This window comes from Ensifer sp. Root127, assembly GCF_001425225.1.
GTDB classification, from domain to species: Bacteria; Pseudomonadota; Alphaproteobacteria; order Rhizobiales; family Rhizobiaceae; genus Ensifer; species Ensifer canadensis.
In genome coordinates this window covers 1-57,671 of the sequence record NZ_LMDX01000007.1, presented here as the reverse complement: position 1 = coordinate 57,671, position 57,671 = coordinate 1, and the positions used below count along the sequence as shown (strand labels likewise).

51 protein-coding genes and 1 pseudogene (1 of these 52 running past the window's edge) are annotated in these 57,671 nt (G+C 61.8%); 33 read left to right on the top strand and 19 right to left on the bottom strand.

Translation table 11 applies throughout. From position 1 onward, the window contains the following. The 4 genes from ASD03_RS10470 to ASD03_RS10455 all read right to left on the bottom strand — a co-directional run. Positions 1–310: the 5' portion of an amidohydrolase family protein gene (locus ASD03_RS10470; protein ID WP_057213273.1), read on the bottom strand. It extends 572 nt beyond the left edge of the window; only the first 310 of its 882 coding nucleotides appear in the window; the start codon lies at positions 308–310; the stop codon falls past the left edge of the window. A 1-nt stretch (position 311) separates the two neighbouring features. Further along, complete coding sequence (locus ASD03_RS10465) at positions 312–1,448, bottom strand: mandelate racemase/muconate lactonizing enzyme family protein (protein ID WP_057213271.1); 1,137 nt, start codon at positions 1,446–1,448, stop codon at positions 312–314. Between the two features lies 1 nt (position 1,449). Next, entirely contained in the window at positions 1,450–2,355 is a 906-nt protein-coding gene (gene kdgD / locus ASD03_RS10460) for a 5-dehydro-4-deoxyglucarate dehydratase (RefSeq protein WP_057213269.1), read from the bottom strand. Between the two features lie 69 nt (positions 2,356–2,424). Continuing rightward, the gene (locus ASD03_RS10455) at positions 2,425–3,177 is read right to left on the bottom strand and encodes a FadR/GntR family transcriptional regulator (protein ID WP_057213267.1); all 753 of its coding nucleotides are present in this window, start codon (positions 3,175–3,177) and stop codon (positions 2,425–2,427) included. A 188-nt stretch (positions 3,178–3,365) separates the two neighbouring features. On the opposite strand from ASD03_RS10455, the gene ASD03_RS10450 reads away from it, so the two are divergent. Further along, positions 3,366–4,163, top strand: a complete 798-nt coding sequence (locus ASD03_RS10450) for an NAD(P)-dependent oxidoreductase (protein ID WP_057213265.1) — start codon at positions 3,366–3,368, stop codon at positions 4,161–4,163. 175 nt (positions 4,164–4,338) lie between these two features. Here ASD03_RS10450 and ASD03_RS10445 read toward each other — a convergent pair whose 3' ends face one another. From ASD03_RS10445 to ASD03_RS10435, 3 genes are all read right to left on the bottom strand, one after another. Further along, positions 4,339–5,130 carry a LytTR family DNA-binding domain-containing protein gene (locus ASD03_RS10445; RefSeq protein WP_051509268.1) on the bottom strand — a complete coding sequence of 264 codons (792 nt, stop codon included), beginning with the start codon at positions 5,128–5,130 and terminating at the stop codon, positions 4,339–4,341. Then, positions 5,127–6,221, bottom strand: coding sequence for a histidine kinase (locus ASD03_RS10440; RefSeq protein WP_057206062.1), 1,095 nt, complete (start codon positions 6,219–6,221; stop codon positions 5,127–5,129). Before ASD03_RS10440 ends, ASD03_RS10445 begins: the two co-directional genes overlap by 4 nt. A 162-nt stretch (positions 6,222–6,383) precedes the next feature. Further along, on the bottom strand, positions 6,384–7,478 hold the full coding sequence (locus ASD03_RS10435) for a histidine kinase (RefSeq protein WP_025429926.1): 1,095 nt from the start codon (positions 7,476–7,478) through the stop codon (positions 6,384–6,386). 224 nt (positions 7,479–7,702) lie between these two features. On the opposite strand from ASD03_RS10435, the gene ASD03_RS10430 reads away from it, so the two are divergent. Further along, the gene (locus tag ASD03_RS10430; RefSeq protein ID WP_158268993.1) at positions 7,703–10,834 is read left to right on the top strand and encodes an autotransporter domain-containing protein; all 3,132 of its coding nucleotides are present in this window, start codon (positions 7,703–7,705) and stop codon (positions 10,832–10,834) included. Further along, complete coding sequence (locus tag ASD03_RS10425) at positions 10,834–11,370, top strand: invasion associated locus B family protein (RefSeq protein ID WP_057206068.1); 537 nt, start codon at positions 10,834–10,836, stop codon at positions 11,368–11,370. The genes ASD03_RS10430 and ASD03_RS10425 overlap by 1 nt, the downstream gene beginning before the upstream one ends. 61 nt (positions 11,371–11,431) lie before the next feature. Here the strand turns inward: ASD03_RS10425 and ASD03_RS10420 are convergent, their stop codons facing one another. The 6 genes from ASD03_RS10420 to ytfQ all read right to left on the bottom strand — a co-directional run bounded on the left by ASD03_RS10420 (position 11,432) and on the right by ytfQ (position 18,281). After that, on the bottom strand, positions 11,432–12,688 hold the full coding sequence (locus ASD03_RS10420) for a GGDEF domain-containing protein (RefSeq protein WP_128090490.1): 1,257 nt from the start codon (positions 12,686–12,688) through the stop codon (positions 11,432–11,434). Positions 12,689–12,802: 114 nt separating this feature from the next. Next, the gene (locus ASD03_RS10415) at positions 12,803–13,546 is read right to left on the bottom strand and encodes a FadR/GntR family transcriptional regulator (protein WP_082557293.1); all 744 of its coding nucleotides are present in this window, start codon (positions 13,544–13,546) and stop codon (positions 12,803–12,805) included. A 23-nt stretch (positions 13,547–13,569) separates the two neighbouring features. Then, the gene (yjfF, locus tag ASD03_RS10410) at positions 13,570–14,538 is read right to left on the bottom strand and encodes a galactofuranose ABC transporter, permease protein YjfF (RefSeq protein ID WP_057213257.1); all 969 of its coding nucleotides are present in this window, start codon (positions 14,536–14,538) and stop codon (positions 13,570–13,572) included. Then, positions 14,535–15,560 (bottom strand): ABC transporter permease, encoded by a 1,026-nt coding sequence (locus ASD03_RS10405; protein WP_025429932.1) that lies wholly within the window; start codon positions 15,558–15,560, stop codon positions 14,535–14,537. The genes yjfF and ASD03_RS10405 overlap by 4 nt, the downstream gene beginning before the upstream one ends. Further along, positions 15,557–17,077, bottom strand: coding sequence for a galactofuranose ABC transporter, ATP-binding protein YtfR (ytfR, locus tag ASD03_RS10400; protein ID WP_025429933.1), 1,521 nt, complete (start codon positions 17,075–17,077; stop codon positions 15,557–15,559). The genes ASD03_RS10405 and ytfR overlap by 4 nt, the downstream gene beginning before the upstream one ends. Positions 17,078–17,318: 241 nt before the next feature. Next, on the bottom strand, positions 17,319–18,281 hold the full coding sequence (gene ytfQ, locus ASD03_RS10395) for a galactofuranose ABC transporter, galactofuranose-binding protein YtfQ (protein WP_025429934.1): 963 nt from the start codon (positions 18,279–18,281) through the stop codon (positions 17,319–17,321). A gap of 349 nt (positions 18,282–18,630) precedes the next feature. On the opposite strand from ytfQ, the gene ASD03_RS10385 reads away from it, so the two are divergent. The 5 genes from ASD03_RS10385 to ASD03_RS10365 all read left to right on the top strand — a co-directional run bounded on the left by ASD03_RS10385 (position 18,631) and on the right by ASD03_RS10365 (position 23,876). Beyond that, entirely contained in the window at positions 18,631–19,473 is an 843-nt protein-coding gene (locus ASD03_RS10385) for an inositol monophosphatase (protein ID WP_144239211.1), read from the top strand. Between the two features lie 80 nt (positions 19,474–19,553). Next, positions 19,554–20,165: a dual specificity protein phosphatase gene (locus ASD03_RS10380; RefSeq protein WP_057206080.1), complete on the top strand. Its 612-nt coding sequence runs from the start codon at positions 19,554–19,556 to the stop codon at positions 20,163–20,165. Then, positions 20,165–21,880 carry a metallophosphoesterase gene (locus ASD03_RS10375; protein ID WP_057213250.1) on the top strand — a complete coding sequence of 572 codons (1,716 nt, stop codon included), beginning with the start codon at positions 20,165–20,167 and terminating at the stop codon, positions 21,878–21,880. Before ASD03_RS10380 ends, ASD03_RS10375 begins: the two co-directional genes overlap by 1 nt. A gap of 2 nt (positions 21,881–21,882) precedes the next feature. Next, a complete protein-coding gene (locus tag ASD03_RS10370) occupies positions 21,883–22,179 on the top strand; it encodes a MurR/RpiR family transcriptional regulator (RefSeq protein ID WP_057213248.1) in 297 nt (98 codons plus the stop codon). 53 nt (positions 22,180–22,232) lie between these two features. Further along, positions 22,233–23,876: a Na/Pi cotransporter family protein gene (locus tag ASD03_RS10365; RefSeq protein WP_057206084.1), complete on the top strand. Its 1,644-nt coding sequence runs from the start codon at positions 22,233–22,235 to the stop codon at positions 23,874–23,876. A 27-nt stretch (positions 23,877–23,903) separates the two neighbouring features. Here the strand turns inward: ASD03_RS10365 and ASD03_RS10360 are convergent, their stop codons facing one another. Then, positions 23,904–24,890 (bottom strand): LacI family DNA-binding transcriptional regulator, encoded by a 987-nt coding sequence (locus ASD03_RS10360; RefSeq protein ID WP_057206086.1) that lies wholly within the window; start codon positions 24,888–24,890, stop codon positions 23,904–23,906. Between the two features lie 622 nt (positions 24,891–25,512). On the opposite strand from ASD03_RS10360, the gene ASD03_RS10355 reads away from it, so the two are divergent. The 8 genes from ASD03_RS10355 (at position 25,513) to ASD03_RS10320 (ending at position 34,360) form a co-directional block, all read left to right on the top strand. Further along, the gene (locus ASD03_RS10355; RefSeq protein WP_057213246.1) at positions 25,513–27,366 is read left to right on the top strand and encodes an iron ABC transporter permease; all 1,854 of its coding nucleotides are present in this window, start codon (positions 25,513–25,515) and stop codon (positions 27,364–27,366) included. Then, positions 27,366–28,499: an ABC transporter ATP-binding protein gene (locus ASD03_RS10350; RefSeq protein ID WP_057213244.1), complete on the top strand. Its 1,134-nt coding sequence runs from the start codon at positions 27,366–27,368 to the stop codon at positions 28,497–28,499. The genes ASD03_RS10355 and ASD03_RS10350 overlap by 1 nt, the downstream gene beginning before the upstream one ends. Positions 28,500–28,558: 59 nt before the next feature. Beyond that, positions 28,559–29,698 (top strand): ABC transporter substrate-binding protein, encoded by a 1,140-nt coding sequence (locus tag ASD03_RS10345; protein ID WP_082555530.1) that lies wholly within the window; start codon positions 28,559–28,561, stop codon positions 29,696–29,698. Positions 29,699–29,794: 96 nt separating this feature from the next. After that, positions 29,795–30,865 (top strand): ABC transporter substrate-binding protein, encoded by a 1,071-nt coding sequence (locus tag ASD03_RS10340; RefSeq protein WP_057213344.1) that lies wholly within the window; start codon positions 29,795–29,797, stop codon positions 30,863–30,865. 87 nt (positions 30,866–30,952) lie between these two features. Continuing rightward, on the top strand, positions 30,953–32,047 hold the full coding sequence (locus ASD03_RS10335; protein ID WP_057213341.1) for an ABC transporter substrate-binding protein: 1,095 nt from the start codon (positions 30,953–30,955) through the stop codon (positions 32,045–32,047). Positions 32,048–32,113: 66 nt separating this feature from the next. Beyond that, positions 32,114–33,004 carry an inositol monophosphatase gene (locus tag ASD03_RS10330; protein ID WP_082555536.1) on the top strand — a complete coding sequence of 297 codons (891 nt, stop codon included), beginning with the start codon at positions 32,114–32,116 and terminating at the stop codon, positions 33,002–33,004. An 18-nt stretch (positions 33,005–33,022) separates the two neighbouring features. Further along, the gene (locus ASD03_RS10325; protein ID WP_057213242.1) at positions 33,023–33,649 is read left to right on the top strand and encodes a dual specificity protein phosphatase; all 627 of its coding nucleotides are present in this window, start codon (positions 33,023–33,025) and stop codon (positions 33,647–33,649) included. A 150-nt stretch (positions 33,650–33,799) separates the two neighbouring features. Next, on the top strand, positions 33,800–34,360 hold the full coding sequence (locus ASD03_RS10320) for a methylated-DNA--[protein]-cysteine S-methyltransferase (protein WP_057213240.1): 561 nt from the start codon (positions 33,800–33,802) through the stop codon (positions 34,358–34,360). 273 nt (positions 34,361–34,633) lie between these two features. Here the strand turns inward: ASD03_RS10320 and ASD03_RS10315 are convergent, their stop codons facing one another. After that, the gene (locus tag ASD03_RS10315) at positions 34,634–36,631 is read right to left on the bottom strand and encodes an EAL domain-containing protein (protein WP_057213238.1); all 1,998 of its coding nucleotides are present in this window, start codon (positions 36,629–36,631) and stop codon (positions 34,634–34,636) included. Between the two features lie 314 nt (positions 36,632–36,945). On the opposite strand from ASD03_RS10315, the gene ASD03_RS10310 reads away from it, so the two are divergent. The 16 genes and pseudogenes from ASD03_RS10310 to ASD03_RS10235 all read left to right on the top strand — a co-directional run bounded on the left by ASD03_RS10310 (position 36,946) and on the right by ASD03_RS10235 (position 52,602). After that, a complete protein-coding gene (locus tag ASD03_RS10310; protein WP_025429949.1) occupies positions 36,946–37,989 on the top strand; it encodes a class I SAM-dependent methyltransferase in 1,044 nt (347 codons plus the stop codon). 474 nt (positions 37,990–38,463) lie between these two features. Then, positions 38,464–40,101, top strand: a complete 1,638-nt coding sequence (locus tag ASD03_RS10305) for an amidohydrolase (RefSeq protein WP_057213236.1) — start codon at positions 38,464–38,466, stop codon at positions 40,099–40,101. Between the two features lie 121 nt (positions 40,102–40,222). Then, positions 40,223–41,821 (top strand): ABC transporter substrate-binding protein, encoded by a 1,599-nt coding sequence (locus ASD03_RS10300; RefSeq protein WP_082555535.1) that lies wholly within the window; start codon positions 40,223–40,225, stop codon positions 41,819–41,821. A 203-nt stretch (positions 41,822–42,024) separates the two neighbouring features. Beyond that, positions 42,025–42,960, top strand: coding sequence for an ABC transporter permease (locus tag ASD03_RS10295; RefSeq protein ID WP_057213231.1), 936 nt, complete (start codon positions 42,025–42,027; stop codon positions 42,958–42,960). A 4-nt stretch (positions 42,961–42,964) separates the two neighbouring features. After that, the gene (locus ASD03_RS10290) at positions 42,965–43,786 is read left to right on the top strand and encodes an ABC transporter permease (protein ID WP_057213230.1); all 822 of its coding nucleotides are present in this window, start codon (positions 42,965–42,967) and stop codon (positions 43,784–43,786) included. Continuing rightward, entirely contained in the window at positions 43,783–44,760 is a 978-nt protein-coding gene (locus ASD03_RS10285) for an ABC transporter ATP-binding protein (RefSeq protein WP_057213228.1), read from the top strand. The genes ASD03_RS10290 and ASD03_RS10285 overlap by 4 nt, the downstream gene beginning before the upstream one ends. After that, positions 44,753–45,724, top strand: coding sequence for an ATP-binding cassette domain-containing protein (locus ASD03_RS10280; protein WP_057213226.1), 972 nt, complete (start codon positions 44,753–44,755; stop codon positions 45,722–45,724). The genes ASD03_RS10285 and ASD03_RS10280 overlap by 8 nt, the downstream gene beginning before the upstream one ends. A gap of 139 nt (positions 45,725–45,863) precedes the next feature. Further along, positions 45,864–46,309: pseudogene (locus tag ASD03_RS10275) on the top strand (ester cyclase). 168 nt (positions 46,310–46,477) lie between these two features. Next, complete coding sequence (ada, locus tag ASD03_RS10270; RefSeq protein WP_057213335.1) at positions 46,478–47,572, top strand: bifunctional DNA-binding transcriptional regulator/O6-methylguanine-DNA methyltransferase Ada; 1,095 nt, start codon at positions 46,478–46,480, stop codon at positions 47,570–47,572. Positions 47,573–47,704: 132 nt separating this feature from the next. Then, positions 47,705–48,355, top strand: a complete 651-nt coding sequence (locus ASD03_RS10265; protein ID WP_025429958.1) for a hypothetical protein — start codon at positions 47,705–47,707, stop codon at positions 48,353–48,355. Next, positions 48,352–48,999, top strand: a complete 648-nt coding sequence (alkB, locus tag ASD03_RS10260) for a DNA oxidative demethylase AlkB (protein ID WP_025429959.1) — start codon at positions 48,352–48,354, stop codon at positions 48,997–48,999. Before ASD03_RS10265 ends, alkB begins: the two co-directional genes overlap by 4 nt. 140 nt (positions 49,000–49,139) lie before the next feature. Continuing rightward, complete coding sequence (locus tag ASD03_RS10255; RefSeq protein WP_082555528.1) at positions 49,140–49,703, top strand: methylated-DNA--[protein]-cysteine S-methyltransferase; 564 nt, start codon at positions 49,140–49,142, stop codon at positions 49,701–49,703. Further along, complete coding sequence (locus tag ASD03_RS10250; RefSeq protein ID WP_200951687.1) at positions 49,700–50,449, top strand: 2OG-Fe(II) oxygenase; 750 nt, start codon at positions 49,700–49,702, stop codon at positions 50,447–50,449. The genes ASD03_RS10255 and ASD03_RS10250 overlap by 4 nt, the downstream gene beginning before the upstream one ends. A 121-nt stretch (positions 50,450–50,570) precedes the next feature. Continuing rightward, entirely contained in the window at positions 50,571–51,482 is a 912-nt protein-coding gene (locus ASD03_RS10245) for an alpha/beta hydrolase-fold protein (RefSeq protein ID WP_025429962.1), read from the top strand. Positions 51,483–51,763: 281 nt separating this feature from the next. Then, complete coding sequence (locus ASD03_RS10240) at positions 51,764–52,060, top strand: hypothetical protein (protein WP_057213224.1); 297 nt, start codon at positions 51,764–51,766, stop codon at positions 52,058–52,060. Continuing rightward, complete coding sequence (locus ASD03_RS10235; protein ID WP_156407927.1) at positions 52,057–52,602, top strand: phosphotransferase; 546 nt, start codon at positions 52,057–52,059, stop codon at positions 52,600–52,602. Before ASD03_RS10240 ends, ASD03_RS10235 begins: the two co-directional genes overlap by 4 nt. On the opposite strand, the gene ASD03_RS10230 is transcribed toward ASD03_RS10235, so the two are convergent. Together ASD03_RS10230 and ASD03_RS10225 are read right to left on the bottom strand one after the other, a co-directional pair. Then, positions 52,599–53,543 (bottom strand): glyoxylate/hydroxypyruvate reductase A, encoded by a 945-nt coding sequence (locus tag ASD03_RS10230; protein ID WP_057213219.1) that lies wholly within the window; start codon positions 53,541–53,543, stop codon positions 52,599–52,601. The genes ASD03_RS10235 and ASD03_RS10230 overlap by 4 nt on opposite strands. A 14-nt stretch (positions 53,544–53,557) precedes the next feature. Next, positions 53,558–53,971 (bottom strand): VOC family protein, encoded by a 414-nt coding sequence (locus ASD03_RS10225; RefSeq protein ID WP_025429966.1) that lies wholly within the window; start codon positions 53,969–53,971, stop codon positions 53,558–53,560. A gap of 90 nt (positions 53,972–54,061) precedes the next feature. On the opposite strand from ASD03_RS10225, the gene ASD03_RS10220 reads away from it, so the two are divergent. After that, the gene (locus tag ASD03_RS10220; protein WP_200957318.1) at positions 54,062–54,934 is read left to right on the top strand and encodes a LysR family transcriptional regulator; all 873 of its coding nucleotides are present in this window, start codon (positions 54,062–54,064) and stop codon (positions 54,932–54,934) included. Between the two features lie 64 nt (positions 54,935–54,998). On the opposite strand, the gene ASD03_RS10215 is transcribed toward ASD03_RS10220, so the two are convergent. Together ASD03_RS10215 and ASD03_RS10210 are read right to left on the bottom strand one after the other, a co-directional pair. Beyond that, the gene (locus ASD03_RS10215) at positions 54,999–55,244 is read right to left on the bottom strand and encodes a helix-turn-helix domain-containing protein (RefSeq protein ID WP_025429968.1); all 246 of its coding nucleotides are present in this window, start codon (positions 55,242–55,244) and stop codon (positions 54,999–55,001) included. 291 nt (positions 55,245–55,535) lie between these two features. After that, on the bottom strand, positions 55,536–57,173 hold the full coding sequence (locus tag ASD03_RS10210) for an acetolactate synthase large subunit (RefSeq protein WP_057213218.1): 1,638 nt from the start codon (positions 57,171–57,173) through the stop codon (positions 55,536–55,538). Positions 57,174–57,671 lie beyond the last annotated feature (498 nt).

The window sequence follows — 57,671 nt, the reverse complement described above, 5'->3', positions numbered from 1 at the left end:
GCTCACGCTCCGAAGTCTCCGCGCCGAAGGCGGCGACGCCGCGGGCCGAAGGCCCCATCGCGTTAAGGCAGGCAATCAGGTTTGTGTTGTCACGCTGATGGGCATTGCCCTGGGTGATGATGACCCTGTCTACACCGAGCCAGCGCATGAGCTTTCTGTATTGATCCGCATCCGGCAGGGCGCCGGCGGGAAGTGCGGGCCCGCCAGCAAGGGCGGGAAAGCCGGGCAGATACATATGCATCTGCGTGTCGACCGTGCCTTTTGGCAACGGGTTTTTGGGCGGGCGACCGGAGAGCGTTCTGACCAACATCTCAATCATCCCTCATCCGGAACTCGGCAAGCGCATCGCGGTCGATTTCGATGCCAAGTCCCGGACCACCGGGGATTTTGACGACCCCCTGGTCATGCTCGATCGGCGTCTTGATCACCGCCTGTCGGAACGGGTTTTCGGTGCGATCGAATTCGAGGATCGGCTCGATCGGGTTGACGCGCACCGGATTGGGCACCATCGCTGCCATGAACTGGAGGGCGGCGGCGATATGAACCGCCGTGCCCCAGACATGCGGGACGATGCGGACACCATGGAGCGCTGCCATATCGGCGACGCGCCGTGCCTCGGTGAACCCTCCGACGCCGGCAAGATCGGGCTGGAGAATGTCGACGGCGCGTGTCTCGACCGGTTCGCGCATCCCCCAGCGGCTATGCCAGGTTTCGCCGCCGGCGACCGGTATCGGCTGGCCGGCACGCACCTCGCGATAGGCACCGAGCTGTTCCGGCACCACCGGCTCCTCGAACCAGTCGATGTCCAACTCGGCAGCCTTGCGGCCAAACTCGAGCGCCTCAAGCACGTCGTAGCCGTGATTGGCATCGACCATCAGCCGCATGTCCGTGCCGACCGCTTCGCGCACGGCACGGACGACAGCAAGATCCTCGCGCACGCCAAACCCGATCTTGATCTTGCTGGCATGAAAGCCCTCAGCGCGATAGCGGGCGACTTCGGCGGCGTTGTCCTCGACCCGGTCGATGCCGTCGCGCTTGAAGCTTCCCGTCGCATAGGCCTTGACCGTTTCGCGGAAGCGGCCTCCGAGAAGCGTGGAAACCGGCACGCCGAAATGTTTGCCCTTGATGTCCCAAAGCGCGATGTCGATGCCTGACAGCGCGGTCAGCGCCAGGCCGCGCTGGCCCTGGTCGCGCAGCGCGTTGTAGAGCCGCGCCCAGATCTTTTCGGTTTCAAGTGGATCGGCGCCCGTAAGCCAAGGGGTATAGGCGGCGACCACGGCGGCGTTGGGTCTTGCTGGGCCAAGGCATTCGCCCCAGCCGGTGGTGCCGTCGTCGCAGACGATCTCCACCAGCACATGGGCCCGCCGGTCGAAGCGCATCGACGCGCTCTCGAACGGCACCGCAAGGCGGTGTTCCAGCAGATGCGTGCGGACGGCTGTGATTTTCATCCTAGCGTTTCCAGGGCGCAATAAGCGTTGCGAGCATGTCTTCTTCCTGCGCCGTCAGGTCGTCGAGCGGCGGCCGCACGCGGCCCGCATCAAAACCCTGCAGCCGGACGCCGGCCTTGATCGCGGCGACGGCATAGCCCTTGCGGCGGTTGCGGATGGCCATGAAGGGGTAGAAGAAATCACGCAGGATCTCTTCGCAGCGTGCCCGATTGCCAGCGCGCAACGCCTTGTAGAACTCGACGGCGAGCCCCGGCACGAAATTGAAGACGGCGGACGAGTAGGTGGTGAAACCCGCTCCGAGATAGGCTTCGGCGAAGAGTTCGGCCGTTGGCATGCCGCCGAGATAGGTGAGCCGGTCGCCCATCGTCGCGGTGATCTGGCGGATGAGGCCGATATCGCCCGTCCCATCCTTGAAGCCGATGAGGTTGGGGCATTCGTCGCACAGACGCTTCAGCGTATCGACTGTCAGCACCGAGTTGTCGCGGTTATAGACCATGACGCCGATGCCGACGGACTGGCAGATCTCTCTCACATGAACGAAGAGCCCCTCCTGCGGCGCGTCGATCAAGTAATGCGGCAGAAGCAGGATGCCATCAGCGCCGGATTTTTCGACGGCGCGCGCCAGCTCGACGCCGATCTCGGTGCCGAAGCCGCATCCCGAAACAATGGCGGTTTTGCCGGCAGCTTCTTTAGCGGCGGCGACGATGCCCGGTATTTCCTTAGGCGAAAGCGAAAAGAACTCGCCGGTCCCGCCGGCGGCAAACAGCACTGGGGCATCGAAGCCGGACAGCCATTCGACATGGCGACGGTAGCTCTCGGGATGGAACTTTCGCTCGGCATTAAAATGCGTCACGGGAAACGACAACAGACCGGCGCCGAGCGCGGCCTTGATCTCTTGCGGCGTCATACTCGATTTCCTCTGCCTGCCTCCTCCGGCAAAGTTGTCGTACATGTATGATGAGATTGTGTCAATGAGTTATCGTACAGGTGAGCGCTGTTCGCGAAGCAGTGTCCGGTAGCGGGCCTGGCTGCCGCGCAGATGGCGTCGCATCGCCTCGCGCGCGCCCTCTTCGTCGCCGTTGGATATGGCGACAACGATGTCGTTGTGTTCGTTGTCGAGCATGGCGATATAGGCTGATTGGTCCTGTTCGCTGTCGTCGTTGCGCAGTGCACCGCGCGGGATGACGTTTCTGCCGATCATCGCCAGGAACTCGCGGAAGCGCGGATTGTTGGTGGCCTCGGCTATGGCGAGATGCAGGGCGAAGTCGGCTTCGACGCTGGAGATGCCGGCGTTGAGGCAGGCGCGTACCGCATCGTGTCTTTCGATGATCACCTCTTCCTGAGCGGGCGACCGGCGAAGCGCTGCAAGCCCTGCGGCTTCTACCTCCACGGCGGTTCGCAACTCCAGCAGTTCGATCATGGAAGATACGCGCGCCGGGTCGATATGATGCAGGGAAAGCGGTATGGGTCCGGCGGCGGGTGGGGGCTCGAGAACGAAGACACCCGCGCCCTGACGCGCCTCGACCAGCCGGTCTGCCCGAAGTGCGGCGATCGCCTCGCGCACGACTGTGCGGCTGACGCCATGAGCCTCGGAGAGCTGCGCCTCGCTCGGCAACTTGCTGCCCGGCGGAAACTGACCCGCAGTGATCGCCCGCCGCAACGTGTCGCCGAGCCTCGACGTCAACGTGCCTGTTCCGGTGCCCGGCTCCAGCTTCGTTTGAACGCTCATCTCGTCTCCTTCTCGTGGTCGTTTGTCCGCCTGTCGGTACGTTTTGTCCAGCCTGTGTGCCACATCAATCGGCTTGTGGCATCACATGTCCGATTTATTGACGTGACAACATCAACCTGTATGATGAGTTGAGTTTAAATGCAATGCATGGATACCGGCTGCAGGGCGCCGGTTACGGAGGACGGGACTTGAAGCGACTGTTGATCACGGGTGCGGCGGGGGCACTGGGTCGCGCCATGCGGGGGCGCGTGGCTCACCTGGCCGAGATCGTGCGTCTCTCGGATATTGCCGATCTAGGCACGGCGGCACCGCATGAGGAGATCATGCCCTGCGATCTCGGCGATGCGGCCGCTGTGCATCGGCTGGTCGAGGGCTGCGACGCCATTCTTCATCTCGGTGGCATCTCGGTCGAGGACAAGTTCTCCAAGATCCTCAATGCCAACCTGCTGGGTCTCTACAATCTCTACGAGGCCGCACGGGCGCACGGTCAGCCGCGCATTCTTTTTGCCAGCTCCAACCACACAGTCGGCTTCTACCGGCAGGACGAGCACGTGGAGGCGGATGCGCCGATGCGCCCTGATGGCCTCTATGGCGTGTCGAAATGTTTCGGCGAGGCGTTGGCCCGGATGTATTTTGAGAAATTCGGCCAGGAGACGGCGCTTGTTCGGATCGGCAGCTGCATGGAAAAGCCGACCAACCACCGCATGCTGTCGACCTGGATGTCCTATGACGATTTTGCCGCGCTGATCGCTTGCGCGTTCCGGGCGCCGATGCTCGGATGCCCCATCCTCTGGGGCATCTCGGACAATGACAGCCGCTGGTGGGACAATTCGCACGCCGCCTATCTGGGCTGGCGGCCGCGGGATAATGCCGAGCGCTTCCGCGCCGAACTCGAAGTTTCGCCTGGCCGGCCGGAGGCCTCGTCGCCGCTTGCCGTCTATCAGGGCGGAATGTTCACGCAGGACCCGATTTTTACCGAAGACTAGCAGGTTGGGGATGTTAGCCTGACCTTTGCCATCGGCGACAGTGCGCCGTTGGATGCTGCGGCCGGCCGGCGTCCTAGAGCAATTCCAGGAAAAGTGTGAAACGGTTTTCCGTCCGGAATTGCGCTATTTCAACGAGCTAGATCATTTCACTGTTTCGATGAAACAGTGAAATGATCTAGCGCTCTGTGGAGAGGGGACGCACCTGCTTTACGTAGGTTCGCCCGACGCGGATTTCGCTTCCGTCCGACAGAAGCGCGATCAAGGCGGCGAAGGGCGCCTGCCGCAAGCCGACGATGCAATGGCGCCGAACGATCGAGCTTCGGTGGAGCCGGAGAAACTCAGCCGGGTCCAGCCGGCCTGCGAGTGAAGCCAGGCTCTCGTGGTGCAGGTAGGATTTGTTCTCGGTGTGGATGCGGACGTAGTCGCGCTCCGCCTGGAACCGCACCACGCGATCGAGCGCGATGCGAATGAACTCGCCTCTTGCCTTCACCCAGATATCGGCGACCTGCGCCTCCTGCTTGCGAAGCGCCTGCCGGAGCGCCCGCACGGTTTCGTTGAGTTCCAGCACGCGTTCGGCGCTTGTTCGTGCCGCAATCGCCATGCGGGCCCGATCAATCGCAGTTCGTAGACGATTGGGCTCGATCGGTTTGGTGACATAGTCGACCGCGGCGGCCTCGAAGGCGCGAAGGGCATAGTGATCGAAGGCGGTCACGAAAACGACGGCAGGTGCGTTGTTGCCCAACCGTTCCAAAATGTCGAAGCCGGTGCCGCCGGGCATCTGGATGTCGAGCAGGATCACGTCCGGCAAAAGTTCGGCGACGAGAACGCAGGCCTGCTGCACATTGCCGGCCGTCCCGACGATCTTGATCCCGGGCATGGCCCCGAGCAGGCGTATAAGCCGGCGACGCGCCAGGGGCTCGTCATCGATGACGAGGATCGACAGGGGCTCTATCTGGATTTCGTTCATGCGAGCCTCAGGGGCATTGTGATTGCTGCTCTGAAACGCTTGGGCGTTACAAGGCCGGATACACAGGCGCCGACGCCTGGAAAGCGCGCCTGCACCCGATCGGCGACATTCTTGAGACCGATCCCGGTGCCGGAAGACTGGCGTCGCCCGCCCCCGGTCTCCGGCGCGATATCGTTTTCGACGGCGATCTCGAGCGCATGGCCGACCTTGGCCGCGCTGATGACGATCTCAACCTGATCAGGAGAGCGGCCGACGCCGTGTTTCACGGCGTTCTCGATCAAGGGCTGCAGGATCAGACTTGGCACCAGAGCCTCTTCCAGGCCATTGGCGATGTCCATCCGCAGCTTCATCCGGTCGGAGTAACGCTCGCCTTCGATATGCAGATATCCGGTTTGCAGGGCGAGTTCATCCGCAAGCCGCACGTCGTGCAGCGGGTCGAGCTCCAACGTCGTGCGCAGAAAGTTCGAAAGCGACATCACCATGCGGGTCGCTGCAATGGTCTGCCCTTCCTCGATCAGGCCGGTGATGGAGTTCAGCGTATTGAACAGAAAGTGCGGATTGACCTGGTATCGGAGCGCACGCATTTGCGCGGCCAGTGCTTCCTCCCGCGAGATCGCCAGGCGCCGTTCGCGCTCACGCAGCTCGAAGCTGTAGAGCAGCGCGACGAAGAAGAACGACCACCCCACGAACGTCGCCATGCTGTAGACGAGCGTGTAACCGGTATTCGTCCAGTCGACCGTGATCGGGTCGGGACGCACGAATAAAACATAGAGCAGGAAGTCGATGCCGGTATTGGCAAAGGCGGCAATGAGAGAGGTGGAGAATCCAACGACGATCTTGGTGGCTATATGCCGGTGCCTGACCCGAAACATCGCCGCCGCGATACCGTAGGAAAGAACCATGCCACAGGACATCAGCAGCAATTTGCCGGGGGCAGACACGATCGGATCGGTTCCGAGTATGCCCCACAGGATACTGCTGATGAGAAATTCCACGAACCAATAGAGAAAACCGAGCCAGAGCGTCGTGCGCCGAACGCTGCCGATATAGGCGCTTTCGTCCGGCGATTTTGTTTCGTCCTTGGGTTTCATGCCATTTTTATCGTTCAACCGGCCGCCAATGTCGATTGCCGTTCGTCGGCGAAATCAAGCCGTTTGCAGAAAGTCCCGACCTTTCGGGCGCTGCTATTTGCCGCTTGCGGAATGCAAACCCCGTTGCTTTTGCCGGCCTGCCGCTCCGCGGAGGCCTTAGCGTCATGCCAGCCTCAAGGGCATGGTGATCGCCGCCCGAAAGCGGTGCGGTGCGACAAGACCGGAAATGAAGGCCCCCATCTCCGGAAATCGGGCCCTGATGCGGTCGGCGACATTCTTGAGGCCTGTACCCGTTCCCGGAGGCTTTTTGGTCGCGCATTGCGGTTCGATCGTCAGGTCGTTTTCGACGGAAAGCTCGAGGGTTTCACCGTGACGTGCCGCGCTGATCAGGATTTCGACCGCGCCGGCCGAACTGCCGACGCCGTGTTTCACCGCATTCTCGATCAGCGGCTGGAGAATGAGGCTCGGCACGAGCGCCTGCTCCAGGCCGGGTGCGATGTCGAGCTTCAGTCGCATGCGGTCCGAGAAGCGCTCGCCCTCGATGTTGAGATAGCCGATCTGCAGCGCCAGCTCGTCGGCGAGACAGACGTCCTGCATTGGGTCGAGTTCGAGCGTCGTGCGCAGGAAGGAGGAGAGCGAAAGCACCATGCGGCCCGCCGCCGTCGAAGCACCTTCCTCGATCAGCCCGGCGATCGAATTCAAGGTGTTGAACAGGAAGTGCGGGTTGACCTGGTAGCGCAGCGCCCGCATCTGCGCCGTTAACGCTTCTTCTCGCGTCAAGGCCAGGCGCCGTTCGCGTTCGCGCAACTCAAAATTGGAGAGAAGCGCAATGTAGAAGAAGGCCCATCCGTGGAACAGCGCCACGCAATAGATGACGGTATAGGCGACGTTGGTCCAGTTGACGTCGGCCGGATCGCCATGCGCGATAAGAAAGTGGCAAGCGAGGTCGACGCCGGCGTTGATCACTGCCGCGACGAGCGACAAGGCGGAGCCGACCAGGAGCTTGAAGAGAATGGAACGCTCCCTGCACCTGAAGAGCGTGGCTGCCATCGCATAGGACATCAGCGTGCCGTTCAACACCAGGATCAAGGTGATCGGCGCAACTTCTATTGGGTCATATCCGAGGACTGCCCATAGTACGCTGGTGATGACGCCCTGCATGAATTGATAGAGGAAGCCGTAGGAAAGGGTCGCACGGCGAACACCTGCGGTATACTGAGTCTCTTCCGGCGAAGCCGTGTCATCTCCTCGTGCCATGTGGGTTTATCCCTCAAGCCGAGATGGTTGTCGATTGCCGTTCGTCGGCGAAATCGAGCCGTTCGCAGAAAGCCCCAACCTTTGGGCGCTGCAATTTGCCGTTTGCAGAAAGCAGAATTCTCCCCTTTCCCCGGCTTGCTATAGCGCCCGATGACCCGCCGCCCCCTGGCTCGTATTCGCCTGGGGGTTGTGCGCTGACGAACGCAAATGAAAAGGGGCAGACATTGAATACCTGTGTGAAGGCGGACGTTTTGAGGATCAACCTTCTGAGCTCGACTGCGCTTGGACGCGCCGGTCTTGTCTCGATCATGCTGGCGGCCGTGCCGTTCGTCCCGTCGCCGGCGAAGGCGGCCGGATTGCTCGTTCCAAACGACACGACCTGGACCACCGACCAGACGATCAACGGCAATCTCGTGATCCGCGGCGGTCCCAGTGGCGCTACTCTGACGATCAAGGACGGCGCCTCCGTCGAAAGCAAGGGCGGCTACATCGCTGACGGCAAGGGCTCGGTCGGAACGGTCGTCGTTTCCGGTCCCGGCTCGACCTGGGATATCGTCGATCCAGATCCGCGCGGCTACCGCGTGCTTTTCGTCGGGGGTTTCGAGGGCGGCATCTACGGCGGCAAGGGCACGCTGATCGTCGAGAATGGCGGCAAAGTCTCGGCGAAGGAGACCTACATCGGTGCCTTGCAGGAAGGCGACGGAACGCTCGTGGTTCGCGGTGCCGGATCCATGCTCAGCACCGATTTTCTGGGCGTCGCCTTCGGCGCACTGACGCTCAACACTGGCGCGGTCAGGATCGAGGACGGTGGCGTCATCAACTCCAACAAGGCCATTTTCGAGAACGGCACGGTTCTGGTGAGCGGCGAGAATTCGCGCTGGATCAACGCCGGCGACTTTACGATCGGCGACAGCTTCACGATCGAGAAGGGCGCCGTGGTCTCGACCAACACCGCGACCCTCCGGGAGGATGAGAGCGTCGACACCATTCAAGTGTCTGTCGACGGCGCTGGCAGCGAGTTCAAGGTCAATGACAAGCTGACGATTGGCGAGGCCGGAGACGTCAACCTTTCGGTCGCCAACGGCGCAAAGCTGTCAGCGGGCGGTGGTATCGTCCTTTCTGGCGTCGGTGGTGCGATCCGGGAAGGCATGGGCAGTCTTTCGATCGGCGGCAAGGTCGATATGGATCGTGTCGGCGGTCCGATCGCTCGGCAGGCGCAGGCGGCCGGCACGGTCGATCCCTCCTCGAAGATCGATTTCGGCCCAAGGAAGGGGCACGTCAATTTCAACCACACGAACACTGGCTATGAATTTGCCAACACGATCGGTGGCCAAGGGTCGATCAACAATTTCTCGGGCGAAACGGTCGTGAGCGGCGACCTGACGAAGTTCCACGGCAAGGTGAACGTCTCCGGCGGTAAGCTGGTTCTCAAGAGCAACCTCGACACAATCGATAACGACGCGGACACGGGCCCCTTGGACTACAGCACGACCCGGTTCGACGTGAAGGATGGAACCCTGATCGTCGATGGCGAAGCGGGAAGAGTGCAGACAACTTTTCTTGACGGAAAGACCTACACCAATTCCGTCGTCGTCTGGGGGGAAACGCTGAACCGCATTGGCAATCCGGCCTCGACGGCTTTCGGCCGCCTTGGCGGATCCGGCACTATTGGCACCACCGCGGTCGACAAGAGAGCGGTCATTGCACCGGGAAACAATTCGACCGGCACGCTGACGATCATGGGGCAACTGGAAATGAGCGACGGCTCGATCTACGAGGCCGACATCGCCGGCGACGGTCGCTCCGACAGGATCGCCGTCAAGGGCCTGCAGAACGGCGTGCGGGGCGATGGCGTCGCGACGATCGGCAATGGCGTCAATGTCGAGGTGACCGCGCTCGATGCCAATACCAGCTACCAGAACGGCCACACCTATACCATTCTGACCGCGGAAAACGGTGTCGACGGTCAGTTTGCCCAGGCGATTTCGAAGTCCGCCTTTCTCGATGTCACGCTGGAGCAGAAGGACAAGCAGGTCGATCTCAAGATCGCGATCAAGGATACGGGTACACCTAATCCTGGTAATCCAAATCCCGGCAACCCGAACCCGGGCAATCCCAATCCCGGCAACCCGAACCCTGGCAATCCCAACCCTGGAAACCCGAACCCGGGCACGCCGGGCACGTCGGCCAAGTTCGAACGCGTGGCCATCAGCGGCAATCAGAGGAACACGGCGCTCGCCCTCAACACGCTTGCGCAGAGCGGGCCATCGCTTGCGCTCTACAACATTCTCCTGAGGCTCGACGCCGCCAATGCGCGTGGTGCCTTCGACCGCCTGTCCGGCGAGGTTCATGCTTCGGCACAGACAGCGCTGATCAATGACAGCAGCTTGCTGCGCAACGCGGCGAACGACCGCATTCGCGACGCTTTCGGCGACGTTGCTGCTGCGAATGTCCCGGTTCTGGCCTACGGGCCGGAGGACAAGATCACGACCGGTGCAGTCGCCGCGATCGACGCGGTCGCCGTCCCGCCGCCGCCAATGGTCGGCTGGGGACAGGTTTTCGGCTCCTGGACCAACACCGATGGCAACGGCAATACCGGCCAACTCGATCAGTCGACGGGTGGCTTCATCACCGGCTTCGATGCGGCGGTCTCGGACAATGCGTTGGTTGGCATCATGGCCGGCTACAGCCGGACGAATTTCGACGTCGACAGCCGTGCTTCGAGCGGCGACAGCGACAACTACCATCTCGGCGTCTACGGTGGCGGCCGTTGGGGCGATGTCGCGTTGCGGTCCGGCCTTGCCTATACCTGGCATTCGATCGAGACGGAGAGAGCGGTCGTCTTCCCAGGTTTCCGGGACGCGTTGAAGGCCGACTATGATGCCGGCACATTCCAGGCGTTCGGCGAAGTCGGATACCGTATCGACCTGCCGAGCGTAGCGCTCGAGCCCTTCGCGAACCTCGCCTATGTCAGCCTTCACACCGACGGTTTCACTGAGAGTGGTGCTGCGGCGGCTCTGTCGAGCAGGAGCAACACGACCGATACGACCTTCACGACGCTCGGTCTTCGTGCGTCGGCCCCTCTCAGTCTGGGGGCCACCAATGCCAAGGTGCGCGGCATGCTTGGTTGGCAACACGCCTTTGGCGATACGACGCCTTTCTCGACGATGGCTTTCGGCACGGGCAGTGCCTTCTCGGTTGCCGGTACGCCGATCGCCGAGGATGCGGCGATCATCGAGGCCGGCATTGATTTCGCGCTGACCGACACTGCGAGCCTCGGCATCACCTACACCGGCCAGTTCGGCTCAGGCACGACGCAGAATGCCGTCGATGCCAAGCTTGATGTGCGCTTCTGATGCGGCTTTTACGCTGGATCACCGCAACGTTGATGGCGACGATCGTCGCCACCAACCCGCTCTATGCGCAGGAGGCGCCGAAGGACGCGACGGCCCCCTCTTCGCTCGCCGAGACCTACGACGACTGGAGCGTCGCCTGCGCGGTGACAGACGGCAATCGCAGGTGTGTTCTTTCGCAGCGCCAGGTTCACCAGAGCGGACAGCGCGTGCTGACGCTGGAACTTGAACCGGTCGACGGCGCTGGCCTCCAGGGACAGCTCGCGCTGCCTTTCGGTCTCTACCTGGACAAGGGCGTCTCTCTTGGGGTCGATGATGCCACGGGTAGCAAACCCTCGCGGTTTCGAACCTGCATGCCGGTCGGATGCATCGTCGCGCTGACGTTCAATGAGGAGACGATCAAGCTGCTGCGTGGCGGCAAGGTGCTGAAGCTCGTCGCCTTTGCCAGCGACACCGAGAAGGAGGTCAGTTTCTCGATCTCGCTCAAGGGGTTTGCAACCGCGCTCGACCGCACCATTGCCTTGATGCAGAAGGCTTGAGGCGAGGCGTGTTGCCGGCGGCTGCTTGCGCCTCAGTTGCCGGTACGACGATAGCGACGGCTCAGGCGCAGTTAGCCATCGGACCTCTCTCGGTCCTCCCCGGGGAAGGCGCTCTCTCGTTCGGTTGGGCCGCCAGCCCCGATGCGAACTGGGGAGCGCTGTCCTTACCGGCGATCCAGACCGCGTTTCGCCCTGCCGCCTTTGCCGCATAGAGCGCTCGATCGGCGGAAGACAGAAGCTCGCTTGCCTCCTGTTGCCTTGCGACAAAGGCAACACCGACGCTGACGGTCGCCGAAAGCGTCGTGTTGCCGGCCCTGACCCGCGCCTGCTCGAAGGCACTGCGGATGTCCTCGGCGATGGCTGCGGCCTGCGATCGGTCGACCCCGGGGAAGCAGGCCGCAAACTCTTCGCCGCCCATGCGCGAGAGGAAGCCCTTGCCGCCAACGGCTTGCGAGATGACCGCCGCGCACTCGATGAGCACCTTGTCGCCGACAGCGTGTCCATGGCGATCGTTGATCGCCTTGAAGTGGTCGATGTCCATGTACATCAACGCTCCATCATCGGGTCTTGTCGCCAGATAGGCGTCGACGCTCGCCATGAAAGCGCGCCGGTTCTGCACACCGGTGAGGGCGTCGGTTTCCGACGCCAGCTTGTATCTGTACTGCGTTCTTTCTTTGATCAGCGCGAAGAACGAGAACCCGCCCGCAAGACTGTGGATGAAGAGTTCGAAGGTCAGCAGCTGATACCATATCGGCTGTTCGGCGCCCGACGCCGTGTTGCCGAAAAGCGGCCAGACGAAGATCAGCGGGATGCGCACGAGATAGAACAGGCCATGCGTGGCGAAGAGAAATGCGACGATGTAAGAGCTTGGAAGCCTGCGGAAATTGTCGGAGCGGAAAATCTCGACCGCGATCATCGCCGAATAGACGAAGATCAGCGCGGAAAACAGCACGATCCTGCTGGTGACATTGTTCTGGACATAATCGGAAAAACCGGTGACCAGCAACCACAACACCGGCCCGGCCAATGCGGACGCGATCTTCAGCGGTTGATTGTCGAAGGCGCGCAGGCCGAGCCAGATGAGCGCCAAGCCCAGAACCGTCAGGGCGTTGCCCAGCGTCACCGGGACGAAGGAATAACCCGGACCTCGGAAGGCAAGCAGGGTAAATCCAAGTGCGGCGACCAGAAATGCGCAGGACCACAGCCTCAGTTCCAGGCTGTTGCGCTCCTGGCGTGACGCGAGTGCGAAGAAGACTGCAAAGACCACCAACGTCGCGAAGGAGCTGATCATGATCGTCGGGGTATGTAGCGCTTCCACCGTCAACTCCTGGATTCTGCGGGACGTTATGCGCCAGAATCTTAAAGGTTTCGCAAATGGGGCGGCGACGAGTAAGCAGGGGTCGGGGACACCGAACTCGGTATCCCCTGCGCGCTATGATGACCTGGTTTGTCGCATCGTCAGGTCCGATATCAGCCGCTGTTGGCCAGCCCGGATCACGTCTTCCATCGCATGTCGTGCGCCTTCGGCGTCACCGCGGCGAATTTCCTCGACGATGCGGATATGGGTCACGGCGACGCGGTCGATTTCGCTGCGGTCGGCGGAAGGATTGGTGAGTTTGAAGACGCCGATCAGTGCCGCCTCGATCAGGCTGCCCACCGTGCGCATGAACGGGTTGAGGGACGCTTCGAGCAGATGCAGGTGGAATTCGAGGTCGGCATGGGCCAGCGTTTCGGCGCTGTGGTCTTCATTGCCCATGGCAACGGCGAGCCGCATCATCTGGGCGATGTCGGCGTCGGTGGCGCGCTCAGCCGCAAGCGCTGCCGCAAAGGGTTCGAGCGCCAGCCTGATTTCGCTCAGGTGATTCAAAAACTCCTCGTCGACGCCAACGCTGAAATGCCAGGAAAGCACGTCGCTGTCGAACAGGTTCCAATGCGCCCGCGGCATGACCCGCGTCCCGATGCGCGCGCGCGGGAACACCAGACCTTTGGCCGCGAGCGTCTTCATTGCCTCGCGCAGCACGGTGCGCGACACCTTGAAGCGTGCCGCCAGCTCGACGTCACCAGGCAGAATATCGCCGGCTAAGAACTCTCCGCCGACCACCGCGCGCCCGAGCTCGTCCACGACATGGCCGTGGCTTGAGCGTTTCACAGGTTGCTTTGCGAAGGTTCCTGGCAGCATGAGGTGCACCCATGCCCTTCCTAGACGTGCCGCTGTTCGTTGCGGGACACGTATACGATGCCCTTCTGCATGAGGATGAAGACGAACAGCAACAGGCCGATCAGGATCTTCGTCCACCAGCTGGAAAGCGAGCCGTCGAAGGTGATGTAGGTCTGGATCAAGCCCTGGATGAGGATACCGATGAAGGTCCCGGCAACAAAGCCGGAGCCGCCGGTCAAAAGCGTGCCGCCGATCACCACCGCAGTGATCGCATCGAGTTCGACGCCGACGGCCGCAAGCGAGTAGCCGGCCGAGGTGTAAAGCGAGAACACGATGCCGGAAAGGCCCGCGAGCAAACCTGACAATGCGTAGATCATGATGGTGGTGCGTCCGACCGGTACGCCCATCAGCTTGGCGGTGGCGGTGCCGCCGCCGAGGGCATAGACGTCGGTGCCGAAGCGGGTGCGGTGGGCAATGAGGATGCCGATGGCAAAGACGAGCAGCATCAGCCCACCGATGAGCGTGATCCTGCCGCCGCCGGGAAGCTTGTAATAAAAACCCTTCAACGTGCTGTAGAACGGATGCTTGATGGCGATGGAATCGATCGACAGCACGAAGGCCATGCCGCGGGCCAGAAACATGCCGGCGAGCGTGACGATGAAGGCCGGCATCTCCAGATAGTGGATGATGGCGCCCATTACCGCTCCGAAGAACGTCGTGATCAACAGCACCATGGCGAAGACGGCGAGCGGATGGGCGCCGCTATTCTCCAGCACGACGGCCAGGAACACACCGGTGAAGGCGATCACCGAGCCGATCGAAAGGTCGATGCCGCCGGACAGGATCACGAAGGTCATGCCGACGGCGGCGATGCCGAGGAAGGCGTTGTCGGTCAGCAGGTTGCCGATGACCCGCGTCGACAGGATGTTGGGATACTGCGCCACGCAAAGCGCATAGCTCAAGACGAAGATAACGATGGTTGCGGTCAGCGGCAGGTATTTGGGTTTCATCGCGCTTGCCGCTCCGTCGGTTTTCTGCTGGCGCGCAGAAGCGCGACAAAGGTGAAGGCGTTTCGAACCGGTGGCGACTGCAGCACGAGAATGAAGACGATGATCGCCGCCTTGATGATCAGGTTGAATTCCGGCGGAAAGCCGGAAAGCAGGATGCCGGTGTTGATCGACTGGATGATGATGGCGCCGAGCACGGAGGCGGCGATGCTGAAGCGGCCGCCGAGAAGCGAGGTGCCGCCGATGACCACGGCAAGAATGGCGTCGAGTTCGAGCCAGAGCCCGGCATTGTTGGCGTCGGCGCCCTTGATGTCGGCGGCGGCGATAATGCCGGCAATCGCGGCACAAAGGCCTGATAGCATATAGGCAGCGATCAGCAGCACCGGCGTCAGCACACCGGATAGCGTGCTTGCCTGGCGGTTGACGCCGATCGCCTCGATCAGCATGCCAAGCGCCGTCTTTCGCACGATCAGCGCTACCAGGATGCCGAAGATCAGCCAGATGATCACGGGCAGGGGCAGCCAAGCGAATGAGCCGCTGCCAAGAAAAATCAGCCCCTCATCGTTGAAGGTGAGGATCGCGCCTTCGGTGACGAGCTGAGCGATGCCGCGCCCGGCGACCATCAGAACCAGCGTTGCGATGATGGGCTGGATATCGAGAATGGCGACGAGGATACCGTTCCAGAGACCGCAGAGAATGCCGGTGCCAAGGGTGATCAGAAGCGTCATCGCCAGCGAGTGGCCCGACGTGATCGACGAGGCGGCGACTGCCCCGCAGATCGCCATCACGGCGCCGACAGAAAGATCGATGCCCTTGGTGGCGATAACGACGGTCATGCCGATCGCGAGCAGAACCACAGGGGCGCCGCGGTTGAGGATGTCGATGAGACTGCCATAGAGGCGGCCGTTCTGGATTTCGAGGCGGAAGAAGCCCGGGAACACGAAGGATACCATCAGGAGAATGACCGCCAGCGCTATCAGCTGCGGTAGGAGCCTGATCGCATAGCCCCTAAGTATTGCTGTCATGCCGCTCCCCGTTCATTCGCCGATGCGATGGCCTCGATGATCTGGTCCGCCGTGATCCGATCGCCTTCGAGCGAGGCGACGTGCTGGCGGTCGCGCAGCACCACGATGCGCGTGCTGTAGGCAACGAGTTCCTCGATCTCCGACGATATGACCATCAGCGACATGCCTTTCTCGCGCAGACCCTCGATGAGCCGGACGATCTCGGCATGCGCGCCAACGTCGATGCCGCGCGTCGGCTCGTCGAGGATCAGGAATTCGGGTTCCGTTGCTAGCCAACGGGCAAGAATGGCTTTCTGCTGGTTGCCGCCGGAAAGCAGTCGGATCGGCTTTTCGCGATCGGCCGTGCGGATGTCGAGCGCCCTGATATAGTGGTCCGCCAGGCGGTTCTGCTCGGTACGGGAGATCGGACGGGTCCAGCCGCGTCGCGCCTGAAGGGCGAGCACGATGTTTTCGCGCACCGAGAGATCTCCGACGATGCCCGCGGTCTTGCGGTCCTCGGGGCAGAAGCCGAACCGTCGCGCGATCGCCTGGCGCGGCGACGATAGCTGGACGGTCTTGCCGTCGACTTCAGCCGTGCCGCTGTCGGCGCGATGGGCACCAAAGAGGATCTCGGCCGTCTCCGTGCGGCCGGAGCCGAGAAGCCCGGCAATGCCGACAACTTCGCCCGCCCTCACATCGAGGTCGAAGGGGGAGACGTGGCCCTTGCGGCCAAAATTGCGGAAGCGATAGCGCACCGATCCGGTGAGATCCGCTCCTTCGCGCGCAGAGCGGATTTCCGCTGCAAGCTCGCGGCCGATCATCATCGAAATCAGGTCGCGCCGCTCGAGTGACGCCGTGTCTCGGGTGCCAACCAGCTGGCCGTTGCGAAGCACAGTGATGCGGTCGGAGATTTCGTACACCTGTTCGAGGAAATGGGTGATGAAGACAATGCCGAGGCCACGCGCCTTCAGTCGCCGGATGATGCGAAACAGCATCTCGACTTCGTGGGCGTCGAGACTTGCCGTCGGCTCGTCGAGGATCAGCACCTTGCCGGAGAGATCGACGGCGCGGGCGATCGCGACGACCTGCTGTATGGCGACGGAATAGCTGTCGAGCGCGCGGGTGACGTCGAGGTCGAGCTCGTAGTTTTCAAGCAGTGCGCGCGCCTGACGGTTCATGGCGCGGACATCGACGAAACCCAACCGGCGCGGCTGTCGGCCGAGGAAAAGGTTTTCCGCTACCGTCAGGTTTGGCAGCAGGTTGACCTCCTGATAGACGGTGCCGATGCCGAGCTTCTGCGCATTGAACGTATCGCGCGGATCGATCTCGACGCCGTCGAGCAGGATCATGCCCCCGTCGCGCCGGTACGCGCCTGTGAGGCATTTGACCAGCGTCGACTTGCCGGCGCCGTTCTCGCCGAGAAGCGCATGGACCTCGCCTCTGCGCAAATGAAAGTCAACCTTGTCCAGGGCTCTCGCACCGGGAAAGACCTTGTCGATCCGGGTCGCCGAAAGCAGGTTGTCGCCGATGGTCTGCATGATCCCTCCCTGACTGGAACGCGGCGCACTCGGTCGAGCACGCCGCATTACTTCAGTGTTCCGAAAATCAGCATGCTTCACCTCGATCCTCGTGCTCGAGCGAAGCATGCCGACCGGACATCGAGCCCGCGGCGACAACGAGGCGGGCGAGCCCGTTCCGTCGTCCAACTCCGCAGTATCGATCGTCTGGCTTGTGACAACAGGCGCCGACGGTTCGCGTCTACGCCGGTCGCGCCTGGGATCAGTAACCGAGACCCTTCTTCGCTTCGTAGATCTTCATCGGATCGTCGGCCTGGGTGTAGAGCTTCGATTCCGTCTGGATCCACTTCGGCGGCTTTGTTCCGTCCTTCTGGAACGCGGCGAGCGCGTCGAAAGCGGGGCCTGCCATGTTCGGGGTCAGTTCGACGGTGGCGTTGGCTTCGCCCGCGGCCATCGCCTGGAAGATATCCGGCACGGCATCGATCGAAACGACGAGGATGTCGCTGCCCGGCTTCAGGCCGGCTTCCTTGATCGCCTGGATGGCGCCGACCGCCATGTCGTCGTTGTGGGCGTAGAGCGCGCAGATATTCTTGCCGCCGTCTTCGGCCTTGAGGAAGCTTTCCATGACTTCCTTGCCCTTGGTGCGGGTGAAGTCGCCGGTCTGGCTGCGGACGATCTTCAGGTTGTCGTGGCCGGAAAGCGCCTGCTCGAAGCCCTTCTTGCGATCGATCGCCGGTGAAGACCCTGTCGTGCCCTGGAGTTCGACGATGTTGCACGGCTTGCCGGCAACCGTATCGGCAAGCCATTTGCCGGCGACATTGCCTTCATGCACGAGGTCAGACGTGACGGCGGTCATGTACAGCTCGTCGGACGCATCGACGGTTCGGTCGAGCAGGATGACGGGGATTTCCGCGTCCTTGGCTTCCTCGAGAACCTCGTCCCAACCGGTGGCGACGACGGGGGCAAGCAGGATGGCGTTGACACCCTGGGCGATGAACGAGCGTAGCGCCTTGATCTGGTTTTCCTGTTTCTGCTGGGCATCGGCGAATTTCAGGTCGATGCCGCGCTCTTCAGCCTGCTGCTTCGTCAGCGTCGTCTCTGCAGCGCGCCAGCCGGACTCCGAGCCGATCTGCGAAAAACCGACAACGAGATCTGCGGCAGATGCGCTGCCAAACGTGCAGGCAGCAAGGATCGTTGCACTCGCGAGTGCTTTGGCGAATTTCATGATTTCCTCCCAAAGAAAGCTGCTCTCCTCGCAGCAGTTTCAAAAAATCATATAATAATACTTTTGTAAACTCACCTTTGAGGACAAGCGCCGAGGGCGCGCATCGGATGCGCCTCGCCGGCATCGTTCCGGGCCGTGCGACGCGGCGGCTCGCTTCCGGCTCGCATTCGCCGCACGGTCAAGAGGATCGAAGACAGCCGCCGATATCGCCTGCATCCCGCCTGCATTGTTCGAAACCGTTCGTTGGCGGCGAGCAGGGCATTCGTCGCACGAGCTGGTCCAGAATGAGGCTTGTCACCATTGAACGCGTGTGCAAAGATGCTCGCGTGTGCAAAGGAGTCGTGCCCGAATGAACCTGGAAAGACCATTCTATTCGAACGATCTTGAGGGTCGGGCGAGCCTTTGCCGAGACATTATCCTGTCGGCCGGAGCGCTTGTGCTCCGTGGCTTTGAAGACAGCGCGACGCGCGCCTTCTCGATGAAGGGGCCGCAGGACTTTCTGACCGAGACGGATGCCGCCTCCGAGGCGCATATCCGCAAGGCGATCGCCGAGCACTTTCATGACGACGCCTTCTTCGGCGAGGAGGGCGGCGGATCGATCAGTAATCGTCTCTGGGTGGTCGATCCGGTCGACGGCACCGCCAATTTTGCCCGCAGCATCCCGCATTTCTGCATCTCGATCGCCTATATCGAGGATGGTCGGGCGGAGATCGGCGCCATCTACAATCCCGCACTGGATGAGCTCTACTTCGCCCGGCGCGGTTCAGGCGCGACCCGCAACGGTCAGCCGATCGCCGTCGCCGCCACCACGGCGTTTGAGACGGCGTCGGTGGAAATGGGCTGGTCCGGCCGCGTGTCGAACGAGATTTATCTCGAAACGATCCGCGATCTGCTGGCGCTCGGCACCAATGTCCGCAGGGCAGGCTCGGGCGCGCTGGCGCTTGCCTATGTCGCTGACGGTCGTTCGGATGCCTATATCGAACTGCACATGAACTCCTGGGACTGCGTGGCGGGATTGCTGCTTGTCGCCGAGGCCGGCGGTGATGTCTGTCCCTTCATGGAGATCGGTAGCCTTCGCGGCGGCGGGCCGGTTCTGGCATCCGCGCCAGGCATCGCCGGTGGGATAAGCCGGGCATCGCGGATACCGATCGCCTCGGCAGGCGACGTCGTTGCCGAACTGCAGCTCGCCTGAGCGGCTCTGCCAAGGGCGCCGACAATGCGAATTCTGGGTGGCATGCCTTTCGGCGTCGCCCGATCTGGAAAGGAAACGGCATGGATGCACCTGTTTATGCGCGCCCGGCGATCAGTCTGATCGCAAGCGGGATCGGTCCGCACAAATCCGATCTCTATATCGGCGGCAGCGACGGCGCACGCGATCTCGAATTGCTGAAGCACCACGGCATTTCGGTGGTGGTCAACTGCGCGATCAATCTCGATATCAACTGGGTGCGCGAGAGGGAGGCTGACGATGGTGGCGATCTGCGGCCGAGCGGCTATGCCGACATTCGCTACTACAAGCTCGGCCTGATCGACGGCGAAGGCAGTCCGGATACGATGATGCTCGGCGCCTACTACATCCTGGACGGAGCACTGCGCCAGGCGATGCCGAAGCGCGAAACCTATCCCTTCGCCGATGGCGGCAATGTGCTGGTCAACTGCCGCGGCGGACGCAGCCGATCCGTCTCGCTCGTGGCCCTGTTCCTGCACAAACAGCAGCCGGAGCTTTTCCCGACGCTTGACGCCGCGGTCGCCCACATTCGTGAATACCGCGAACTGCGTCCCGACGAGTGGTTCGAGACACCGAAGCCGATGCTTTACGAGGCGGCACGCCGGGCGTCTGAATGGATCGACATGATCGCCGGCAAGACATCCGGGCGGGACTGATGTTGAAGCGCAGCCAAGCCAGCATCGCCGTCATCGCCGACGCGCATTTCCACGATCTCGAAGGCGATTTCGATTTCCCCGGCATGAGCATCGACGGGCAGCGGATGATGGTTCGCAGCTGGGCCGAAACGCGGCAGTCGACCCGTGTTTTTAACGAGAGCGCCAAGGCACTTTCAGTGGCATTGGACGAGGTGCGGGATCGGGGCATCCGGCACGTCGTCCTGCTCGGTGATTACACCGATGACGGTCAGCGGCAGACGACCGCAAGCCTGCGCCGGATCCTCGACCGGCACGCCAACGCATACGGCACCGCCTTCTATGCCCTTCCCGGCAATCACGACATTTTCGGTCCGACGGGGCGCCACCACACCAAGGAGTTCCTCGACCAGGATGGCGCCAGCGTCTGGGTGACCAGCGATCCTGCATCGACCGCGGCGGGCGCGATCGTCACTCCGCGCATGTATTGCGAGGGATATCCCACCGGCCTCGGCCCGATGGCTGCCTGCGGCTATTTCCGCAAGCCGGAATATCTCCATTGGGAGACGCCGTTCGGCCTGTCCGACGATATCGAAAGTCGGCGTTACGAGGTGGTTTCACCGGATGGAAGCAACCGATATTCGTTGATGGATGCCTCCTATCTGGTCGAGCCGGAACCGGGAATCTGGCTGTTGATGATCGACGCCAATGTGTTCGAGCCACGGGATGGCACGTTCGTAGGCGGCGAGGAAGCAGCCTTTGTCGACAGCACCGCCGCCGGCTGGAACGCCATGCTGCGCCTGAAACCCTTCATCGTCTCGTGGATCACAGACGTCTGCGCGCGGGCAGAGGCGCTGGGCAAGACCGTGCTCGCCTTCTCGCATTACCCGGCGCTCGATCCATTCGACGGCGCGACCGGTGCCGAGCGTGTGCTCTTCGGGGAAACCAACATCGCCCGGCGCACGCCCCGCCAAGCTGTCACCGATGCCTTGCTGGGCGCCGGGCTCGCCGTGCATTTCAGCGGCCACCTTCATGTCGAGGGCGTGACGCGACGCACGCACGACGAGCGCCAGTTGACCAATGTGGCAGTGCCCTCGCTGGTCGCCTATCCTCCAGCCTTCAAGATCATTCAGCCGGTGAACGGCGGTATTGTTGTCGATACCGTCGAGCTGTCGGCGAAGACGGTGGATCCGCGTCTGGCGCAGGCCTATCGCCGCGAGACGGAGCGGCTAGGGGAGACGGACGATGCCGCCTTCAATGCCGAGGATTACGGCGCTTTCCTGCGGGCTCATAAGTTGGCCTTGGTTCACCACCGCTATTTTCCCAAGGAGTGGCCGCAGGATGTGGTGAGCCGCGTCTCGGGCGCCACGCTCTCAGGTATCTGCGCGGAACTTCTTGATGCCGACGTGGTGGTGCAAGCATTGCACGCGCTTGCAAAAAAGTCCGGATTTTCGGCCGAACAAGTTGCTGCCTGCCGCATGATCGATGTCATCGCCGACTGGTACTGCCTGCGCCAGGCGGGTCACTTGGCGCTGCCTGCGATATCGCCAGAGCGGCTGCGTCTTTACCGCGCCCTTTCCGAGCGCTTCGGCCGAGAGCCGGATGAGGGGTGGGACCGCTCTGTCGCCGGTTTCCTGTCGATCTTCCTGGGCGCGTTTGCCGCCTTTCTCGACCGAGCGGAAGTGGGTGCGCGGCAGATCGAGATCACCTTGCAGCGAGAAGCGAAGGAGGTTGTTTGACCATGGACCAGCAGTCTTTTGTATTACCCGGTCGAGGGGTGAAACCGCCGGCAAGCGTCCCGGAGTTGAAGGAGGCGTTTCGCCTCGGTGCCCGCGGGCTCAAGGGCGGGCGGCTCGAAGTCGCGAAGTTCGCGCTATCCCATCCCTATGACATCGCCTTTGCGAGCGCACGGGAAGTGGCTGAGCGGGCCGGCGTTTCGACCACCACGGTCATGCGGCTGATCAGCGATCTGGGCTTTGAGAAATACGCCGCATTCCAACAGTTGTTCCGCGAGGAACTGCGCCGCGGCAGACAATGAAACTGGGCTTCGAGCAGTAACGAACCGAAGGACCGTCCGACCGGAGTGCACCCATGGAATCGGCCATCGTCAGCATCAATCTCGTTGGCGCCGTGGCGCTGCTGCTGTTCGGGCTTTCGCAGGTCAAGGATGGCGTGCAGCGCGCCTTCGGCGCCCGGCTGAAGGCCGGCTTGGCCGCCGGCACGCGCGACGGTTTGCGATCCTTCCTCGCCGGACTGGTTGCGACGATCGCACTGCAAAGCTCGACTGCGACGGCACTGATGATCGCATCCTTCGCCGAACGCAATCTCGTTGCGCCGCGCATGGCGCAGATCGTGCTTCTGGGCGCCAATGTCGGAACGGCGATGACGGCGTGGATCGTGTCGATTGGCATCGGCTGGCTCTCACCGCTGCTGATCCTCGTCGGCGTCATCCTTTCACGGGGAACGTCGAATGGGCGAAAAGGCGGTGGCGCCGCCCTTGTCGGCGTCGGGCTCATGCTGTTGTCGCTGCATCTGATCGGTCTTGCGACGGAACCGGTGCGCGCATCTGCGGCGCTCTCGGCCTTTTTGGCGATGCTCGACAATGCCTGGCCGGTCGCACTCATTTTCTCGGCCATGCTGGCGATCCTGGCATCCTCGAGCCTCGCCATCGTCGTCCTCATCCTGTCGCTCGCGGCAACGGGCGGCATTTCGACCGGGCTGATCATCGTCCTGGTCCTCGGTGCCAATCTCGGCGGCGCCGTCCCGCCGGTCCTGGCGACGCTGCATGCGCCGATCAGCGCGAGACGCGTGACGATCGGTAATCTCATCGTGCGCGCCATCGGCTGCTTGGTGGCGCTGCCGCTTGCCGGCTATTCGGCACAGTTGCTCGATATCCTGCCGCTGTCGCATGACAAGCTGCCTGTGGATGCGCATCTCGTCTTCAATCTGGCGCTGGCGGTGCTTGCATGGCCGCTGTCGCGACCGCTCGCCCGGATGACCGCGCGGCTGTTGCCGGAGCCGAAGCAGACGCCGGACGCGCCGAGCTATCTCGACGAGGACAAGCTTTCGATGCCGGTGGCAGCCCTTGCCGGCGCCAGCCGCGAAGTCCTAAGCGTCGGAGATCTGATCGAAAGCATGCTGGCGCAGGCAAGCGATGCGCTGCAGCATGCGGATCCTGCGAAGCTCGCGGGCATCAGCACGCTCGAAGGCCGGGTCGATCGGCTGCAGCATCAGATCAAGGTCTATGTCTCGCGCCTTGGTCAGGCGGATATCGGCGAAGACAACCGCCGGCGAGCAATGGATGTCGTCGACTACGCTATCAATCTCGAACATATCGGCGATATCATCGAGAAGGGCCTGCTGGCCGAACTCGCAAAGAAGATTGCGTTGGGCCTGACCTTTTCGAGGGATGGCCACGAGGAGCTGACACGGCTGTTTGCGATCACGCTCGACAACCTGCGCATGGCGCAGACGGTGTTTGCCACCCGCGATGCGGCTTTGGCGCGGCGGCTGGTGGAGGTCAAGGAAGACGTCCGTCGCCTTGAGCGCCAATCGGCCGAGCGGCACCTGCAGCGCCTGCGCGAGGGGCGGGCGGAAAGCATCGAAACCAGTTCGCTGCACCTCGATATGCTGCGCGACCTCAAACGCATCAACGCCCATATCGCATCGGTCGCGCACCCGATCCTCGACGACAGCGGCCTGTTGATCGAAAGCCGCATCCGACAGGCCGGCTGATTTCGAGAGGCGCGCCTGGAGGAGGGACTAACGCACCGTCTTGCGCTCGATCATCGACACGGGCACCACCTGCAGCCGGGTCGCGGGCTCATCGGTTTCGAGCGCCGTCAGGACGTTCGCGGTCAATGTCGATAGAGACTGCTCGATGGTGGTCAGCTCATAGCTCTTCCAGCTCGCCTGGGGAATATCGTCGAAGCCAACGACAGACACATCCTGCGGCACACGGCGATGCATTTCGATGCGAGCGGCATCGAGGAAACCCAGCGCCAGCAGATCAGTGACGCAAAATGCTCCGTCAATCCGCTTGTCGCGCAAGAGGTCACAACCGGCCTGATAGCCGCTTTCGTAGCTCGTCGGCCCGTCCGACCAGGCGACCACCTCGATCCCGGCGGTCTGCATCCGCTGCGTAAACGCAGTCGCTCGCCGAACCTGTGCCGGCGTCTGGCTGGCACTGGAGACGACCGCAACCTTCTTGCATTTGGCCGCGATCAACCGGAGTGCGGCTAGGTCCGCCCCGTGCGAATCGTCACTCAGCACCATGTTGGTATCGGTGCGATCGAGCCGTTGATTGACCAGAATCAGCCGGACGCCATTGGCGATACACTCATCGACGATCGAGGACGGCGGCTCGCCCGAAAGCACGACGATCGCCTGGGCGCGGAATTCAAACAGCAGCTCGATCAGCGGCGCGATATCCTTGCGCGCATCGGCGGCGTTCAACAGCAGGCACTGGAGCCCGCGCCGGAGCAGGCCGATGCTCAAGAGATCGAGCTGCTTGGAAATGAAGGGCGCACTGAGGTTGGTGCCCACGACGCCGATCAGGTTCGAGCGGTCGTTGTTCAGCCCCTGGGCCAGCCGATTTACTCGATAGCCGAGTTCGCGCGCCGCCTTCAGTACCTTGCGCCGGACAGGCTGCGAGACGCTGGCACCCGGCGTGAACGTGCGCGAGACGGCCGAGCGTGAAACACCCGCGCGTTTTGCGACCTCCTCGGCCGTGACGAACCCTCGTGCCATGGTTTCCCCCAAAGAATCAGCTCGCGGCTATCTGGGCCACAAATGCCGGTTCATTCCAACGAAAAAGTATCCTTTGGCTCTGCAGGTGATGTCGCCTGAGTGCTGCGCGCCCGCCGGAAATCCGGCTGTTTTAGTTCGCCATTCCCTATGCGGCCGGAGCGTCTTCGCTGGCCAGTCGCGAGGCAATGACCACGTGTTCGAAAAAAGCGGATCCATCTGAGAAAAATATGCAATAAAATCAAAGCGATAAATCGTTGCGCACGTGTGCATTTTTTTGTTGACAAGCGCGACCTCTCAATGGATCATGCATTCCATAGGCGGTGACGAAATGGAATTTTTGTTCCGTCTATGTTCGTGACGATGGCGCCGGCTTCTGAGGAGTGGCCGGATGCCGTCGGACCCGATCCGGACAGGATCGTTGATCGGGGTCGGTCGCGAACAGGGAGGATTGGATCGATGACGAGACATCGCGTTCTCGCGGCGGGTTGCCTTGCTCGACATGGAGCAGGGGCGGCTGCCTGCGCGGCTTTCCCTGATCTCCCCGTTCGCATGTTTGCTCGTCCGCAAGGCGCCGGCGCATAGCCGGATCGTGTTGCGAGGCGAGGTCTCAAGGGGAAAGAGCATGGCTTTTCTAAGTGATTCAGCGAAGGCGTCGCGGGCAGCGGGCGATGAAGCCGCTGTGCCCTCGTCCTGGCAAGTCTGGCGATATCGGTTGAAGGTCGCCTCCCGGGAGCCGACGACATTGATCGGGGTGCTGACGGCGCTGCTCTTCACCTACCTGATCGTCGTGCCGATCATCTCCATCGTGCTCGATTCCGTGCGCGTGCAATTCGGACATGAGCGCCGGCTCGGCAAGGATTTTGGCGACCTGACGCTGTACTATCTCGACAGGACATTTACCTCGCCTGTCTCCGTCGATCTCTTCTGGCGGCCACTGTTCAACACGCTGTCGGTTGCAGTCGGCGCGATCCTTTTGTCCCTGCTGATCGGAACCATTCTCGCCTGGTTGATCAGCCGCACCGATATGTTCGGGCGGCGCTGGTTCGCGACCGCCCTGATCGTGCCCTACATGCTGCCTGCCTGGACCTTCGCGCTCGCCTGGACCACGCTGTTCAAGAACCGCACGGTCGGTGGCCAGCCCGGCTGGTTCGAGGCTCTCGGCTGGACGCCACCGGACTGGGTTGCCTATGGCCGGTTTCCGATCACCATCATTCTCGCCCTGCACTATACGCCTTTCGTCATTCTGCTGTTCGGCTCGGCGCTTAGGCGCTTCGATTCCCAGCTGGAAGATTCCGCCCGCATCCTCGGCGCCAAGCGCTACCAGGTGGCAATGCAGATCATCCTGCCGCTGATGCGGCCGGCGCTTATGTCGTCGATGATCCTGATCTTTGCAAAATGTCTCGGCGAGTTCGGCGTGCCCTACGTTCTCGGCCTGCCGGTCAAATTCGAGGTGCTTTCCACCTCGCTCTTCCGCAGCATTGCTTCCCGACAGACCGGTGTTGCCGGTGTCGTTGCCGCCTCCATCATGCTGATCGGCATCATCACTCTGATGATCGATGCGCGGCTGGTGCGTGAAGCGCGGCGCTTCGTCACCATCGGTTCCAAGGGCTCGATGAACCGGCAAAGCCGGCTCGGCAAGCTCAGGCTTCCGGCAACGGGTTTCGCCGCGACGATCTTCATGCTGAGCGTCGGCCTGCCGCTGCTGACCCTGTTCCTGTCGACGGTCATGAAGCTGCCGGCACAGTTCACCCTCGACAACTTCACGCTCGACTACTGGATCGGCCAGGATCTGCATACTGTAGCACTGCAGACCGGCGTGCTCTTGAGCCCCGATCTCTGGGCGGCGGCCAAGAACACGCTGATGATCGTCGGCCTCGCCTCGATCGCCTCGGGCATTCTCGGCCTGCTCGTCGGTTACGTCGTCATCCGCACGCCGGTCAGAGCTCTGTCGGTCTATCTGCGGCAGGTAACGTTCCTGCCCTATCTGGTGCCGGGCATTGCCTTTGCTGCCGCCTATCTCTCGCTCTTTGCGGTTCCGAGAGGCCCGATGCCGGCACTTTACGGCACCGTCACCATCCTGGTGCTGGCGCTGATGGCAGACCAGATGCCATACGCCTCGCGGGCAGGGATCTCGGCCATGACCCAGCTCGGCAAGGATCCGGAAGAGGCGGCCCAGATCGCCGGTGCCGGCTGGTTCCGCCGCATGATGTCGATCGTCATCCCGATCCAGAAGGGCTCGCTCGTCACCGGTGTGCTGCTGCCGTTCATCTCCGGCATCAAGGGCCTCAGCCTGTTCGTCATCCTCGCCGTGCCCAGCACCGACGTTCTCACGACCTATTCGCTGCGGCTCGTCGACTACCACTACACCCAGGCGGCAAACGCGGTCGTGCTGATCATCGCCGCCATCGCCTATCTCGGAACTCTGGCAGCCCAGAAGCTGACCAAGACCAATCTTGCAGAAGGACTCGGAAGCTGATGCCCACTATCAATCTGCGCGGCGCCCAGAAGAATTATGGCGTCAATTCCGCCAATGCCGTCTCCAACCTCGATCTGGAAATCCGCGACGGCGAGTTCATGTGCCTGCTCGGCCCATCGGGTTGCGGCAAGACGACGACATTGCGGATGATCGCGGGGCTGGAAAACCTGTCGGGCGGCGAGATCCGCATCGGTGACCGGGTGGTCGATTCGATCTTTGACGGCGTCTTCGTGCCACCGGAAAAGCGCGAAATGGGCCTGGTGTTTCAGAGCTACGCGCTCTGGCCGCATCTGACCATAGAGCGCAACACCGACTTTGGTCTGCGGCTGCGCAAGCTGCCGAAGGCGGAACGCGAGGCCCGTGTCGAAAAGGTCATGCAGGCGCTCGACATCGCCAAGTACCGCGACCGCTATCCGTCGCAGCTTTCGGGTGGCCAGCAGCAGCGCGTGGCACTTGCCCGCATGCTCGCGGTCAATCCCGGCGTGCTGCTTCTCGACGAGCCGCTGTCGAACCTTGATGCGCGGCTGCGGCTTGAAATGCGCGCCGAACTCAAGCGCCTGCACAAGGAATTCAAGACGACGATCGTCTTCGTCACCCACGACCAGTGGGAAGCGATGACGCTGGCAACGACGATCGCCGTCATGAACGAAGGCACGCTGCAGCAGATGGGCACGCCGAACGACATCTATGACCGCCCGGCCAACCGCTTTGTCGCCGAATTCGTCGGCAGCCCGCCGATCAACATCCTGTCCTTCGACAAGAAAGGTACGTCCGACGTCGCCAAGGAGGCGGAAGCTTACCTGGCGAGCCGTTATCCGAGCCTGCGCGGCATCGGCTCCGTCGGCATCCGCCCGGAAGCGCTGAGCTATGCCACGAAGAAGGAGGACATTCCGCAGGGCAGCTTCAGCGGCAAGATGGTGGTCACCGGCATCCTGCCGACCGGCGGCAGCTGGATCCTGGAGCTGAAGAGCGACAGCCACACGCTGTTCCTGACGACGCACGCGCTGCCGCGACTGGAGCTGGGCGAAAAGGTCCGCTTCTTTGCGCCGCCGGAGGCGCTGCACGTTTTCGACAAGGACGGCCAGCGCATTGCCGAAGCCGACAAGCTGCTGCGCAACGCGAAGCTCAACTGACGAGATCACTGATCGCATCAACCGAAAGACGAACACCGCTTACTGAGGAGGAGCAGTCGATGCATTTTCGGAAAAATGGAAGGGCAGACTATAAAAGGCGCTGCCTGTTGTGGACCACGGGATTTGCCTGGCTTTTGACCGGTCAGGCGATGGCTGAGGACGCCTTCGACCTCAACGCCCTCATCGAGGCGGCCAAGAAGGAAGCGCCGATTACAGTCTATGACAGCACCGGCAAGATCGTCGAGATGGCCAAGGCCTTTTCGACCAAGTACGGCGTCGCCGCCGAAGGCTCCAAGGTCAAGGCGACGGCGCAGTTGGAAATGATCATCCGCGAGGCGCGCGCCAACAATATCCAGGGCGACGTCTCGATCATCAGCGATGCACCGGCAGCGATGGCGCAGCTGATCCCGCAGGGCTTTGCCGAGAGCTGGCTGCCGCCGGACATGGCGTCGAAGATCCCGCAGCAGTACCAGAGCCCGCTGACGGTCGTGACCAGCGCGAACGTCTGGGCCTACAACACCGAGCTTTACGACAAGTGCCCGGTGACCAACATCTGGCAGCTGACCGGCCCGGAGTGGAAGGGCAAGGTCGCCATGCAGGACCCGCTCGGCAAGGCGTCCTATGTCGACTGGTTCAACCAGATGGCAAAGCACGGCGACGACAAGGTCGCCGCCGCCTACAAGGAGCTCTACGGCAAGGACCTGGAACTCGACGATGGCAGCGCGACGGCGGCCTGGGTGAAGGCGCTTGCCGCCAACGCGCCGCTGCTGACCGATGCCGACGCCGCGGCAGCCGATGCCGTCGGAGCGCCGGGCCAGTCGCAGCCGTTCATGGGCCTGATGAGTTCGGCAAAGTTCCGCGACAATGCGGAGAAGGGCATGAAGCTCGGGCTCTGCACGGATCTGAAGCCATGGCTCGGGTGGATGTATCCGGGCGTCGGCCTGATCACCAAGGGCACCAACAGCCCGAACGCCGCCAAGCTCTTCATCCACTACGTCATGACGGAGGAAGGCATCGCGCCGCAGGCGGTCGATGGCAAGATGTCGACCAATACCGATGTGGCACTTCCGGCTGACGAACCCTCGGGCATCGGCAAGGTTCTCGACCAGGTTCTGCCCTACCAGATGGACACGAGCCTCGACGACTGGGATGCGCGCGAAACCTGGCAGGATTTCTGGCGGGTGAACTACCAGAAGTGATGGCTCAGCCGGGAGAGTGACGACATGATGGAAATGAAACGCAGCGCGTTGCGCGACCGCCCATTAGCCTGGGCGGTCGCAGGTAGCCTTGCTGCCATGACACTGACCTGTGGGCCGGCGAAGGCTGAAGAAGCCTTCAACCTCGGCGCCCTGATCGAGGCGGCAAAGAAGGAGCCGCCGATCACCGTCTATGCCGTCACCGGTAAGATCGTCGATACGGCCAAGGAGTTCTCGGAAAAATACGGCGTGCAGGCGACGGGCAAGAAGGTCAACGAAGCCACGCAGGTGGAGCTGATGATCCGCGAGCACCAGGCCGGCAATATCCTCGGCGACGTGAGCGTCGCGACTGACGTGGCATCGGCAATCGGACAGCTGTTGCCGGAAGGTATCGCCACCAGCTGGACGCCTCCGGATCTCGCCAAGGATATTCCGCAAGCGCAGCGCAATCCTCTTGTTGTTGTCTCGGACCCTCACGTCTTTACCTACAACACCGAGAAATACGACAAGTGCCCCGTGACCAACATCTGGCAGCTGACCGAGCCGCAGTGGCGCGGCAAGCTGGCGATGCTCGATCTCTTCGACAAGCCGCTATATGCCGACTGGTTCAATCAGATCGAGACGCATCGCGACGCCGATGTCGCGCGGGCCTATGAAAGCCTTTACGGCAAGAAGCTGGAGACGAACGGCCAAAGTGCCACAGCTGCCTGGGTCAAGGCCTTTGCAGAAAACGGGCCGCTTCTGGCGGATTCGATAACGGTCGCCAACGCCGCCGGCGCCCCGGGACAAGCCGAGCCGTTCTTCGTCATCACCTCGACGGCCAAGTATCGCGACAACCTCACGAAGGGCCTTAAACTCGGTATCTGCGCCGGCGTCGAGCCGTTTTCCGGATTTCTCTATCCGGGCTTCGGCCTGATCGCGGGCCAGACCAAGAGCCCGAATGCCGCCAAGCTGTTTGTCCGTTACCTGATGACGGCAGAGGGCATTGCACCCCAGATCGAAGACGGAAAGATCTCCGGCAATTCGACGATCGGCCTGCCGGCCGATGAACCCTCGGGCGTCGCGAAGTATCTCGATCAATTGATGGCCTTCGATGCCGCGACCGCCGGCGACGACCTCGACAAGCGCGAGGCCTGGCAGGACCTTTGGAGAATAAACCACCGAAAATGACGCGACGGGCGGTGCCGATCACCGAGTGCTGTTTCCTTGGGAGGGGAAGCGATGAAAACGGAAAAAAAGAGAGTGCGTGACATGACGATGGCAGCGGTCGCAGTTGCGGCCGGCCTGCTTTCGGCGCAAGCCCATGCCGCCGACGGCCTCGATCTCGACGCGCTGATTGCCGCGGCCAAGACGGAAAAGCCGATCAACGTCTATGACAGCACCGGCAAGATCGTCGAGATGGCCGAAGGCTTTACGGCCAAATACGGTATCAAGGCGACGGGCGTCAAAGTGTCGGCGAACAGCCAGTTGGAAATGATCATCCGCGAGAGCCAGGCGGGCAACGTTCAGGGCGATGTCGCCTTGATCACTGACGCGCCGGCAGCACTCGCGCAGTTGTTGCCGCAGGAGTTCGTCGAAAGCTACCTGCCGGCCGACATGATCGCGAAAATCCCGGCGGAGTTCCAGAATCCGCTGGCGATTTCGACCAACGCCAACGTCTGGGCCTATAACACCGAAGCCTACGACAAATGCCCGGTCGCCAATATCTGGGAGCTGACGGAACCGAAGTGGAAAGGCAAGGTTGCTCTCGTCGATCCGCTGACCAAGGGCACCTATACCGACTGGTTCAACCAGATGGAGAAACACGCCGACGACAAGGTTGCCGGTGCCTACAAGAGCCATTTCGGCAAGGACCTTGCGACCGAGGAGAAGAGCGCGTCGGCCGCCTGGATCAAGGCACTGGCGCAGAACGCGCCGCTCGTCACCGATGGCGATGATCCAGTGGCCGAAGCCGTTGGTGCTGCCGGCCAGAAGGAGCCCTTCTTCGGCCTGCTCTCGTCGGCAAAATTCCGCGACAACGAGGGCAAGGGGTACAAGCTCGGCATCTGCAAGGATCTCAATCCCTGGGTCGGCTGGAGCTACGTCAAGCTTGGCCTGATTGCGACGAAGACGCAGAGCCCGAACGCGGCAAAGCTGTTCATCCACTACATCCTGACGGAAGAAGGCATCGCGCCGCAGATGAAGGACGGCAAGCTGCCGACCAACATCGACATCAAGATGCCGGCCGACGAGCCGTCCGGCCTGATGACGGTCGCCGACCGCCTGTTCGGCTACAATTCCTCGACCGGTCTTGAGGACTTTGACCGACGCGAGGAGTGGCAGGATTTCTGGCGCGTCAACTACAGCAAGTAAACCGAAGCCGGCGCGCCATGTAGCGGCGCGCCGGCGCTTTCTCGATAAGGAATGGATCAGTACGACATGGAAAAGCGCTTTCCCGCAGCGACCTCGCCGGCGGCTGTTACCGAACAACGGCTGGAGCGGTCGAAGCGTCTCGTCGAGATTGCCCGCGGCGCGGCCAATGCCGTGCGCGATCCACTGTTGAAAGCGTTCCGGTCCGACATGGTCGTCGACTACAAGCGAGACCTGCACGATGTCGTGACGATCCACGACAAGCGTGCGGAAGCCACCATTCGCGATTTCATTTTTGCGGAGGAGCCGAATTCGTCGCTGCTTGGCGAAGAGGGCGGGCAGGTCGGCGACGGCGACATCCAGTGGTATGTCGACCCGATCGACGGCACCTCGAATTTTGCCAGCGGGCTGGCGTTCTGGTGCGTTTCGATCGCCGCGGTCGAACGCGGAGAGGTCGTTGCCGGCGTGGTCTATGATCCGGTCGCCGACCTGATGTTTTCCGCCGATCTCGAACACGCCTATCTCGATGGCGAGGTTATTGCCTCGAAGGCGGTCGAGAACGAGAACCGGGCAACGCTGATTACTGGCTATCCGGTGTCGCGGGACTTTCGCCTCGACGGCAGGGAGGCGGCGCTCGCCAATCTCGGCGAACTGGTCGAGACTTTCTCCACACTTAGAAGGCCAGGCAGTGCCGCTCTCAGCATCGCCCATGTGGCGGCTGGCTGGGCGGATGCGGCGACCGGCTTCGGCGTCAATTCCTGGGATGTGGCGGCTGCGACGCTGATCCTCAAGAATGCAGGCGGTCGATACGAGCCGCTGACCCTGGGCAAGGTGCCCGCAGATGCGCCCGATTTCATGTGCCCCGGCTACATCGCCACCGGCGCCGGCGGAAACTATCCGACGTTGCAGCGCGTCGCGCGGGCGATATCGGACAAACGCATTGCCTCAGCGGCAATCTGAAAAGACAGCGGAGACAGCATGTTGAACATCAGCCAGGAACCCGAGACGAAGGCGCAACCGTCTGCCGAACTTGCCAAGCTCAGCCTCGTCTACCAACAGCACCCGCTTTATGGCGTCGATATCTACATCGCCGGCAAGGAGGGCACGAGCGATCTCAATCTGCTCCGACAGAACGGCATCACCACCGTCGTCAACTGTGCCGTCAATCTCGATTTCAACTTCGTCCGGCAGGCGCAGCTGGTGTCCGATCACGAGGGCAGCGTCTATGGCCCAGGCGAGATCCGTTATTACAAAATCGGATTGATCGATGGTGGCGGTAATCCCGACACGCTGATGCTGGCCGCTCACTATATCCTGCGTGCGGCACTGGAGCAGGTGCTGCCGGAAAAGCCGTCCTATCCGCGCCGGGAGATGGGCAACATTCTCATCAACTGCCGCGGCGGACGCTCGCGTTCGGTCATTGTCGTGTCGCTGTTTTTGCACCTGACCTTGCCGACCGAGTTTCCGACGCTGGATGCGGCGATCGCCTTCGTGCGCAACCGGCGCGGTCTGCCGGAGAACGGATGGTATAAAGCGCCGAAAGCGGTGCTGATCGAGTCCGCCGAGCGCGCTGCAAGCTGGGCGAAGATGATAGAAGCCAAATAGCGCTGCTGCCCTTGGCCATCTGCGGGAGGATTATCCGGCGCCGGCATGGCGCGCAATCTGTTGGCGACCACGGCTGCGCGCAGGAAACGGGTTGAATTCGACCGCCTTCCGCACGATTTTCATCGAGTATGAAAATGCGAGGACGGTGAGATGGCGCAGACAGTTCACAACTATCTTATCTTCGAAACCGCTGCCGGCTTCTGCGGCATCGCCTGGAACGGCGTCGGCATCACCCGTTTCCAACTGCCGACCAAGAAGGCTGAGGATACCGAGCGCTTGCTTCTGCGCCGGCTTGCTGCCGGCGAACCGGGCACGCCGACGCCGGAAGTTGCCGAAGCGGTTGCCGCGGTTCGACGCTATTTCAACGGTGAACAGGTCGATTTCTCCGATATCCAGCTCGACCTCGAAGGGCAGGACCCATTCTTCAAGCAGATTTATGCTGCCGCGCGCAGGCTCGGCTGGGGACAGACCACCACCTATGGTGCCCTGGCAAAGGAACTCGGCGTCGGCCCTGAAGCCGCGCGCGATGTCGGCCAGGCGATGGCAAAGAACCCGGTGGCACTGATCATTCCCTGCCACCGGGTGCTGGCCGCCGGCGGCAAGGTTGGCGGTTTCTCGGCTCCGGGCGGCTCGACATCGAAGATCCGCATGCTGGAGCTCGAAGGCGTGCGCCTCGGTCCGCCGGTGCCTGCTCAGCAATCGCTGTTTTGAGCGTGGTGCCTGCGGCTTCGACGAGGAGGCAAACGGTTTTTGGTCAGCCGAGCGAAGCGATCGCTATAGCGCCGCGCGTCTTTTAGACGCGGTAAGGTCGCTGTAGCACTTTGAATGGCTGCATGTTTTTATCCTTAAATCGAATGCGATTTAAGGATAAAAACATGCAGCAAAGCGCGTCGCGATCCTTAGGGTTCGCTTTCTGCACTTTACGTTCTTGTTCTTTTGCGTGTCGTTGTCCCGAAACCGCTGCGCACTTTCGGGCGACATGCTTTATCCCGGTCTGACGAGGCTCGCCGGGCGCGATCCGGTATCCGCCGCCGTGCGATAGCTCGCGGCGGAAGCCGGGCGGCCGACATGGAAACCCTGAACATGGTCGATGCGGAACTCTCGCACCAGCGCCATTTGCTCCTCGGTTTCGACACCTTCCACCAGGATCTTGTGGCCACGGTTCCGGACCAGGCCGATGATATCCTTCAGCATCGCCTTGCCCCTTGGCGTGCCGCAGTCATGAAGGAACGAGCGGTCGATCTTGACCGTATCGAAATCGATCAGCCGGAGCCAGGAAAGGCCGGCAAAGCCGGTGCCGAAATCATCGAGCCAGATCCGGATGCCCAGCGTTTCGAGGTCGCTGATGCAGCGCAGCACGTCCGAGTGCATCTCCATCTCGAGGCCCTCGGTAATTTCGAAAGCGAGCCGGCCGCCGGCCACTCCCGTTTCACCAAGGATGGCGGCAACCGATGTGGCGAAGCCCGGCGTCTTCAGCTGGATCGGCGAGACATTGACGCTGACGACAGGCACATGATCGTTGGCGAGAAGCTCGCGGCAGACCGTGCGGATCGCCCAGCGTCCGAGGTCGATGATGGCGCCGGTACGCTCGGCAACGGGAATGAAAAGGCTGGGCGGAACTGCGGTCCCATCGAGCATTCTCAGCCGCATCAGCGCTTCGACGGCCTCGACGCGGCCTGTCGCAACATTCTTGATCGGCTGATAGACGAGGGAGACGAGATCCTGGTCGGTCGCTATCTTCAACAGCGCCGCGATGTTCTCGCTCTCGTCGCTGGTTTGCGGGTCGTTCGGATCAAACAGCTTGGCGCAGTTGCGTCCGCTTGCCTTTGCTGCGTAAAGCGCCCGGTCCGCCTCGTGGATGATCCGTTCGAGCTTCGAGCCCGTCTGATGCCTGGTGAACGCGGCACCGACGCTGACCGTGACGATGGACGTGCCATCCCGTCGTTGCCCGTGCACCAGCGCAAGGTCTTGCACTGTGCGGCAGATGGCGTCGGCCAGATCGGCGGCCTCTTCGCGCGTGTCCATGCGCGCAAGAATGATGAACTCCTCGCCGCCGTATCGGCCGATGGACGCGTCGAACTGCTCGATCGATTCCCTCAACGTGTTGGCCACGAGAATGAGGCAGCGGTCACCTTCCTGGTGGCCATAGCAGTCGTTGTATTTCTTGAAGAAGTCGACGTCGATCAGGATCGCGGCGAAACGGTCGCCGAACTTCTGCCAGTCGCTCCAGTATTCCCGCAGCTTCTGGTCTACCGCCCGACGATTGTCGAGACCGGTTAGGGAATCGGTGTTGGAGAGCCTGAGCAGCGCCTTGCCGCGCTCGGTCGCCTCCCGCTGCTGGACCCTCGCCTCGAACGCATTGAGGAAGACCTTGTAGCGTTCGCGGTTGAGCTTCCAGTTTACGTAGGAGGTGAACACGAAACAGGAGACGTAGAACGTGCCGAACGCCAGCTGGTAGGACGGGTTCTGCGGCGAGAAATAGAGGAGATCGAGGAAAAATGCGCCAAGGATGATGCTCGATGAGATCACCGAAAGGCGGAACTGGAAGATGAAGAACAGGTTGGCGCCCATCATGAAGATCGCACCGAAGATCATGTAGTAGGACATGTCCTGCGTGTATGCGGTCATCATTGCCGGAATGAGCCAGCCGAGATAACCGAAAACAAGCGCGCCCGAACAGGTCCTGTCCAGCCAGTCCGTCTTGACGTTGAAGTGGACCTGGATTTCCAGAACGGCAAGCGCAACTGCGCCGACGACAAAGCGCGAGGCAATCGTGTAGCGGGCGACATCCGAGATCAGCAGCAGGTCGGTAATCGAAAACAGCAGATAGACCGCGACGGCGATCCAGAGCCCTTTTCTCGTCGCTTCCCTGCGGGTCGTTTCACCTTCCTGGCGATAGAGCAAGCGCAGCTCCGCCGGCAGCGGCCTGAGTGGCTGCTTGTGCAGATCTATCTCAACGACGTCGGCCAAGGTTTGCTTCATGCACCGGTCCGGGGAATTGCGTCGCGCTCAACGGAAATCTGGTCTCGTCTTTCCATCTCTGGACGTTGCTTCAGACGCTCCACGCTTGCCATTCACTGGATACCACAACAAGCACAAGCGGCCTCAACGACATAGTAGAAGACGCCCATTAAATTTTGATAAATTAGCCGAGACTGACGGCCGGTGCAGGGGTGTATCCAAATGGGTACTGTCCGCCAGTATTTACCATATACTCTACAAAAACTTGCAATTCGAGACGCAGTTCGCGCATTCTTGCCCACATTGTTAACAAAGCATTAACGGATGGGTTTTGCGTGAGCCAGCTTCAAATCGTATTCGATGGCGAAAGTCTTATTACTCCCCAATCAATCGCAACCGAGTTCACTTCGTCAAGAAGTGAGTTTTATGATGAGCAGTTTGCAACAGGAAAAGCCGAACTCGCCCTGATTCTCCAAATTGCACAGCAGCAATTTGCCCAGGAACTGGACCCCAGGAAGATAATACATCGCTTGGCGGCCGCACTTCACGAGACGCGCGCGAAGTTTCATCCGAGCGTATGGCAGGAACTGATTCCGATCGCACAAAAGCATCCGGTGTCGGAGTTTTTCCTGCAGGACCCTTTTACCCGCTGGTCCAGCGAAAAGCCGCGGGGTTATTCCGGCGACGCCCAACTGCTCGACTTCATCTACGGCCATCCAAGCGTTGCCGGCGAGATCGCCAAGGCGTCGCCGGTGGGCAAGGCGCTTTACGACTATACCAAGGACGCTTCGTCGTCGGTTGCTGTGCGCGAACGGCGGGACCTGCTGACCCAACATGTCGATGAGATCGCGGCGACACGCGACGGGGAGGCAGAGATCCTGACGATTGCCGCCGGGCATCTGCGCGAGGCAAACCGGTCGGTTGCGCTGCAGGAAGGGCGGATAAAGCGCTGGGTCGCGCTCGACCAGGACCCGCTCAGTGTCGGATCGATCACCAGGGATTTTCGAGGAACCAGCGTTGAAGCGATCGACGGTTCCGTCCGTGGCATTCTCACCCGGGCCCACAAACTCGGCAAGTTCGACTTCGTCTATGCGGCGGGGCTTTACGACTACCTGCCTCACAACGTGGCAGTGAAGCTCACCCGCCGATGCCTGCAGATGCTGAAACCCAACGGCGTCTTCCTCTTCGCCAATTTCGCGACCGACATCGGCGTCGACGGCTATATGGAGACGTTCATGAACTGGGCGCTGCTGTTGCGCTCGCAATCGGACATGTGGCGCATCGTCAACGAAAGCGTCGACGGCACCAACTTCGAGTCGCACGTGACGTTCGGGGAGAACCGCAACGTTGTCTATGCGACGCTGCAAAAGCGCTCGTAACCACGACTGAAGCACATTACAGCGGCGCGCGTCATCTTTGACGCGCGCCGCTGTCGTTCGGCAAAGGCGTGATGCCGCCTTGGCATGCAAAACGACACGCTGGACACTTTCCCGTCTCAGCATCGACGTTCGCGCGCAACGAACCGTTCTCAAGGTCCCCACAGCGAAGTGTTTCGCCGGTGCGGCCGAGGGGCGCAGGTCCTTCAGGCTTGAGGACGTTCAACGGATCTACCCAGGGCTGTTATGCAATTATTTCATAGCGCCTGAAATTCTATGCATTGGCGGGCCGCTTTCCTTTTCTCTAGCATCCCCGACTGCACGACTTGTGGCCCATCGGAACGCCGCACCGGAATGGATAACGATCCAGCTTCGGCACGCAACCGATGCGGGCGGGAGACATGGGTCGTGCCGAGAGCCGGTTTGTCATCAAACCTGACTCTAAGTTGCAGTGACGGCGGAGGGGAGGAGCCTTAGATGCCAGCGGGACAGAGTTTTCACGCCGACATGATCGTGCACAATGGTGTGATCTGGTGCGGTATGGCCGAGGGCGTCGTCGATGCCCTGGCAATCTGGCAGGGCAAGGTCCTGGCGACGGGCACCAGGCAGGAAATGGAAACCTATCGCGGCGCTGGCACGCAGCTACTCGACCTTCAAGGGCAATTCGCGACCCCCGGTCTCAACGATGCGCATCTGCACCTGATCTCCGTCGGCCTGACGTTGAATTGGGTCGACGCGACGCCGCAGGCTGCCCCCACTCTCGAAAGCCTGCTCGGCGCGATCAAACATCAGGCCGAAAGCACGCCGGCCGGTACCTGGATCCGGGCGCGGGGTTATGACCAGACCAAGCTCGACACCGGTCGCCATCCGCTTCGCGCGGAACTCGATGCGGTTGCGCCGCACCATCCCGTCATGGTGGTGCGCGCCTGCGGGCATGTGTCGATCTTCAATTCGGAAGCATTCCGCCTTGCCGGCGTCGACGAGAAGACTACCGTGCCGGAAGGCGGCCTGATCGAACAGGTCGCAGGCGTCCTGACGGGCCTGGTCGCGGAAAATGCGCAAGGGCTGGTTCGTGCGGCGATCCCGAAAGCCTCGACCGACGACATGATCGATGCGATCGAAAGCGCCGGAAATCTGCTTCTATCCTACGGCATTACCAGCATCATGGACGCGGCCGTCGGTCAGGTCGCAGGCTTCGACGAGATCAGGGCCTATAATCTGGCGAAGCTGAACAACAGGCTGCCAGTGCGCACCTGGCTCGTTCTTCTCGGCGATCCCAACGTTTCGATCGTGCCGCAGAGTTACGAGGCCGGTCTCGTTTCGGGTGTCGGCGACGACATGCTGAAAGTCGGCGCCGTCAAGATCTTCCTCGATGGCTCGGCCGGTGGCCGCACCGCCTGGATGAGCAGCCCCTATCTCGGCGATGACAACAATACCGGCGTCCAGATCCTTTCGGATGTGGAACTTGAGGCGCTCGTACTCGACGCGCATACCAAGGGATATCAACTGGCCTGCCATGCGATCGGCGATGCTGCGATCGGTCAGCTGATCACCGCCTACGAGAAGGCACTTGAGGCGATCCCGGATGCGGATCGCCGTCACCGGATCGAGCATTGTGGCTTCTCCAGCGACGCGCAGCACCAGCGCATGGTGAAGGCCGGGATATATCCGTGTCCGCAACAGGTGTTCATCTACGATTTCGGCGACGCTTACGTCTCGGTGCTCGGCGAGGAGCGGGCGCTGTCGAGCTATCCATTGAAGACCTGGAAGGACCTGGGGCTGAAGCCTGCGACCGGCAGCGATGCGCCGGTCTGTCATCCCAACCCGTTCCCCAATATCTACAGCATGCTGACGCGCAAGACCGCCAAGGGCACGGTGATGGACGCTGACGAGCGGGTCTCCATCGAAGAGGCGCTGCAGGTCTACACCGAATACGGCGCGTTCTCGCAGAAGCTCGAAACCGTCAAGGGACGACTGGTCCCGGGACAGCTTGCCGATATCGCGGTGTTCTCCAGGAACATGCTGACGGCGAGCCCCGAAGACATCCTCAACGACACGCGCTGCACCCTGGCAATCCGGGGCGGCGAGGTGGTCTTCGAGCGACAGAACGCCTGACGAAGGGCGAGAGGGAGCCGCAAGAGCGACTCAATGCATCTCAACCGATCCGGGAGGTCGGATGAGATCGCGGTTTTGTTCATCCATACGCAGAACAACAAGTGGGGAGGATATGGGAATGATGAAGAAAATAGCATTGCTTTCGACATTGACCGCAGCGTTGCTGGCGGGGGTGGCGTCGGTGCAGGCGGCCGACACGCCGCGGGCCGGCGGAACGGTCAACTTCGTGGCGCCCTATGGGGACAGCTTCTCGACGCTCGACATCCAGGCGTCGCCGCAGACGCAGGACGAGTTCTACGCCAAGGCGATCCATCGCACCCTTTATGATTGGGACGCGGACAAGAACGTTCCGGTGCTGGCGCTTGCGACCGACGTCGACGTCTCCGCCGACAAGCTGGTCTATACCTACAAGCTGCGGCAGGACGCCTATTTCCACAACGGCAAGCAGATGACGGCCGACGACATCATCTCGAGCTTCACCCGCATGGCCGATCCGGCCAAGGCCTATCCGCCCTCGCGCTACATCGCCAACATCAAGGGCGGCGCCGACTACATGGCCGGCAAGGCCGAGGCGATTTCGGGCCTGAAGAAGGTCGATGATTTCACGCTGGAAGTGACGCTGACGGATCCGGTCGATCCGGCGTTCCTGTTCATGCGCAACAACACGGCGATCTACCCCGCCGGCGAAGCCGACAAGGAAGGTTTCGCAAGCCACCCGATCGGCCTCGGGCCCTACAAGTTTGCCGAATATGTGCCCGGCTCGCGCCTGACGGTCGAGAAGTGGGAAAAGTACTATGACAAGGACAAGACCTACGCCGACAAGATCAATATCCTGATCATGGGGGATGCTTCGGCGCGCGATGTCGCCTTCCGCAACAAGGAGATCGACGTCTCCGTCCTCGGGCCATCGCAATACGTCGCCTATCAGGCCGATCCGGAACTGTCCAAGGGCCTTCTCGAAGTCGCAGAAGTCTATACGCGCTATGTCGGCTTCAACCTCGATTTCGAACCGTTCAAGGACAAGCGCGTTCGTCAGGCTTTCAACTACGCCATCAACGCCGACCTGATCATCAAGCGGCTGGCGAAAGACAAGGCCTACCGGGCGAGCGGCTGGCTGCCGACATCGTCGCCGGCCTATGACAAGGATGCCCAGCCCTACGCCTACGACCCGGAAAAGGCAAAGGCGCTGCTGGCTGAGGCCGGTTATGCCGATGGCTTCGATGTCGAACTGACGGCGACGCAGAACGAAAGCTGGGGCCTGACGATCGTCGAGGCGATCATCCCGATGCTGGAAAAAGTCGGTATCCGGGTGAAGGCAAAACCGGTCGAGGCTTCGGTGCTTTCCGAAGTCGTGCCATCAGGCGATTTCCAGTCCTTCATGTGGTCGTCGGAAAGCGGCCCGGACGCCCTGACGGCGATGCAGTGCTTCTACTCCAAGACTTCGCAGGCTGCGTGCAACTATCAGAAGTTCGCAAATGCGGACTTCGACAAGCTGTTCGAAGCCGCCAAGGTTGCCAAGACTGACGAGGAAAAGAACGAGCTGCTGCGCAAGGCCAACAACCTCGTTCAGGAAGAAGCGCCGGTCTGGTTCTTCAACTACAACAAGGCTGTGATGGCCTACCAGCCATGGCTGCATGGGCTGCAGCCAAACTCCGCTGAGCTGGCGATCCAGTCCTATGAAAAGCTCTGGGTGGACGAAACCGTCCCAGCCGGACGTTGATGGAGGCGCCCCGATATCGTCGTCGCGGTATCGGGGGCCTTTCCACTGGTATCTGGCACCTATGCTGCCGATAACGTAAGTCAATGCTTACGATGCGGCAACCCGCCGGAATGATCTGCTCCGAGTGGCCTATCGCTCGGTGGCATGTGCCGGAGGACTATCGCCCGCGCATCCGTTGATGGGCGCCGCGAGGGAGGAAATGAATGCTTCAGTTCGTCGTGCGCCGCATCTTGCAGGTGATCCCGACAGTCATCGCGATATCGCTGTTGATCTTCGTGATCTTCAGCGTGGTGCCGGGCAGCATCGCCACCAGCCTGACAGCCAATGGCAAGGGCGGCGGCGATCCGAAGATCGTCGAAAAGATGACGCGCGAGTTCGGTCTCGACCAACCGCTCTATGTGCGGTTCGGCGCCTATCTCTCCGATCTCGCAAGGTTCGATCTCGGAACATCGTTCCGCAGCCGCCAGCCGGTGGCCCATCTGATCGGCGAGCGCATGGGGCCGACCTTGAAGCTCGCATTCGCGGCGATGGCAATCGCGATGTTCGTCGGGGTGCCGCTCGGTTTCATCGCCGCCTTGAAGCCCGGCAGCATCATCGACACGCTGACGATGATCGGGGCGGTCTCCGGCCTGTCCCTGCCGCAGTTCTGGCTCGGGCTGCTCGGCATGTATCTGTTCGCGCTGACGCTCGGCTGGTTGCCGAGCTTCGGCTACGGTGACGGCGGGCCGATGAACCTGATCCTGCCGGCATTGACGCTCGGCGTGGCGCCGATGGCACTCCTGGCGCGAACGACGCGCGCCGCCGTCCTCGACGTGATGAACGCCGATTTCATCCGCACCGCCCGTGCCAAAGGCATGAACGGCTTTCGCCTCGTCACCTGGCATGTCGTTCGCAACGTGCTTGTGCTGATCATCACCACCATCGGCCTGCAGTTCGGTTCGATGATGGGTCAGGCGGTGGTGGTCGAAAAACTGTTCTCCTGGCCGGGGCTGGGCTCTCTGCTGGTCGACAGCGTCAGCCTGCGCGACATCCCGGTGGTTCAGGGTGCGATCCTCGTCATCGTTCTCTGGTTCCTACTCATCAACACCATCGTCGATATTCTTTACGCGGTCATCGATCCGCGCATCAGCCACGGATAGATCCATGAGAATACGGCTCAATCTCCTCATCGGGGGCGTCCTCTGTCTCGTCATCATCTCAGCGGCGCTGCTCGCGCCCTGGTTGGCACCGACCGATCCCGTGCTCGACGCCGACCTGATGAACGCGGAACTGCCGCCGGACGCGCAGTTCTGGTTCGGCACCGACGCGCAAGGGCGTGACGTTCTCAGCCGCATTCTCTATGGCGCCCGCATTTCGCTTGCCGTCGGCATCGGCTCGCAGGTCATCAACACGCTAATCGGCCTGGCGCTCGGCATTTCGGCCGGCTATTTCGGCGGCTGGTGGGACGATTTCGTCACCGGGCTCACCAACCTGATGCTGGCAATCCCGAGCCTGATCTTCGCGCTCGCCATCATGGCGATCCTTGGGCCTGGCCTTTCCAGCCTGCTGATCGCGCTGGGGCTCACCAACTGGTCATGGACCTGTCGCATCGCGCGAAGCTCGGCGCTGTCACTGAAGAAGCAGGGCTATGTCCAGGCGGCCAAGACGCTCGGCTATGGCGACATCCGCATCATGATCACGCAGATCCTGCCCAACATGATCGGCCCGATCCTGGTGATCGGAACGCTGGGCATGGGCGATGCGATCCTTGCGGAAGCGGCACTCTCCTATCTCGGGTTGGGCATCAAGCCGCCGTTCCCGAGCTGGGGCAACATGCTGACGGATGCGCGCGAACTCATCGTCATCGCACCCTGGGCGGCGATCTTTCCGGGGCTGGCGATCTTCGTCACGGTTCTCGGTCTCAATCTTTTCGGCGACGGTCTACGCGATTGGCTGGACCCGCATATGAGGGCGCGGCAGCTATGACCGAGAACTTGCTGGAGGTCAGCGACCTTCGCCTCGATATTGTATCGGGCAGGGTCAGTCACAACGTCGTCGACAACGTATCCTTTTCGATTGGGCGCGGAGAAGCGTATGGCCTCGTGGGTGAATCGGGCTGCGGCAAGAGCATTACCGCGCTTTCGATCATCGGCCTGCTGCGCGCGCCGCTCGCCGTCACCGGCGGTTCGCTGAAATTCAATGGCCGGGACTTGAGGGAGCTTTCGAAACGCGAGCTTCGGCGGCTTCGGGGCGAGCGCATCGCCATGATTTTCCAGGAACCGATGACCGCGCTCAACCCGTTGTCTCCGGTCGGCCGGCAGATCGCCGAGATGTTTGTCCTGCACAAGGGTGCGACCTGGAAGGAAGCCGAGAAGCTGGCGATCGAGGCACTCGGCAACGTGCAGGTTCCGGCGCCGGAGGAGCGGGTGAAGAACTATCCGCACCAGATGTCCGGCGGCATGCGGCAGCGGGTGATGATCGCCATCGCGCTCGCCTGCAATCCGGACCTGCTGATCGCCGACGAGCCGACGACGGCGCTCGACGTGACGGTGCAGGCGGAGATCCTCAAACTCGTGAAGGAGCTTTGCGCTGCACGCGGCACATCAGTGCTGATGATCAGCCACGATCTGGGCGTGATTGCCAATATGTGCAACCGGGTCGGCATCATGTATGCCGGGCGCCTGGTCGAGGAGAGGCCGGTCGCCGACCTGTTCCTCCATCCGGCCCATCCTTATACCGACGGCCTGTTGCGATCGCTGCCGCATCTGGGCTCGCGCCGGCTGGAAGGGCGCAAGCGCCTTCAGGAGATCGAAGGCACGGTTCCCTCCATCGCCAGTTTTCCGCCGGGCTGTCGCTTTCAGCCGCGTTGCCACAGGGCGACGTCCATCTGCAGCGCCGAAATTCCACCGCCAACCGGCCTCAGCCATGATGGCTTCGTGAAGTGTTTCAACCATGAGTGATAACAACGAACCACTGGTCAGAGTCGACGGCCTGAGCGTGCATTTCCCGGTGCGCAACGGCGTCTTCGGCCGCTCGAAGCGCACTCTGCGCGCGGTCAACGACCTGAGCCTGACGTTGAACCGGAGCGAATGCCTGTCGATCGTCGGCGAATCCGGTTGCGGAAAGTCGACGCTTGCGCTTTCGATCCTCGGACTTCAGGAGCCGACCGCGGGCGAGATCTATTTCGAAGGGCGATCGATCACCGGCAAGGCGCGGCCCTCCCGGCTCGAGCGTGCCGGCATGGCGCAGATGGTGTTTCAGGACCCGTACGCGTCGCTCAACCCCCGTCAGACGATCTACACGTCGCTGGCAGCACCGCTCAGATTGCACGGGATTTCCGACCGCAAGGAGATCGCGCGACGCATCGAAGAGATGATGCAGTTGGTCGGATTGAAACCGGAGCAGGCGGGGCGTTTCCCGCACGAATTTTCCGGCGGCCAGCGCCAGCGCATCGGCATTGCACGCGCTTTGATCCTCAACCCTAAGGTCGTGGTGCTGGACGAGCCGGTGTCGGCGCTCGACGTCTCGATCCGCGCCCAGATCATCAACCTGCTGCTGGAACTCAAGGAGCGGCTGGATCTGTCCTACATCATGATCAGCCATGACCTGAGCGTGGTCGAACATATGAGCGACCGCGTGGCGGTGATGTATTTCGGCCAGATCGTCGAGACCGGCAGCTGGGACCGGGTCTTCAGCGAACCACAGCATCCCTATACCCGCCGCCTGATCGGGGCGATCCTCGATCCGGTCACCGAGCTGACGGGCCAAAGCCCGGTGGATCCTCGTGAAACACCGGAACCGCCGCCGGGCTATGACTACTACCCCAGAGAATTCGGAAAGCATGACGTCTACAGCCTGCCGCCGTCTTCGCAATTGATTGCGCTTCGGGACGACCACAGCGTTCGTCTGATCGCGCGGGGCTGAGCCGGCGCTCGGAATTGCGAACTGGTTTCGATTGGAGGGTAAGAACCGGAGTTTTGGGCGCCGTAGCTCAGGCTACCTTTATGCGCAGGCAACCGGCGTTATCGACGGTCGAGCCTGTGTCAGTTCGAGGAGAAAGCCAATGAGCAAGGAAGAAGACAACAAGGCGGTGGTCAGCAGATGGTTCACAGAGTTTTGGGGTCGCGACGTAGATCTTTCCATCGTCAACGAGATCGCGTCTGCAGACATGCTGTTGAAATATTCCCTGCATGAACCGCGCCGCGGCCATGATGATATCAAAGCCTTCATGACCGATTTCCGTGCCGCGTTCCCGGATCTGAACTTCTGGGGCACGGCCGACCTCATCGCCGAAGGCGACTATGTCGTCGGCCAATGGGAAGGCGGCGGCACCCATACCGGCGCTGCCTTCGACGACTTCCTGGCCGGCAGTCTGCCGGCAGGAAGTGGCCGCAAGATGCGCTTCACGGGGACGACGGTTCTGAAGGTCATCAACGGCAAGATCGTCGAGGCGGTCTCGACGACGGGGTTGCGGCCCTGACGCAACTCGGATTGATGAAAGCGGCCTGATCGATCGGGTGCCACGCCACGCACAGGAAACGGGTGGCGTGGCCCAGCCTTTTTGGCGAAGCTTCTTGGAGCAGCAGATCGCCCGAGTGGTGGTCAATCTTGAGCTTGAAGGCCGCGACCCGGATACCTCCCAGGCGCGACCGGAATGAGGAGCGTCCGACGATGAATATGGCGACGACATTCCCAACCGCAGCTGCCGCGACCAGGGTCCCAGTCGCGCGCGACCCGCGCTGGGTCGCCATCGTCAGCCGCGACAAGGCTTCCGACGGGCATTTCTGGTATTCGGTCACGACCACCGGCGTCTATTGCCGCCCCTCATGCCCTTCACGCATCGCCAATCCCAAGAATGTCCAATTGCACGACACGCTTGAAGGCGCGAAGGCGACGGGCTTTCGCCCGTGTCGGCGGTGCAACCCGGACGGCCCATCCAGCGATGAGGCAAACGCTGCCATCGTCGTTAGGGCTTGCCGGCTGATCGAAGACAGCGATGAAGAGCTGGCCTTGGGCGATCTGGCCGCTGCCGTCGGCAAGAGCCAGAGCTATTTCCATCGGCTGTTCAAGGCAGCGATCGGCTTGACGCCAAAGGACTATGCGGCTGCTCATCGAGCTGCCAAGGTTCGTCGTGGGCTGGAAGCGGGCAACAGCCTAACGGAGGCGATCTATGAAGCGGGCTTCAACTCGAGCGGTCGTTTCTACGAGAACTCGACTGATATTCTCGGCATGACGCCGGCACGCTACCGCGCAGGCGGCGCGGATGAGGAAATCCGATTTGCCGTCGGCCAGACGTCGCTCGGCGCGATCCTCGTCGCATCAAGCCGGAAAGGTGTCGCGTCCATCCTGCTCGGAGACGATCCGGAGGCGCTTGTGCGCGACCTTCAGGACCGTTTTCCGAAGGCGGAGCTGATTGGCGCCGATGCCGACTACGAGGCGCTTGTCGCACAGGTGGTCGGCTTCGTCGAAGCCCCGGGCATCGGCCTCGACCTACCGTTCGATGTTCGCGGGACAGCATTCCAGCAGCGGGTCTGGCAGGCCCTGCAGGAAATTCCGGTCGGCAGGACGGTGTCCTACGCGGAAATTGCCCGTCGCATCGGGCAGCCGAAGGCGGTTCGTGCCGTCGCTGGCGCATGCGCGGCGAATAGCCTCGCCGTTGTCATCCCGTGCCATCGGGTGGTGCGGAATGATGGAGCGCTGTCGGGTTATGCCTGGGGCGTCGAACGCAAGCGCGCCTTGCTCGACCGCGAGGCGGCCCGTGGAGCCGCTTAATGGGTGCCGCCGCGCGGTGTCGCGCCCAAATGGTTATCTTCACGGCGACGAAGCGGTGCGTCGGGCTGCATATCGCCCGCCCGTTCGATGATATCATTTCCGACGTAATGCGGCCCGGGGAGATCCGCCTGTATGAATAGCGTTCGCCAGCCCCTCCAGAATCGCGTGACGCCATTCGGCGACATTATCGCTATCGCGCAGCGCGGCCTGTTCACCGGCAACCGCGGCATCATCCACGACCCCGAGACGAAAACCCTATTGCGGCGGCGGTGGACGTCCAAGGCGTGGCTGATCTGCACCTGCGAATACGGGGATCGCCGGCGCGACGTCATGGCCGGCCGAAGCTGGACCGAGCTTTTCTTCCTCGACGAGGCCGTGGCGCTGGCGGCGGGGCACCGCCCGTGCTTCTTCTGCAGACGGGAGGCCGCTCTAGTCTTCAGAGTCGCCTGGACTGGCGGCTTGATGGCGTCGCCTTCGGCGGGCGAACTCGATGCGGTGCTCCATAGCGAACGAGTTCTACGCGGACAGAAGCGCATCCATCCGTTGCCGTCGCCAGTCAGGGATCTACCAGACGGGACGATGGTGGTGGCATCCGGCTTTGCCTTCACGCTCGCATCCGGGCGCTGTTTCCGCTGGACCGAGGCGGGTTACCTGAGCCCGGAAATGGGCATCATCGCTGAGGGAATTCTGACGCCGCCTTCGACCGTCAGGGTTCTTCGGGCCGGTTACCGCCCTGTCCTTCATCCCGACATCACCAATTTTCTCTCCGGAAAGACGCCATGACTGACCTATTCGCCAAGCTTGCCGTCGAACCGTCACGCGAGAGCATGGCCGAAGGCGCGACGCTGCTTCGCGGCTTTGCGCTGTCGCTTGAGGGGCAAATCCTGCCGGGACTGCGTTCGGTCATTGCTGAGGCACCGTTCCGGCACATGGTGACACCGGGCGGCTACACGATGTCGGTTGCGATGACCAATTGCGGGGCGGCCGGATGGGTCACGGACCGGAGCGGGTACCGCTACGACCGGCTGGACCCGGAGAGCGGCAAGCCGTGGCCGCCGCTGCCATCGTCCTTCCTCGACCTTGCCATCGCGGCGGCGACCGAAGCAGGCTATCCGGATTTCAGACCCGATGCCTGCCTGATCAACCGGTACGAACCGGGCGCACGGCTTTCGCTTCATCAGGACAAGGACGAGCGCGATTTCTCGCACCCCATCGTTTCGGTTTCGCTCGGACTCCCCGCCACATTCCAGTTTGGCGGACCAAACCGCACCGACCCGATCCGCAAATACGCGCTGCGTCATGGCGATGTCGTCATCTGGGGTGGGCGGTCGCGCCTATTCTATCACGGGGTCACAGAGTTGAAGGACGGCGAACACGAGACCCTTGGCCGCATGCGCATCAACCTGACCTTCCGGCGTGCACGTTAAGGGACCATCGATGTGATGCGGGCGGCGCTGCAGGAGACAAGTCTTTTCGATTTGAAAGCAAGGAGCGGAGTTCGGCCAAGGCGACGCATCTCTAGGGTCGGTGAAGAGAACGGAACGGAACGGAACAAGGAGTTAGTCTCATGAACCTCATCGACAACCGGACGCACACCCCGCGACCGCGGCAAGCCGTCGACGTCGCTAACCGCACAACCGTGGAGTATGGCGTTGCACAAGCAGAGTTGGGCTGTGTTCTGATCGCGCGCAGCGTCGGCGGTGTTTGTGCGATCCTGATCGGTGCTGACGCGGAGCAACTGGAGCGAGATCTTGCGGATCGTTTTCCTGGCCGTGCATTGAACCGGAACGAAGCCGGACTTCGCACCGAGCTGGCGAAGGTCCTTCGCTTCATCGATAACCCTGGCGAGGGAATGGATCTCCCGCTTGCCCTTCGCGGGACAACACTCCAGCGCCGTGTCTGGCAGGCGCTTCGCGCGATCCCGGCGGGGACGACGATCACTTACGCCGAGCTGGCGGTCCGCGTTGGCGCACCGACATCCGCGCGCGCCGTTGCCAACGCCTGCGCCGCCAATGTCATCGCTTTGGCCATTCCATGCCACCGTGTCGTGCGCAGCAGCGGTGAACTCGCCGGCTACCGTTGGGGCATAGAGCGCAAGCGCACGCTGATCGCCAAGGAGGCGATGCTATGAATCCGCGCATTTCAATGGCTATTGCAGATCGGACCGAACAGGCTGTGGAGACGCATGTCGCAGCTTACGATTGGCAGGCGATTTCGGACGCGTTGAACGGCTATGGCTGCGCGGTCATGGAAAAGCTTCTGTCGGCGGACGACTGCCGACGGATTTCGGCGCTCTACAAGGACGAGCAGCATTTCCGCAGCCATATCCACATGGCCAGGCACGGTTTCGGCAAGGGGGAATATCGCTACTTCAAGTATCCGTTGCCGGATCTGCTTGGCGGTCTTCGCACTGCGCTCTATCCGCGCCTCGCCGACGTTGCCAACCAATGGAACGGTCGCATGGGGATCGAGACGAGATATCCGGCGGAGCACCGGGAATTCCTGAGGCAGTGCCACGATGCGGGCCAGACACGGCCAACACCGCTGCTGCTGCAATATGTGCCCGGCGATTTCAATTGCCTGCACCAGGACCTCTATGGTGATCTTGCCTTTCCGATACAGGTCGCGATCCTTCTTTCCGAACCGGGAAAGGATTTCACGGGCGGTGAATTCGTGCTGACGGAGCAGCGTCCGCGCATGCAAAGCCGGGTCGAGGTCGTTCCCCTCCGCCAAGGTGATGCCGTGGCTTTTGCCGTTCACAACCGGCCGGTTCAAGGCACGAAGGGCAATTATCGCGTCAACCTGCGCCATGGCGTCAGCCGTGTCAGGTCAGGCCTGCGCCACACTGTCGGCATCATCTTTCACGACTCAAGATAGCGCGGCTCGCACCGCCGCTTTCATGGCTTGCGGTCAATGTCCCTCGCTTTCGGGTGAGGGGCTTTGTTTGACAACGACTTCCTTCCGCCTATTTGCCAAGCCTGCAGACAGGAGGAACTCGATGTTCAAAACGACCGTTCTTGCCGGCTTTCTCGCGCTCGTTTCCTTGGCCAATTCCTGGGCGGCGAACGCGGGCACGGTGCTCGAAGGGCAAAAGATGCCCAGCAGGATTCTCGGCAAGGATGTCGAATATACCGTCTATCTCCCGCCGAAATACGAGGCCGGGAACCGCTCCTACCCCGTCATCTATCTCATGCATGGCGGGGGCAAAGGCAAAAATACCGACTGGTATCGTTTCGGCGGAGCCGACCGGGTGTTCGACCGGATGATCGAAAGCGGGGAGGTGCCGGCCTTCATCGCAGTCACGCCGGAAGGGCGCCGGGACAAGGAGAACAGATTCAACACCTACTACATGAACGACGCTGACGGCGGTTACCGCTGGCAGGACATGTTCCTTCAGGAGTTCGTAACCTACATCGACCACACCTACCGGACGGTGCCGGAGAAGGAAGGGCGCGGGATTCTCGGCCTTTCCATGGGCGGCTATGCGGCCATCGCCTTCTCATTCAAACGGCCTGAGATGTTCTCCGCCGCTGCGGCGCTGAGCGCGGCCTTTCGAACAGACGGTCAGGTCGTCGAGATGGACCAGTCGGGATACGATCGTCGCTATGGCAAAGCCTGGGGGCTGGGGCTTGCCGGCAAGGGCCGTTTGAATGCCGCCTATCACGACAACAGCGTGCTCGATCTGGTCGAGACGATCCCTGCCGAGCAAATCGGCAAGACAGCGCTCTATATGGATTGCGGTTCGAGTGACGATTTCTTCGCTGGCAACTCCGAGCTCCATTTGAAGCTTCAAAAGCTTGGCGTGGAGCACCGCTTCATCGCACGGGAGGGCGGCCATGACTGGGCCTATTGGCGCAGCGGTTTGCCCGAAGCGCTGAGCTTCGTCGGCGCCAGCTTCCGAAACGGCTAGGGCATCGGGCGCACAACCCCCTGCGGCTTGGCACTGTGACACGCCTATGCGTCGGATGGGATGTGTTTTCGCAGGAACACGCTTGCCGCGTGATAAACTTGATTATAGAAGACAAGTATTGGCGCACGACACCCGACCGACCCGTTGGCACTCCACGAAGTTATGCAGTATGTCCCTGAAAACGCGTGGCCACAGCCGCCGCATTGCAGTTCGCTGACGAGGGCGGAATGGTGGCGTTTGGCAGAACCTTTGAGGACGCTGTTGCTTGGAGAGGGCGGACGATGCGTCCGAGCATAGATGAAATAGTATCGGTCCTCGGGCGGCTGGAAATCCTGTCGGCGGAAGTCATCGACACCGGGCAGAACAATCATGTGCTCGACACCGGGCAATTGATCATTCGGGTTCCACGGCATGACGGCGCGTGTCGTGATCTCCTGCGGGAAACGAAGGTCCTTGCGGCTCTTGCCGGGCGGCTGCCGCTGCCCGTTCCGGCCGCAAGCGTTGTGACCCTTGCCTCGGACATTGTCGCGACGCACACGAAATTGCCGGCACGCCTTTGCTGGATCTCGCCGGCATGAGCGACACCCGGCGACAACAGCTGGCGTCGGCACTCGCCGGCTTCCTCCGGGCTCTGCATGCGCTGCCGCTCGATACTCTCGGCGTGCGGAACGAAGCGCATGATCCCCTGACGGAATGGCGCGACCTTTTTTCTGATGTTGTCGAAAAGGTTCTGCCGCTCGTGCCGGCCGACATTGCCATCGCAATTCGAGGTAATTTCGAACGGTTTCTTTCGGCTGACAGCGAACAACTCGCCACGGCGATCATTCATGGTGACATTGGCACGGGAAACATTCTCGTCGACGACGGCCAGGTCTCCGGCGTTATCGACTTTGCGGGATGCTCGATCGGCGACCCTGCTCATGACCTCGCCAGCCTTTCCGCCGGCCTGGGCGACGATTTCCTCGCGCTCATGCACCCATACTATCCCGGGATAGATGCGATGCAGGACCAGATCCGCTTCTATCGCAGCACCTTCCCGCTGCTGGACGTCCTCTTCGGCCTCGAGCATGGTGACGATGTGGCGCTGAACGCGGGGCTCGAGGCACTAAGACGCGGCTAGTACCCGCGCTTGATATCGATGGCTGCGGGCAGTGCGCCGGTCGCATAATACCGATTGATATTATCAGCGACGATCACGGCGGCCGTGTTCCTGTCGGTCGGCGCGGAAATGTGCGGCAATACCGTCACGCTGTCATGCCGCCAATAGGGCGACGTGGGTGGCAAAGGCTCGGCGTCGAAAACATCGAGCACCGCATGCGCGATATGCCCAGCGTCCAACGCCGCGATCAGGTCGACGTCGACGATGATCGGCCCGCGGGAAAAATTGATGAGGCGCGCGCCGGTTTTCATGGATGAGAGGCGACGGGCATCGAGCAGGCCGCGGGTCTCTGATGTCAGCGGTAACAGGCTGACGACTATGTCGCTTGTCCGCAAGAGCCGATCGAGGCCGCTCTCGGCGCTGACCATATCGACGCCGTCTATCTGCTGCGGCGACCGTGCCCAGCCCGTAACCCGGAAGCCGGCTGCCGTCAGTTTTCCTGCCGCTGCTTTTCCGAGAAGCCCCATGCCCAGGATCCCGACCGTGAGATCGCCTGGCCGGCGGTACGGATGCTGCCGCCAGATTGCCGCCGCCTGCTGCCTGCGGTAGGCGGGCATGTCGCGGTGAAGATAATAGGTCCAGGCAAGGATCGCTTCCGCCATGACCCGAGCCAGCTCGGGGTCTTCAAGCCTGACGATCGGGGGCGCTGCCTGGCCGAGCTCGGCGACCAGTCGCTCTACCCCTGCCCAAAGACTGTGTATCCACTTGAGATTGGGTAGGGCCGCCACGTGCCCAGGATCGGGATTGGCAACGATGGCGATTTCGGCGGCGTCGCGCTGCGCATCGTCCATCTCGTGGAAGTGCACGATTTCGCTCTCCGGCAACAGCCTGGCCAGGATGGCCACCCAGGCCTGTTCGTCGGCGCGGTCGATGCGCGTCACCAAGGCGATAGGCTTCTTCACATCCGCCTCCGGTGTCAGCGTGCAAACAGGCTGTCGAAATCGGCAAACCCCTTGACCTCGATGGGATTGCCGCTCGGATCGAGGAAGAACATCGTCCGCTGCTCGCCGGGCTCGCCTTCGAAACGCACGACCGGCGGAATGTCGAAGCGCACGCCCTTTTGTTCCAGGCGCTCGGCCAGCACGAACCAATCCGCCAAGCGCAGCACCACGCCCATATGCGGCATCAGTACGAGGTGGTTGCCGACCTTGCCGGTCCGCGTGACTTCGAACGGCTTGCCCAGATGCAGCGACAGTTGATGCCCAAAGAAATCGAAATCGACCCAGGTATCCGTGCTGCGCCCTTCCTCGCAACCAAGCACGTCGCCGTAGAACCTGCGGGCCTCATCGAGATCGGTGACGTGAAAGGCGAGATGGAAAAGCGACTTCATCTGGAACTCCTGTGTCTCCGGTTGACACAGGGATAGCGTCTTGAGAGGCTAAGAAAAACTAGGTAATTCTTTCTCTGAGAATAAGGATTCATGGTGGATATTCGCTTCCTGCAAAGCCTAGTCGCCACGGTGGAAACGGGGTCCATCGCAGCCGCTGCACGCCGGGAAAAGTTGACGCCGGCCGCCGTCAGCCAGCGCATTCAATCGCTCGAACGGGCCCTTGGGTGCATTTTGCTTGCCCGCGGCGCCCATTCGGCCCAGCCGACGGAGGCCTGTCTTTCGCTGTTGCCGCGGGCGCGTCTCTTAATCCGGGAAGTCGAAAACCTCAGATACGACGTTGCAGGCGGCGGTCTTGCCGCCGAGTTGAAAATCGGGGCGATCTCGACGGCGCTGACAGGCATCTTCCCTGAGGTTCTGGACGAACTCTCCCGTCGGGCGCCGAGCCTGAAGCTGATACTGCGCCCCGGTTCGTCGTTGCAGCTCTACGAACAGTTGCTTGCAGGCGAGCTCGATGCCGCGGTTCTGGTTGAACCGCCATTCTTGCTGCCAAAGGGATTGGCGGCATATGTCATTCGCCGCGAACCGCTTGTGTTCATCAGCAGGGATGCGACGGAACCTGACGATATCGCTGAGCAAATCCGGCAGGCGCCGTTCATCCGCTACGATCCGGGATCCTGGGGCGGGCGGCTGTCGTCACAATATCTCGCCGATGCCGGGCTTGATCCGGACATTCGTTGCGACATGGACGCGCTCGAAACCATAGCCATGCTCGTGGCCAACGGGATGGGAAACTCCGTCGTTCCGGCCTGGCAGGGCCTGGGACGGGACGGATTTTGCCTGGTCGAGGTACCCGATGCCGCCTCGTACGAGCGCAGGATTGTTTTCCTGCATCAGCGCGTGCCAAGTCGCCCCACGCCGCTTGCGCTACTGAAGGACATTCTATCGCAGGGTTTTACAGGTTGATTGGCATCGCTCCAAGAACGCCGGGTGGGTGTCGCGTCTCGTGTGGACGCGACGCCCATTGGGCCTAGCTGAGCAGGAAGGTGGTTAGGGGCAACTGAAGTGCGGCGGCGATCCGACGGAGCTTGGCCGGATCGGTGTCGACACCAAGCTCGATGTTGGTGATTTCGATGTCGGTCAGCCCGCAGGTGAGCGCAAGTTCGTCAACGCTGTAGCCGATCGCTTGACGGGAACGTCTGACGGTATCGCCGATATCGACATGGGCCAAAGCGCCCGTGGTGGAGGCATCAAGATTGTTTATCGAAACAGTCATGAAGTGGTCCTTCGGTTGTGCGCGAAGAGCGAGGCTTTTCGCGTGAAGGCGGCATGCAGCCAAGAAAAACTCGGCCAAAAACAGGCGCCGAGTGCAGTGCAATATAAGTCCAAAAGATGGCAGCGCAAGGCTTGTTGCCAATCACGGCCATGGGGCCGCCTTGATTGGCAACATTAGGATCCATGGTGAGACGAAGGCCGGGGTGTCCTTTGGATACGGGCCCGTCAGGCCGGTCGCCCGATTAAGGCAACGGCTGGCGGGCCTATGTTACTCGCCTGGAGAAAGCAGGTTTTAAGAGCGGGTGCGCAGCTCATCGACCAGCACGCGCATGTTTTCGGAATAGTCGATCGGCACATCGACGAGATGCACGCCGCCGCCGGTAAAGGCAGCCTCGAGCGTCGGCACCAGCATGTCCGCGCTCGAGACCCGCGAGCCCGTCGCACCATAGGCTTCCGCGTAGCGCACGAAGTCCGGATTGCCGAATGTCAGGCCGAAATCCGGGAAATCGTCAACGGCCTGCTTCCAGCGGATCATGCCATAGGCACTGTCGTTGAGGATGACGACCACCAGATTGAGGCCGAGGCGAACGGCGGTCTCCATCTCCTGGGAGTTCATCATGAAGCCGCCGTCGCCGCACACCGCCATGACGCGGCGCTCGGGATAGAGCATCGCCGCCATCATTGCAGAAGGCAGGCCGGCGCCCATGGTGGCGAGCGCATTGTCGAGCAACAGCGTGTTGGCGACATGGGTGCGGTAGTGCCGGGCAAACCAGATCTTGTACATGCCGTTGTCGAGGCAGACGACACCGTCTTCCGGCATCACCTTGCGCACGTCATGGACGATACGTTGCGGCGTCACCGGGAACCGGTCTTCGTCTGCGCCTTCGTTGAGCTTGTCGAGAATGGTCTGGCGCAGGCTGAGCAGCAGCGGTTCCGGATCGAGCTTGCCACCGAGCCGATCGGCGATCGCGGTCACCGTCGTGCCGATGTCGCCGATCACTTCTGCGTCGGGATGATAGACCTGCTCGACATTGGCCGAGCTGTAGCCGATGTGGAGAACCTTCGGCCCGCCTTCGCTGCGCATCAGGAAGGGTGGCTTTTCCACTGTGTCGTGACCGACGGAAATGATCAGGTCCGCCTGATCGATGGCATCATGCACATAGTCGCGCTCGGAAAGAGCGGCCGTGCCGACATAGAGGTTGGAGCCGCCGTTGACCGCGCCCTTGCCCATCTGGGTGTTGAAGAAGGGGATGCGCATCCGGCGGACAAAGGCGGAGAGCGCATCCACGAGCCGCGGGCGGCTGCTGGCCGCGCCGATCATGATCAGCGGCCGCTTGGCCGCAAGGATGATCTCAACCGCCCGGTCGATGGCAGCAGACGGCGCCACCGGCCGGTCGAGCGGGTGAACCGGAATGATCGGCGCCTCACCGATGGTTTCGCCGGCGACATCCTCCGGCAATTCAAGGTGCACCGCACCGGGCCGCTCTTCCATGGCCACGCGAAAAGCGTCGCGAACGGCGGCCGGAATGCTGCCGACGCTGACGATCTGTCGCGTCATCTTGGTCAAGGGCCGCATCGAGGCAACGACATCGACGATCTGGAAGCGGGCCTGGCGGGCCGTCTTGATCGGCTTTTGCCCCGTGATCAGGATCATCGGCATGGCGCCGAGATTGGCATAGGCGGCGCCGGTCGAAAAATTGAGGGCGCCGGGGCCGAGCGTCGCCATGCAGACACCCGGCCTGCCGGTCAGGCGCCCATGCGTCGCGGCCATGAAGGCTGCGGCCTGTTCGTGCCGGGTCAAAACCAGCTTGATGCGGGATTTACGCAGCGACTCCACCACATGCAGGTTTTCCTCTCCGGGCACGCCGAAGATGCAGTCGACCCCTTCGTTCTCCAATGCAGCAATCAGAACGTCGGAACCTTTCATCATCTTTCGAACCCTTTCAGCGAGTGTCGCAATGTGTATCGTTCGTGGAGCGTTGGCCCGGCGATTGCCTGGGGCGGCGGACCGGGATCGCCGCTCTCGAACAGTATCGTCCTCGATTGCAGACGCAACCGCATTTCGCGTCGTGTTTGAGCCTCGGCGGCCACCGATCTGCCCGCTGCAAACCGGGGGACTGGTCGTCCTGATGCCCCTGGCTTTGCATCAGCGGGTGACGATTTGGCTCCGGTTGCCGCAGGAAGCCCGGAAATCCGGTATTTTCGCCCAGGCGATACCGCCCATCTCGCCCTGTTGATAACTCTCGCTTCCAATTCGTGTGTATTTTCAATGTGTTGTTCGATCTTGTCGATTTTTTGCGATTGCCTGTTGACGTGTTCGGTGAGTGGGGTCTATAAGCCCGATCACTGAACGAGGGCGGCGGCGCTGCTGGCGACGATGTCCTTCGTTTTAAGGTTTCCTTGATTGGCGGATGCTGATTGGTCGGGA

Bases quoted from the DNA above. Each gene is read 5' to 3' on its own strand.
- ASD03_RS10465 (WP_057213271.1), bottom strand. From the start codon at position 1,448: ATGAAAATCACAGCCGTCCGCACGCATCTGCTGGAACACCGCCTTGCG.
- kdgD (WP_057213269.1), bottom strand. From the start codon at position 2,355: ATGACGCCGCAAGAGATCAAGGCCGCGCTCGGCGCCGGTCTGTTGTCG.
- ASD03_RS10455 (WP_057213267.1), bottom strand. From the start codon at position 3,177: ATGAGCGTTCAAACGAAGCTGGAGCCGGGCACCGGAACAGGCACGTTG.
- ASD03_RS10445 (WP_051509268.1), bottom strand. From the start codon at position 5,130: ATGAACGAAATCCAGATAGAGCCCCTGTCGATCCTCGTCATCGATGAC.
- ASD03_RS10440 (WP_057206062.1), bottom strand. From the start codon at position 6,221: ATGAAACCCAAGGACGAAACAAAATCGCCGGACGAAAGCGCCTATATC.
- ASD03_RS10435 (WP_025429926.1), bottom strand. From the start codon at position 7,478: ATGGCACGAGGAGATGACACGGCTTCGCCGGAAGAGACTCAGTATACC.
- ASD03_RS10425 (WP_057206068.1), top strand. From the start codon at position 10,834: ATGCGGCTTTTACGCTGGATCACCGCAACGTTGATGGCGACGATCGTC.
- yjfF (WP_057213257.1), bottom strand. From the start codon at position 14,538: ATGAAACCCAAATACCTGCCGCTGACCGCAACCATCGTTATCTTCGTC.
- ASD03_RS10405 (WP_025429932.1), bottom strand. From the start codon at position 15,560: ATGACAGCAATACTTAGGGGCTATGCGATCAGGCTCCTACCGCAGCTG.
- ytfR (WP_025429933.1), bottom strand. From the start codon at position 17,077: ATGCAGACCATCGGCGACAACCTGCTTTCGGCGACCCGGATCGACAAG.
- ytfQ (WP_025429934.1), bottom strand. From the start codon at position 18,281: ATGAAATTCGCCAAAGCACTCGCGAGTGCAACGATCCTTGCTGCCTGC.
- ASD03_RS10385 (WP_144239211.1), top strand. From the start codon at position 18,631: ATGAACCTGGAAAGACCATTCTATTCGAACGATCTTGAGGGTCGGGCG.
- ASD03_RS10380 (WP_057206080.1), top strand. From the start codon at position 19,554: ATGGATGCACCTGTTTATGCGCGCCCGGCGATCAGTCTGATCGCAAGC.
- ASD03_RS10375 (WP_057213250.1), top strand. From the start codon at position 20,165: ATGTTGAAGCGCAGCCAAGCCAGCATCGCCGTCATCGCCGACGCGCAT.
- ASD03_RS10370 (WP_057213248.1), top strand. From the start codon at position 21,883: ATGGACCAGCAGTCTTTTGTATTACCCGGTCGAGGGGTGAAACCGCCG.
- ASD03_RS10365 (WP_057206084.1), top strand. From the start codon at position 22,233: ATGGAATCGGCCATCGTCAGCATCAATCTCGTTGGCGCCGTGGCGCTG.
- ASD03_RS10360 (WP_057206086.1), bottom strand. From the start codon at position 24,890: ATGGCACGAGGGTTCGTCACGGCCGAGGAGGTCGCAAAACGCGCGGGT.
- ASD03_RS10355 (WP_057213246.1), top strand. From the start codon at position 25,513: ATGGCTTTTCTAAGTGATTCAGCGAAGGCGTCGCGGGCAGCGGGCGAT.
- ASD03_RS10350 (WP_057213244.1), top strand. From the start codon at position 27,366: ATGCCCACTATCAATCTGCGCGGCGCCCAGAAGAATTATGGCGTCAAT.
- ASD03_RS10345 (WP_082555530.1), top strand. From the start codon at position 28,559: ATGCATTTTCGGAAAAATGGAAGGGCAGACTATAAAAGGCGCTGCCTG.
- ASD03_RS10340 (WP_057213344.1), top strand. From the start codon at position 29,795: ATGACACTGACCTGTGGGCCGGCGAAGGCTGAAGAAGCCTTCAACCTC.
- ASD03_RS10335 (WP_057213341.1), top strand. From the start codon at position 30,953: ATGGCAGCGGTCGCAGTTGCGGCCGGCCTGCTTTCGGCGCAAGCCCAT.
- ASD03_RS10330 (WP_082555536.1), top strand. From the start codon at position 32,114: ATGGAAAAGCGCTTTCCCGCAGCGACCTCGCCGGCGGCTGTTACCGAA.
- ASD03_RS10325 (WP_057213242.1), top strand. From the start codon at position 33,023: ATGTTGAACATCAGCCAGGAACCCGAGACGAAGGCGCAACCGTCTGCC.
- ASD03_RS10320 (WP_057213240.1), top strand. From the start codon at position 33,800: ATGGCGCAGACAGTTCACAACTATCTTATCTTCGAAACCGCTGCCGGC.
- ASD03_RS10315 (WP_057213238.1), bottom strand. From the start codon at position 36,631: ATGAAGCAAACCTTGGCCGACGTCGTTGAGATAGATCTGCACAAGCAG.
- ASD03_RS10305 (WP_057213236.1), top strand. From the start codon at position 38,464: ATGCCAGCGGGACAGAGTTTTCACGCCGACATGATCGTGCACAATGGT.
- ASD03_RS10300 (WP_082555535.1), top strand. From the start codon at position 40,223: ATGAAGAAAATAGCATTGCTTTCGACATTGACCGCAGCGTTGCTGGCG.
- ASD03_RS10295 (WP_057213231.1), top strand. From the start codon at position 42,025: ATGCTTCAGTTCGTCGTGCGCCGCATCTTGCAGGTGATCCCGACAGTC.
- ASD03_RS10290 (WP_057213230.1), top strand. From the start codon at position 42,965: ATGAGAATACGGCTCAATCTCCTCATCGGGGGCGTCCTCTGTCTCGTC.
- ASD03_RS10285 (WP_057213228.1), top strand. From the start codon at position 43,783: ATGACCGAGAACTTGCTGGAGGTCAGCGACCTTCGCCTCGATATTGTA.
- ASD03_RS10280 (WP_057213226.1), top strand. From the start codon at position 44,753: ATGAGTGATAACAACGAACCACTGGTCAGAGTCGACGGCCTGAGCGTG.
- ada (WP_057213335.1), top strand. From the start codon at position 46,478: ATGGCGACGACATTCCCAACCGCAGCTGCCGCGACCAGGGTCCCAGTC.
- ASD03_RS10265 (WP_025429958.1), top strand. From the start codon at position 47,705: ATGAATAGCGTTCGCCAGCCCCTCCAGAATCGCGTGACGCCATTCGGC.
- alkB (WP_025429959.1), top strand. From the start codon at position 48,352: ATGACTGACCTATTCGCCAAGCTTGCCGTCGAACCGTCACGCGAGAGC.
- ASD03_RS10255 (WP_082555528.1), top strand. From the start codon at position 49,140: ATGAACCTCATCGACAACCGGACGCACACCCCGCGACCGCGGCAAGCC.
- ASD03_RS10250 (WP_200951687.1), top strand. From the start codon at position 49,700: ATGAATCCGCGCATTTCAATGGCTATTGCAGATCGGACCGAACAGGCT.
- ASD03_RS10245 (WP_025429962.1), top strand. From the start codon at position 50,571: ATGTTCAAAACGACCGTTCTTGCCGGCTTTCTCGCGCTCGTTTCCTTG.
- ASD03_RS10240 (WP_057213224.1), top strand. From the start codon at position 51,764: ATGCGTCCGAGCATAGATGAAATAGTATCGGTCCTCGGGCGGCTGGAA.
- ASD03_RS10235 (WP_156407927.1), top strand. From the start codon at position 52,057: ATGAGCGACACCCGGCGACAACAGCTGGCGTCGGCACTCGCCGGCTTC.
- ASD03_RS10225 (WP_025429966.1), bottom strand. From the start codon at position 53,971: ATGAAGTCGCTTTTCCATCTCGCCTTTCACGTCACCGATCTCGATGAG.
- ASD03_RS10220 (WP_200957318.1), top strand. From the start codon at position 54,062: ATGGTGGATATTCGCTTCCTGCAAAGCCTAGTCGCCACGGTGGAAACG.
- ASD03_RS10215 (WP_025429968.1), bottom strand. From the start codon at position 55,244: ATGACTGTTTCGATAAACAATCTTGATGCCTCCACCACGGGCGCTTTG.
- ASD03_RS10210 (WP_057213218.1), bottom strand. From the start codon at position 57,173: ATGATGAAAGGTTCCGACGTTCTGATTGCTGCATTGGAGAACGAAGGG.